45 protein-coding genes and 1 pseudogene are annotated in these 49,673 nt (G+C 72.5%); 32 read left to right on the top strand and 14 right to left on the bottom strand.

Annotation, left to right across the window (positions count from 1 at the left end):
• The 9 genes from IE142_RS32855 to IE142_RS32815 form a co-directional block, all read left to right on the top strand.
• The coding region (locus IE142_RS32855) for a carboxyl transferase domain-containing protein (protein WP_306432640.1) at nucleotides 1-283 on the top strand (283 nt) is incomplete at its 5' end.
• Between the two features lie 11 nt (nucleotides 284-294).
• On the top strand, nucleotides 295-501 hold the full coding sequence (locus IE142_RS32850; protein ID WP_191889109.1) for an acyl-CoA carboxylase epsilon subunit: 207 nt from the start codon (nucleotides 295-297) through the stop codon (nucleotides 499-501).
• 55 nt (nucleotides 502-556) lie between these two features.
• Complete coding sequence (locus IE142_RS32845; RefSeq protein ID WP_191889108.1) at nucleotides 557-1,705, top strand: 3-deoxy-7-phosphoheptulonate synthase; 1,149 nt, start codon at nucleotides 557-559, stop codon at nucleotides 1,703-1,705.
• A gap of 109 nt (nucleotides 1,706-1,814) precedes the next feature.
• Nucleotides 1,815-2,783: an ABC transporter ATP-binding protein gene (locus IE142_RS32840; RefSeq protein WP_191889116.1), complete on the top strand. Its 969-nt coding sequence runs from the start codon at nucleotides 1,815-1,817 to the stop codon at nucleotides 2,781-2,783.
• A 1-nt stretch (nucleotide 2,784) separates the two neighbouring features.
• On the top strand, nucleotides 2,785-3,537 hold the full coding sequence (locus IE142_RS32835) for an ABC transporter permease (RefSeq protein WP_191889107.1): 753 nt from the start codon (nucleotides 2,785-2,787) through the stop codon (nucleotides 3,535-3,537).
• Nucleotides 3,538-3,592: 55 nt separating this feature from the next.
• Entirely contained in the window at nucleotides 3,593-4,852 is a 1,260-nt protein-coding gene (locus IE142_RS32830) for a sensor histidine kinase (RefSeq protein ID WP_191889106.1), read from the top strand.
• Nucleotides 4,842-5,495 carry a response regulator gene (locus IE142_RS32825; protein WP_191889105.1) on the top strand — a complete coding sequence of 218 codons (654 nt, stop codon included), beginning with the start codon at nucleotides 4,842-4,844 and terminating at the stop codon, nucleotides 5,493-5,495. The genes IE142_RS32830 and IE142_RS32825 overlap by 11 nt, the downstream gene beginning before the upstream one ends.
• 299 nt (nucleotides 5,496-5,794) lie before the next feature.
• Complete coding sequence (locus IE142_RS32820; protein ID WP_191889104.1) at nucleotides 5,795-6,823, top strand: methyltransferase; 1,029 nt, start codon at nucleotides 5,795-5,797, stop codon at nucleotides 6,821-6,823.
• An 84-nt stretch (nucleotides 6,824-6,907) separates the two neighbouring features.
• Entirely contained in the window at nucleotides 6,908-8,539 is a 1,632-nt protein-coding gene (locus IE142_RS32815; protein ID WP_191889103.1) for an MDR family MFS transporter, read from the top strand.
• 151 nt (nucleotides 8,540-8,690) lie between these two features.
• On the opposite strand, the gene IE142_RS32810 is transcribed toward IE142_RS32815, so the two are convergent.
• Both IE142_RS32810 and IE142_RS32805 read right to left on the bottom strand, forming a co-directional pair.
• The gene (locus IE142_RS32810; protein WP_191889102.1) at nucleotides 8,691-9,641 is read right to left on the bottom strand and encodes an LLM class flavin-dependent oxidoreductase; all 951 of its coding nucleotides are present in this window, start codon (nucleotides 9,639-9,641) and stop codon (nucleotides 8,691-8,693) included.
• Nucleotides 9,642-9,855: 214 nt separating this feature from the next.
• Nucleotides 9,856-10,743 (bottom strand): dioxygenase family protein, encoded by an 888-nt coding sequence (locus IE142_RS32805; protein ID WP_191889101.1) that lies wholly within the window; start codon nucleotides 10,741-10,743, stop codon nucleotides 9,856-9,858.
• Between the two features lie 547 nt (nucleotides 10,744-11,290).
• Between IE142_RS32805 and IE142_RS32800 the strand changes: the two genes are divergently transcribed.
• From IE142_RS32800 to IE142_RS32775, 6 genes are all read left to right on the top strand, one after another.
• Nucleotides 11,291-12,751, top strand: a complete 1,461-nt coding sequence (locus tag IE142_RS32800; protein WP_191889115.1) for a DUF2252 domain-containing protein — start codon at nucleotides 11,291-11,293, stop codon at nucleotides 12,749-12,751.
• Between the two features lie 57 nt (nucleotides 12,752-12,808).
• Entirely contained in the window at nucleotides 12,809-13,624 is an 816-nt protein-coding gene (locus IE142_RS32795) for a hypothetical protein (protein ID WP_043371360.1), read from the top strand.
• A 49-nt stretch (nucleotides 13,625-13,673) separates the two neighbouring features.
• Entirely contained in the window at nucleotides 13,674-14,003 is a 330-nt protein-coding gene (locus IE142_RS32790; protein ID WP_191889114.1) for a rhodanese-like domain-containing protein, read from the top strand.
• A gap of 162 nt (nucleotides 14,004-14,165) precedes the next feature.
• On the top strand, nucleotides 14,166-15,008 hold the full coding sequence (locus tag IE142_RS32785) for a DUF5819 family protein (protein WP_191889100.1): 843 nt from the start codon (nucleotides 14,166-14,168) through the stop codon (nucleotides 15,006-15,008).
• Nucleotides 15,005-16,288, top strand: coding sequence for an HTTM domain-containing protein (locus IE142_RS32780; protein ID WP_229831106.1), 1,284 nt, complete (start codon nucleotides 15,005-15,007; stop codon nucleotides 16,286-16,288). Before IE142_RS32785 ends, IE142_RS32780 begins: the two co-directional genes overlap by 4 nt.
• Nucleotides 16,289-16,298: 10 nt before the next feature.
• Nucleotides 16,299-17,060: a TrmH family RNA methyltransferase gene (locus tag IE142_RS32775; RefSeq protein WP_191889099.1), complete on the top strand. Its 762-nt coding sequence runs from the start codon at nucleotides 16,299-16,301 to the stop codon at nucleotides 17,058-17,060.
• Between the two features lie 29 nt (nucleotides 17,061-17,089).
• On the opposite strand, the gene paaN is transcribed toward IE142_RS32775, so the two are convergent.
• Nucleotides 17,090-18,781 carry a phenylacetic acid degradation protein PaaN gene (gene paaN / locus IE142_RS32770; RefSeq protein WP_191889098.1) on the bottom strand — a complete coding sequence of 564 codons (1,692 nt, stop codon included), beginning with the start codon at nucleotides 18,779-18,781 and terminating at the stop codon, nucleotides 17,090-17,092.
• 173 nt (nucleotides 18,782-18,954) lie between these two features.
• Between paaN and IE142_RS32765 the strand changes: the two genes are divergently transcribed.
• Together IE142_RS32765 and IE142_RS32760 are read left to right on the top strand one after the other, a co-directional pair.
• Complete coding sequence (locus IE142_RS32765) at nucleotides 18,955-20,472, top strand: 3-hydroxyacyl-CoA dehydrogenase (RefSeq protein ID WP_191889097.1); 1,518 nt, start codon at nucleotides 18,955-18,957, stop codon at nucleotides 20,470-20,472.
• On the top strand, nucleotides 20,469-21,080 hold the full coding sequence (locus tag IE142_RS32760; protein ID WP_191889096.1) for a TetR/AcrR family transcriptional regulator: 612 nt from the start codon (nucleotides 20,469-20,471) through the stop codon (nucleotides 21,078-21,080). Before IE142_RS32765 ends, IE142_RS32760 begins: the two co-directional genes overlap by 4 nt.
• 28 nt (nucleotides 21,081-21,108) lie before the next feature.
• On the opposite strand, the gene IE142_RS32755 is transcribed toward IE142_RS32760, so the two are convergent.
• Nucleotides 21,109-21,612, bottom strand: coding sequence for an Lrp/AsnC family transcriptional regulator (locus tag IE142_RS32755; protein WP_191889113.1), 504 nt, complete (start codon nucleotides 21,610-21,612; stop codon nucleotides 21,109-21,111).
• 189 nt (nucleotides 21,613-21,801) lie between these two features.
• Here IE142_RS32755 and pdhA (IE142_RS32750) point away from each other — a divergent pair, with 189 nt between their 5' ends.
• The 6 genes from pdhA (IE142_RS32750) to IE142_RS32725 all read left to right on the top strand — a co-directional run bounded on the left by pdhA (IE142_RS32750) (nucleotide 21,802) and on the right by IE142_RS32725 (nucleotide 29,038).
• The gene (gene pdhA, locus IE142_RS32750) at nucleotides 21,802-22,977 is read left to right on the top strand and encodes a pyruvate dehydrogenase (acetyl-transferring) E1 component subunit alpha (RefSeq protein ID WP_191889095.1); all 1,176 of its coding nucleotides are present in this window, start codon (nucleotides 21,802-21,804) and stop codon (nucleotides 22,975-22,977) included.
• Complete coding sequence (locus tag IE142_RS32745) at nucleotides 22,974-23,978, top strand: alpha-ketoacid dehydrogenase subunit beta (RefSeq protein WP_043376770.1); 1,005 nt, start codon at nucleotides 22,974-22,976, stop codon at nucleotides 23,976-23,978. The genes pdhA (IE142_RS32750) and IE142_RS32745 overlap by 4 nt, the downstream gene beginning before the upstream one ends.
• Entirely contained in the window at nucleotides 23,978-25,429 is a 1,452-nt protein-coding gene (locus IE142_RS32740) for a dihydrolipoamide acetyltransferase family protein (RefSeq protein WP_191889094.1), read from the top strand. Before IE142_RS32745 ends, IE142_RS32740 begins: the two co-directional genes overlap by 1 nt.
• Nucleotides 25,430-25,530: 101 nt before the next feature.
• A complete protein-coding gene (locus tag IE142_RS32735; RefSeq protein ID WP_191889093.1) occupies nucleotides 25,531-26,526 on the top strand; it encodes an NTP transferase domain-containing protein in 996 nt (331 codons plus the stop codon).
• On the top strand, nucleotides 26,526-27,944 hold the full coding sequence (locus tag IE142_RS32730) for a molybdopterin molybdotransferase MoeA (RefSeq protein ID WP_191889092.1): 1,419 nt from the start codon (nucleotides 26,526-26,528) through the stop codon (nucleotides 27,942-27,944). The genes IE142_RS32735 and IE142_RS32730 overlap by 1 nt, the downstream gene beginning before the upstream one ends.
• Complete coding sequence (locus tag IE142_RS32725; RefSeq protein WP_043371383.1) at nucleotides 27,941-29,038, top strand: potassium channel family protein; 1,098 nt, start codon at nucleotides 27,941-27,943, stop codon at nucleotides 29,036-29,038. The genes IE142_RS32730 and IE142_RS32725 overlap by 4 nt, the downstream gene beginning before the upstream one ends.
• Before the next feature lie 69 nt (nucleotides 29,039-29,107).
• On the opposite strand, the gene IE142_RS32720 is transcribed toward IE142_RS32725, so the two are convergent.
• On the bottom strand, nucleotides 29,108-29,956 hold the full coding sequence (locus tag IE142_RS32720) for an ABC transporter permease (RefSeq protein ID WP_191889091.1): 849 nt from the start codon (nucleotides 29,954-29,956) through the stop codon (nucleotides 29,108-29,110).
• A complete protein-coding gene (locus tag IE142_RS32715) occupies nucleotides 29,953-30,987 on the bottom strand; it encodes an ATP-binding cassette domain-containing protein (RefSeq protein WP_191889090.1) in 1,035 nt (344 codons plus the stop codon). The genes IE142_RS32720 and IE142_RS32715 overlap by 4 nt, the downstream gene beginning before the upstream one ends.
• 371 nt (nucleotides 30,988-31,358) lie before the next feature.
• Here IE142_RS32715 and IE142_RS32710 point away from each other — a divergent pair, with 371 nt between their 5' ends.
• Nucleotides 31,359-32,339 carry an NAD(P)H-quinone oxidoreductase gene (locus IE142_RS32710; RefSeq protein ID WP_191889089.1) on the top strand — a complete coding sequence of 327 codons (981 nt, stop codon included), beginning with the start codon at nucleotides 31,359-31,361 and terminating at the stop codon, nucleotides 32,337-32,339.
• A gap of 10 nt (nucleotides 32,340-32,349) precedes the next feature.
• Here IE142_RS32710 and IE142_RS32705 read toward each other — a convergent pair whose 3' ends face one another.
• The gene (locus tag IE142_RS32705) at nucleotides 32,350-33,150 is read right to left on the bottom strand and encodes a hypothetical protein (protein ID WP_191889088.1); all 801 of its coding nucleotides are present in this window, start codon (nucleotides 33,148-33,150) and stop codon (nucleotides 32,350-32,352) included.
• Nucleotides 33,151-33,350: 200 nt separating this feature from the next.
• On the opposite strand from IE142_RS32705, the gene IE142_RS32700 reads away from it, so the two are divergent.
• Nucleotides 33,351-33,890, top strand: coding sequence for a bacterial proteasome activator family protein (locus tag IE142_RS32700; RefSeq protein WP_100047474.1), 540 nt, complete (start codon nucleotides 33,351-33,353; stop codon nucleotides 33,888-33,890).
• Nucleotides 33,891-33,987: 97 nt separating this feature from the next.
• On the opposite strand, the gene IE142_RS32695 is transcribed toward IE142_RS32700, so the two are convergent.
• Complete coding sequence (locus tag IE142_RS32695) at nucleotides 33,988-35,646, bottom strand: protein kinase domain-containing protein (RefSeq protein WP_191889112.1); 1,659 nt, start codon at nucleotides 35,644-35,646, stop codon at nucleotides 33,988-33,990.
• Between the two features lie 346 nt (nucleotides 35,647-35,992).
• On the opposite strand from IE142_RS32695, the gene IE142_RS32690 reads away from it, so the two are divergent.
• Nucleotides 35,993-37,618, top strand: a complete 1,626-nt coding sequence (locus tag IE142_RS32690; RefSeq protein ID WP_191889087.1) for a protein kinase domain-containing protein — start codon at nucleotides 35,993-35,995, stop codon at nucleotides 37,616-37,618.
• Between the two features lie 80 nt (nucleotides 37,619-37,698).
• Here IE142_RS32690 and IE142_RS32685 read toward each other — a convergent pair whose 3' ends face one another.
• Nucleotides 37,699-38,109, bottom strand: a complete 411-nt coding sequence (locus IE142_RS32685; protein WP_191889086.1) for a pyridoxamine 5'-phosphate oxidase family protein — start codon at nucleotides 38,107-38,109, stop codon at nucleotides 37,699-37,701.
• A gap of 117 nt (nucleotides 38,110-38,226) precedes the next feature.
• Nucleotides 38,227-38,813 (bottom strand): annotated as a pseudogene (locus tag IE142_RS32680) (response regulator).
• 323 nt (nucleotides 38,814-39,136) lie between these two features.
• Between IE142_RS32680 and pdhA (IE142_RS32675) the strand changes: the two are divergent.
• Genes pdhA (IE142_RS32675) through IE142_RS32665 form a run of 3 tightly spaced genes read left to right on the top strand, consistent with a single transcriptional unit; the run spans nucleotide 39,137 to nucleotide 42,774 of the window.
• Nucleotides 39,137-40,342: a pyruvate dehydrogenase (acetyl-transferring) E1 component subunit alpha gene (pdhA, locus tag IE142_RS32675; protein WP_191889084.1), complete on the top strand. Its 1,206-nt coding sequence runs from the start codon at nucleotides 39,137-39,139 to the stop codon at nucleotides 40,340-40,342.
• A 16-nt stretch (nucleotides 40,343-40,358) separates the two neighbouring features.
• Complete coding sequence (locus tag IE142_RS32670; protein WP_191889111.1) at nucleotides 40,359-41,324, top strand: alpha-ketoacid dehydrogenase subunit beta; 966 nt, start codon at nucleotides 40,359-40,361, stop codon at nucleotides 41,322-41,324.
• 19 nt (nucleotides 41,325-41,343) lie between these two features.
• Complete coding sequence (locus IE142_RS32665) at nucleotides 41,344-42,774, top strand: dihydrolipoamide acetyltransferase family protein (protein ID WP_191889110.1); 1,431 nt, start codon at nucleotides 41,344-41,346, stop codon at nucleotides 42,772-42,774.
• Between the two features lie 325 nt (nucleotides 42,775-43,099).
• Here the strand turns inward: IE142_RS32665 and IE142_RS32660 are convergent, their stop codons facing one another.
• The 3 genes from IE142_RS32660 to IE142_RS32650 all read right to left on the bottom strand — a co-directional run bounded on the left by IE142_RS32660 (nucleotide 43,100) and on the right by IE142_RS32650 (nucleotide 45,492).
• Complete coding sequence (locus IE142_RS32660; protein WP_191889083.1) at nucleotides 43,100-44,083, bottom strand: SdpI family protein; 984 nt, start codon at nucleotides 44,081-44,083, stop codon at nucleotides 43,100-43,102.
• A complete protein-coding gene (locus IE142_RS32655) occupies nucleotides 44,080-44,427 on the bottom strand; it encodes a GntR family transcriptional regulator (RefSeq protein WP_100048851.1) in 348 nt (115 codons plus the stop codon). The genes IE142_RS32660 and IE142_RS32655 overlap by 4 nt, the downstream gene beginning before the upstream one ends.
• Before the next feature lie 105 nt (nucleotides 44,428-44,532).
• Nucleotides 44,533-45,492, bottom strand: coding sequence for a D-alanyl-D-alanine carboxypeptidase family protein (locus tag IE142_RS32650; RefSeq protein ID WP_191889082.1), 960 nt, complete (start codon nucleotides 45,490-45,492; stop codon nucleotides 44,533-44,535).
• Nucleotides 45,493-45,698: 206 nt separating this feature from the next.
• Here IE142_RS32650 and IE142_RS32645 point away from each other — a divergent pair, with 206 nt between their 5' ends.
• Nucleotides 45,699-46,349 (top strand): GntR family transcriptional regulator, encoded by a 651-nt coding sequence (locus tag IE142_RS32645; protein WP_191889081.1) that lies wholly within the window; start codon nucleotides 45,699-45,701, stop codon nucleotides 46,347-46,349.
• On the top strand, nucleotides 46,346-47,656 hold the full coding sequence (locus IE142_RS32640) for an MFS transporter (RefSeq protein ID WP_191889080.1): 1,311 nt from the start codon (nucleotides 46,346-46,348) through the stop codon (nucleotides 47,654-47,656). The genes IE142_RS32645 and IE142_RS32640 overlap by 4 nt, the downstream gene beginning before the upstream one ends.
• 107 nt (nucleotides 47,657-47,763) lie before the next feature.
• Here the strand turns inward: IE142_RS32640 and IE142_RS32635 are convergent, their stop codons facing one another.
• A complete protein-coding gene (locus IE142_RS32635) occupies nucleotides 47,764-48,588 on the bottom strand; it encodes a maleylpyruvate isomerase family mycothiol-dependent enzyme (RefSeq protein ID WP_191889079.1) in 825 nt (274 codons plus the stop codon).
• Nucleotides 48,589-48,809: 221 nt separating this feature from the next.
• On the opposite strand from IE142_RS32635, the gene IE142_RS32630 reads away from it, so the two are divergent.
• The gene (locus IE142_RS32630; protein WP_191889078.1) at nucleotides 48,810-49,607 is read left to right on the top strand and encodes a carbon-nitrogen family hydrolase; all 798 of its coding nucleotides are present in this window, start codon (nucleotides 48,810-48,812) and stop codon (nucleotides 49,605-49,607) included.
• Nucleotides 49,608-49,673 lie beyond the last annotated feature (66 nt).

Here is a 49,673-nt window from a genome sequence, read left to right as displayed (position 1 = left end):
CTGGCCGACCAACGAGATCGCCGTGATGGGCGCGGAGGGGGCGGCCAACGTCATCTTCCGCCGGCAGATCGCCGAGGCGGACGACCCGGCCGTCATGCGGGCCCGGATGGTCAAGGAGTACAAGGCCGAGCTGATGCATCCGTACTACGCGGCGGAGCGCGGCCTGGTCGACGACGTGATCGACCCGGCGGAGACCCGCGAGGTACTGATCCGTTCCCTGGCGATGCTCCAGACCAAGCACGCCGACCTGCCGTCCCGCAAGCACGGCAACCCGCCCCAGTGACGGAGGCATTCATGAGCGACGACAACCTTGTGCGCATCGTGAGGGGCCACGCGGAGCCCCACGAGCTCGCCGCCCTCACCGTGCTCCTTCTCGCCCGGGCCGGCGCCCGTCCCGCGGCCGAATCCGCGGCCGGGACCGGCACCACCCGCACCCTGTGGCGGCGTCCGGAGCGGTACAGGCACTTCCCCTCGCCCCACAGCTGGCGTTCCTCCGGCTGATCCCGGCCGACATCCGTACTCACCCGCTGCACGCGGTCGAATCGGGGACCACGACATGACACCTCAGCCCGCCGAACGGCCCGCCCCGGTGCCGCTCGATCCCACACTGGAACAGCTGCACCAGGCGCCGCCACTCGTCTTCGCGCCCGAGTGCGACCGGTTGCGGCACCGGCTGGCCGCCGTCGCACGGGGCGAGGCCCTGCTGCTCCAGGGCGGCGGCGCCACGCAGGCCCTTGGCAGCGTCCGGGCGGAAGCCGTGCGCGGCATGCTCGGCACCCTCCTGCAGATGGCCGTCCTCCTCGCGTACGCTGCGGCCCTGCCCGTGGTCAAGGTCGGCCGGGCGGCGGGCCCGCCGCTCCTGCCCGACACCGCGGCACCGCCCCCGCCCGACGCTGACCACCTGCTGCGGACGTATCGGACGTCGTCGGCCGTCCTCAACCTGGTGCGCGCCTTCACCGACGGCAGATACGCCGACATGTTCCAGGCACACGCCTGGAACATGAGACACCTGGAGCAGACCCCGGACGCGCACCGGCACCGGCCGCTGGCCGAGGAGATGGACCGGGCCGTGTCGTTTCTGCGGTCCATGGGCATGCGCTCGCACGACGACATGGAGACCTATGTCAGCCATGACGCGGTGCTGCTGGACTACGAGGCGGCCCTGACCCGCGACAGCGCCCGGGGCGGTGGCTCCTGCGCGTCGAGCGGACATCTGCTGTGGACCGATGCCGACAGGCCGCCGGACGGCCCGCACGCCGACTACCTCGCGGGCGTGAGTAACGCCGTCGTGGTCCGGATCGGGCGGGACACGGCCGTGGACACCGTGCTGGGTCATCTGGACCGGCTCGATCCCGAACGCGAGCCGGGGCGGCTGACCTTCGCGGTCGGCGTCGGCGCCGACCAGGTGCGTGACGTGCTGCCGCCGCTGGTGGAGAAGACGCTCGCCGAGGGGGCCCGGGTCTGCTGGATCAGCGATCCCCAGCCGGCCCTCGTGCCCATCGGCGACAGGTCCGCCTTGGTGGCGGCGGTGCTGGGCGAGGTCCGCGGTTTCGTCGAGGTTCACCGGGCCCTCGGCACCCATCCTGGCGGTGTGCGCGTCGACGTCGCCGGCGAGGAGAGCGGCGGCGGTGCCCTGCTGACCGGCCCGGAGGCGATCGACCTCGCCTTCGGACTGGCCGACGTGTACCGGGAGGCGGGCCGGTGAGCCGGAGGCAGGGGCCGCCGGACGGCGTCCGCATCAACCGATCGGTGGATGTCAAGAGGGGCGTGATGGCCGATGGCGGCGGTCCGCCGTGGACGGGAAGCTGGTGACCATGGCGATCGTCGAGGTCAAAGGACTGCGAAAGTCCTACGGAGGCAGGGCCGTCGTGGACGGCGTGGATTTCACCGTGGAGGAGGGCGAGATCTTCGGGATCCTCGGCCCCAACGGGGCGGGGAAGACCACCGCCGTCGAGTGCGTCGAGGGGTTGCGCGTACCCGATGCCGGGACCATCCGGGTCGCCGGGCTCGATCCGGTGCGCCAGCGCCGTGAGCTGACCCGGATCCTCGGCGTGCAGCTCCAGGAGAGCGAGCTGCAGGCGAAGCTCACCGTGAGCGAGGCGCTGGAGCTGTACCGGACGTTCTATCCCGAGCCGGCGGACTGGCGGCCGATCGCCGAACGGCTCGGCCTCGACACCATGCTGGACAGGCCGTTCGGAAAGCTGTCCGGTGGCTGGAAGCAGCGGCTGTTCATCGCCCTCGCCCTGGTGGGACGCCCGCGGATCGTCGTGTTCGACGAGTTGACCACGGCGCTCGACCCGCGGGCCCGCCGTGACACCTGGAAGCTGATCGAGGGCGTACGGGACTCGGGCGTCACCATCCTGCTGGTCACCCACTTCATGGAGGAGGCCGAGCACCTGTGCGACCGGGTCGCGGTGATCGACCGCGGCAAGCTGGTGGCGCTGGACTCCCCCGCGGGGCTGGTCAGCCGGTCGGACAGCCCGACGACGATCTCCTTCCGCCCTTCGCGGCCACTGCCCGACGCCGAGCTGGACGCGCTGCCCGGCGCAGTGTCCGTGAACCGGCAGGGCTCTCGGCTGGTCATCAACGGCACCGACGACACCGTCAACGCCGTGATCACCATGCTGGCCCGCAACGGCGTCACTGCCGCGGAACTGCGGGTGGTGGACGCCACGTTGGACGACGCCTTCCTGGGACTGACCGCCAGGGAGGCGGAGGCGTCCGCCGGGCGTGCCGTCACCGCCGAGTCCGCCGACGCCGACGCTGTCCGAGGAGGACACTGAGATGCCCGTTTTCACCCCCGCGTCCGGTGCGGTGCTGAAGACCGAGACCCGACTGTTCACCCGGGAGCCCGGCACTCTCTTCTGGGTGCTGGTCTTCCCGCCCCTGCTGCTCATCGCCTTCGGCCTGATCCCCGGCTACCGCGAGCCCGACGCCGCCCTCGGCGGTCTGCGGGCCATCGACGTGTACGTCCCGAGCACTGTGATGGTCGCGCTGATCACGGCGAGCCTGCAGGCCATGCCGGCCGCCCTGACCGGATACCGCGAGCGCGGCATCCTGCGCCGGATGCGCACCACCCCGGCCCGCCCGGCCGACCTGCTGGTGGCCCAGATGGTGCTGCACCTGGCGGCCGCCCTGCTCGCCGCGCTGCTCGTCCTGGTCCTGGGCAACCTGGTCTACGACGTCGCCCTGCCGCAGAACTGGCTCGCCTACGCGGTGACGCTGGCGCTCGCGGCGGTTGCGTCGCTCGCGATGGGCGCGGTGATCACCTCGGTCGCCCGGACGGCGAAGGCGGCCACGGCCATCGGTATGTCGGTCTTCTTCCCCGCGATGTTCGCGGCCGGCATCTACGTCCCGGTCCAGGTCCTGCCCGAGACCCTTCGGCAGATCGTGGAACTCACTCCGTTCGGTGCCACCGCCCAGGCCCTGAGCCAGGCCGCCACCGGCAGCTGGCCGGCCTGGGACCACCTGGCCGCGCTCGGCCTGTGGGGCGTCGTGCTGATGGCTACGGCGGCCCGCTGGTTCCGCTGGGAATAGCGGCGGGGAGTGCGAGCATCGACGCGAAACCGGGAACCAGGGGAAAGCTGAGCGCATGACGGGAGCACCGCAGACAGGGCCGGGCTGGCAGGGCTTCCTGCGCTGGGGCCCGTACGCTCTCCTCGGCATCGGAGCCTTCGTCGCGTTCGCCACGTCCCAGGTGCTGATGAGCGCGGCGGAGACGTACACGGCCGCCGTGCTCACCGCGGTCGCCCTTGGCTGGCAACTGGCCTGGGACGGCGCGCTGCGGCGGCTGCCCGAGCTGGACCCACGCCGGGTCGTCTACTTCGTCGTGCGCACGGTACTGGCCACCGCGCTGAGCTGGCTCAACCCGTTCTTCTCGATCTACGCGGTGATGGGCTACTTCGACGCGGGCAGGCAGTTGCCCCGCCGACAGCGGCGCTGGGGCCTGCTCGCGATCGCGGCGACGCTCGCCGCGTCCCAGTCCACCGTGCCCGACGGCCCGGCACCCGGCAGCACCCTGCAGCTGACCGTCTTCCTCGCGCTGTTCGCGCTGCACACCACGCTCGCCCTGGTCCTCGACCGGCTCAGCGACCAAGAGGCGGAGCGGCATCGGCAGCAGAAGGCCACCATCGAGGCGCTCGAGCTGAGCAACTCCCGGTTGGAACAGGCGCTGGCCGAGAACGCCACACTGCAGGCCCAACTGCTCGTGCAGGCGCGGGAGGCCGGCGTCACTCACGAGCGCCGACGGCTGGCGGCCGAGATCCACGACACCCTGGCCCAAGGACTCGCCGGCATCATCACCCAGCTTCAGGCAGCCGCCGACAGCACCGACGAGTCCATCGCGCGGACCCACGTCGAGCGGGCGGCCGGACTGGCGCGGCACAGCCTCGGCGAGGCACGGCGGTCCGTACACAATCTGACCCCCGGGCCGCTCGAGCAGCGCAGGCTGCCCGAGGCGCTCAAGGAGGTCGTGGACCGCCGGCAGGCCCTGTCGGGGGCCCGCCTGGAACTCGTCGTCACCGGGACCGTCGAACCACTGCACAAGGAGATCGAGGCAACCTTGCTCCGCATCACCGAGGAGGCGCTGGGCAACGCGGCGAAACACGCCGACGCCGACCGTGTCGCCGTGACCCTTTCCTACCTGGACGACGAGGTCACCCTGGACGTCCGCGACGACGGCTGCGGCTTCGATCCCGGCAGCCGGCCGCCCCGCTCCACGAGCGGCGGCTTCGGCCTGGACGGCATGCTCCTGCGCGCCGCGCGTGTGGCGGGCACCGTGGAGATCGAGACCGAGCCCGGCGGCGGTACGGCGGTGTCGGCGCGGGTACCGTTGGTGCGCGATGACTCGTGACCCCCGCCCCATCACCCTGCTGCTGGTCGACGACCACCCGGTGGTGCGGGACGGTCTGCGCGGCATGTTCGCCACCTCGCCGGACTTCGAGGTACTGGGCGACGCGTCCGACGGCCCGCAGGGGGTGGCGCTCGCCGGGCGTCTCGACCCCGACGTGGTGCTGATGGACCTGCGGATGCCGGGCGGCAGCGGCGTGGCGGCCATCGCCGAGCTGGCACGGCTCGGGCTGCGCAGTCGGGTGCTGGTCCTGACCACGTACGACACCGATTCCGACGTCATTCCGGCGATCGAGGCCGGCGCCACCGGATACCTGCTCAAGGACGCTCCGCGCGAGGAGCTGTTCAACGCGGTGCGGGCGGCGGCGGAGGGACGCACGGTGCTGTCACCGGCCGTCGCTTCCCGCCTGGTCTCGCGGGTCAGGAAGCCCGAACCGCACGCCGCGGCCGCACCGCCGCTCAGCGCCCGCGAGCGCGAGGTCCTCGCACTCGTCGCGAAGGGCACCACCAACAAGGAGATCGCCAAATCCCTGTTCATCAGTGAGGCGACCGTCAAGACCCATCTCAACCACCTGTACACGAAGCTGGGTGTCAAGGACCGGGCCGCGGCCGTGGCCGAGGGCTACGAACGCGGCATTCTCAGCTGATCGACGCCCTGGATTCTCCCTTCGACAACTTAAGGAATTACCAATTCCGTGCGTGACGCTCGGATATTCGGCATGCCTGCGAAACGTTTTTCGGATGCGGCGGAAAAACAGATCAATTAATCAACTGAGGCTGTTGTGGCGGTAGTTGGAATGCCATAGGTTTGCGGCATCGGGGGGTCGCATTGCGGCCGCCTTACGAAGTCACCTGACAACGACGCGGCACCAAGGTGCTCGCTACGAGGGGAGCGTCAGTGAATACTGAATCCGGAATACCGCAGCCGCCGATGGGCCCGCCCGGCATGCCTGACCCGGAGGACATCAAGCATGTCGTCCGCAGCTTCTTCGGCGTGCCGACCGCGCACACGCTGGGTGCGGCGGTCCGGCTCGGTGTCGTCGAGGCCATCGGCGAGGGCGAGGCGACTGCGGCCGAGGTCGCGGCGTCCCTCGGTACGCACCCGGGGGCCACGTTGCGACTGCTGCGCGCCCTGGCCGCGTTGTCCCTGCTGGAGGAAACCGACTCCGGGGCCTTTCGCACCACGTCGGCGGGGAGCCTGCTGCACAGCGGCCGTCCGGGCTCGGTGGCCTCGGTGGTACGGCTGTTCACCGACAGCGTGACGGTGCGCAGCTGGGAGGGACTGGCCGACTCGGTTCGGACCGGTGAGGCCGCCTTCCCCGACTACTTCGGCAAGTCCTTCTTCGAGTACCTGCAGGAGCACCCGGAGTCCGCTGCCGACTTCAACGCGGCCATGAGCGAGGGCTCGCACATGGCGGCACAGGTCCTGCCTCAGCACTACGACTTCGGCCGCTTCGCCACCGTCGTCGACGTAGGCGGTGGAGACGGGACGGTGCTGGCAGGTCTGCTGCGGAACAACCCCCAGCTCCGGGGCGTGCTTCTGGACACCGACCAGGGGGCCGCCCGGGCCGCGGAGGTGATGCGGCAGGCGGGCGTCGAGGACCGGTTCACCGCGTCCTCCGGGGACTTCTTCGCCTCCGTACCCGAAGGCGGCGACCTGTACATGCTCAAGGCCGTGCTGCACGACTGGAACGACGAGCAGGCCATCACCATTCTGCGCAACGTACGCCAGGCCATGGCCGAGGACGGCAGGCTGCTGATCGTCGAGAGCGTACTGCCGGCCCGTGTCGACCCGAAGCAGCGCGGCGCCTACCTCAGTGACCTCAACATGCTGGTGAACCACGGCGGACTGGAGCGCACCGCGGACGACTTCCGTGTGCTGTGCGAGAAGGCCGGCTTCACCGCTCCGACGCTCCGGCAGCTCCCGCTGCCGGGCGAGATCTTCCTGATCGAGGCAGGTCCGGCCGCCGTGTGACGAGCCGTGCGCGTCACGGGGCCCCGCCACCGGCGGCCGGGCCCCGTACCCGGCGTCACCTCCTTCGACGACTTGGAGCTGTGAATGACCGAGCCCGTTCCCGAGACCGCCCCGAAGGAGGGGCCCCCGTCCGGGCTTCCGCCGCGTTTCGGGCTGGTGTACTGCGGCCTGATGACCGCGATGCTGCTGGCCTCCCTGGACCAGATGATCGTCGCGACCGCGCTGCCGACCATTGTCGGAGAGCTGCACGGCGTCCAGCACCTGGCCTGGGTCACGACCGCCTACATCCTGGCCGCGACCATCGTGATGCCCGTCTACGGGCGTCTGGGCGACCTGATCGGCCGCAAAACCGTCCTCCTCACCGGAATCACGGCGTTCCTGGTCGGATCCGTCGTGGCAGGTCTGGCCCAGAACATGACCGTGCTGATCGTCGGCCGGGTGGTGCAGGGTCTCGGCGGCGGCGGTCTGATGATCACTTCGCAGGCCGTGATCGCCGACCTGGTGCCGCCCCGTGACCGCGCGAAGTACATGGCACCGCTCGGTGCTGTCTTCAGCCTCGCCTCGGTCGCCGGGCCGCTCCTCGGCGGCTGGCTGACCGACGGCATCGGCTGGCGCTGGGCCTTCTGGCTCAACATGCCGCTGGGCCTGTTCGTCCTCGCGGCCTGCGCCGTACTGCGGCTGCCGCGCCGCCCCGGCAGGGTCGTCGTCGACTTCCCGGGGATCGCGCTGATGGCCGCCGCCGTCACCTGCACGGTGCTGGTCGCGACCTGGGGCGGAACACGTTACCCGTGGTCCGACGCGCGGATCCTCGCCCTGGCCGTCGGCGGCCTCGCGGCGTGGACAGTGTTCTTCCTGTCCCAGCGCCGAGCCGAGGAGCCCGTGATCCCGCTGCGGCTGTTCCGCAGCCGCGTCTTCAACTACTCCACGCTCATCGGCATGATCGTGATCGGGATCGGCATGTTCGCCGTCGTCGGCTACCTGCCGACCTACCTGCAGATGGTGTACGGCATGAGCGCCACCGCGTCCGGTCTGATGCTGCTGCCCATGGTCATCGGCATCACCGCCGGTGCCGTCGTGTCCGGTCAGCGGCTCAGCAAGACCGGCCGTTACAAGGTCTATCCCCTCGTCGGCACGTTCGTCGTCGCCGTGGCCGCGCTGCTGATGTCCACCCTCGACACCGGCACCCCGCTCGTCGTGGTCTGTGGTCATCTCCTGCTGCTCGGGGTCGGCGTCGGCCTGATGATGCAGGTGCTGGTCCTCGCGATCCAGAACGACTTCCCTCCGCAGGACCTCGGCACCGCCACCTCCGCCAACGGCTTCTTCCGCGAGATCGGCGCCACTCTCGGCACCGCGGTCGTCGGCGCGCTCTTCACCCACCGTCTCGCCGGCCAGCTCGCCGACCGTGTCCCCACCGAGGCCGCACAGATCGTCGGCGACACCGACGCGATCACTCCGGCCCTGGTGCGTTCCCTGCCGGACGGGGTGCAGGACGCGGTGGTCGTCGCCTACCAGCGCGCCCTGACCCCGGTCTTCTGGTACGTGGTCCCGTTGCTCGCCGTCGCGCTGGCCTTCGCTTTCCTGCTCCCCGAGAAGCCGATCGCGAGCATGCCCGGGGCTCCCGCCGGCGGTGTCCCCGACGGCCCGCCGCCGATGGGCGACGACCGGCCTCCCGCCCACCGCGACCGGCCCGACCTGGAGCCGGAGGTTTCGGCCTGAGCGGCCGCCACGAACCGCCCCGGCCCATCGGCCTTCCGATTCCCCCGTCGGAGGGATGGGCCGGGGCTTCGACGCGGTCTCCGTCCGCCACCGTTCGACAGATGGAGGACTTCTGCCGTGCCGGACCGCTGCCGTAGGAGGCCGGCCCGGGTCAGGAGGCGGACCGGCCGACCAGCTGGCGCAACTGCCGGGCGAACGCGGGGATCTCCTCGACCTTCTCGACGAACTGGCCGGGGTTCACCACGAACGTCGTGAAACCCTGGGCGATCTGGAACTCCAGGAACTCCACCGAGTCGGCGAGTTTCGCGGGTCCGCCGCCGGCCGGAAGCGACGGGAGGATGCTGGTGACCAGCTCCAGTTCGTCACGGCTGCGGCCGGCCGCGGCGAGGGCCGCGTCGAGCCGGGCCCAGTCCTCGCCGCTCACGAAGTGAGCGGGGTAGTACCCCGACCCGTGGCGCACGATCCGCTCGATGTTGCGCTTGTGCAGGCTGCTGCCGCCGAACCACATCGCGGGACCTCCCGGACGGGTCGGTGACGGTTGGCACCACACGTCCTCGAACGAGAACGAGCCGGACTCGAAGCGGGCGGGCTGCTCGCCCCACAGGGCCTGCCAGGCGCCGATGGCGTCGTCGAGGATCCTGCCGCGGGACGAGAACGGCACACCGCACGCCTCGTACTCCCGGGGGTGCCAGCTCACCGACGGCATGATCACCAGCCGGCCCCCGCTCAGCACGTCGAGCGTCGCCAACTGCTTGGCCATCACGACGGGATGGCGCAGGGCGCCGAGAAGGGCAGCGGACACGAGGCGTACCCGGCTCGTGGCCCCGGCGATCGCCGCCAGGGCCGTCGGGCCCTCGAGATGCGGATGGTCCGGGCTCTGCCGCCACGGCGACAGGAATCCACGCGTCTTCTTCGGAAGGCCGTCGCGAGCCGCGTCCGGCCCCATGACGATGTGCTCACCGACGACCACGTCGTCGATCCCGTTGTCCTCCGCCATGCGGGCCACTTCGACGGTGCGGGCGAGATCGTTCCGGTCGAGCACGGCATGCAGCTCTGAGAGCACGAACGCGATGCGTACCGCCCTTGAGGTCGTTCGAGTCACAGGTGGTCTCCTCGAATCTCGATGGGGCAGCCGCTGATGCGCTCTGGCCGGGACTCCACGGAAGTGACTTGTGCCTCGCCCGAAGTCCGGTCCCACGTACGCGCGTTGGGGCTCGGGTAGGGCATCTGATGGACTGGATCTTGCCTTGATGCCTGAAACCTGTCAATCAGATGAGGTCAGGTACCGCAGCTCCGCAAGAGCACCGAGGAAGGCCTCAGGGCTCGCGGCGCCACAGGGCGGGCACGTCGGGCGGCTCCCAGCCCGCCATCGAGGTGTGGGCCTGGAGACAGCGGTAGGCGCCCCCGCCGTACGCCACCCGGTCGCCGACGGCATAGGAGCGGCCGGGCGCCCAGGTGCCGCCCGGGGGATCGGTGGGCGGGTCGGTGGGGTCCGGGCCCGGGTCGCCGTCCACGTCCAGGACGAAGTCGAAGGTGCCTTCCTTGCCGCCGCCGGTGTCGCGGACGTTCATCAGGAGCGCGGGGTCGAAGAGGGCGTCGGTGGTGTTGCGGGGTTCGCCGGGGAAGTAGAGCTGGGTGGTCAGCACGGGCTTGCCGGGCGCCTGCGCCTTGACGTGGAGGTGCCGGGTGCGGCCCGGGTAGAGGCCGGGGACGATCGTGCGCAGGGTGAACGCGCCCGTGGCGTCGGTGAACTGGTGGCCGCGGAAGCGGTACCCGGCCATGTCGTAGGCGCCGGCGTCGTCGGCCTGCCAGAAGTCCAGGAGCACGCCGGCCAGCGGGACGCAGTTCCGGCCGAAGACGTAGCCGCTGACGGTCAGCCGGGTGCCCGGGGCGCCGGGCGTCACCAGGTCCGTGCGCAGCGGGGATTTCGGTTTGAAGTAGGGGCCCTCCGTCTGGTCGGGCGTCGGGTCGTCGCCGTCGTCGCAGTAGGGGGTCGGCGGCAGGGTCCGGTCGGTGGAGGCGCGGGCGGCGTCCCGGGCGAGCGCGATCGAGCCCGTGGCCGGCAGCGGGACGGCGGCGCCCGCGGCCACGGCCGCCCGCAGCAGCGTCTTGCGGCTGACGCGGCGGACGGCGGTGGGGGCGTGTCCGGGGTCGGAACCGGTCGCGGGGGCGGTGCCGGGGCCGTCGGGGGTGGCGGAGGTCATGGCGGTTCCTCGGTCCTCTCGTCGGGGCGGTCCCTGGGGAAGACGGACGGGACGTGCGACATCCGGGTCGTCGGGGACGGACAGGGCGCGTGCCCGCCGGCGCGGGGCAGGCTGTTGTCGTTGCTCCGGCGGGCGCGCTCCGTGGGGACCCGCTGGAAACCGTAGGTGCGCCGGCCGGCCCCGGGCACCTCCTGTCTCGCCCTCTGCCCGGCGTTATGCGGGCGGCGGGGGCGACTCGTCGCGGGTGGCGGGGCGCTGTTCGGGCGGGCGGCGGGAGGGGCGTGTACGGGTGGTTCGTACGGGGGTACGGTCGTGGCGCGTCGGCGCCGGGTGGACGAGGCCGGGGCGGGGGCGTCGGGCTGAGGGTCGGCCGGTCGGGTCGGGTTTGGCTCGGGTTCGGATTCGGGGCGGTTGCGGCTCGGGCGGTTGCGGCTCGGGCGGGTGTGGTACGGGTTCGGACGGTGACTCGGGTTCGGGTGTGGCTCCGGTGCGGGCGTGGCTCAGGATGCGGTACGGCTCAGGTACGAGGACGGGGAGGGTGGCCGAGATGGCCGAGGTGACGGGGACGCGTGCGGTGGCGGACACGGCGGATGCGGCGGGCGTCGGGGGAGGAGGCGGAGGCGGTGTGCGGGTGCCGGTCGTGCCCGGGTTCGCGCGGTGGCCCGTCGGCGGTTCGCCGAAGGCGGAGGGCAAGGCGCTGCGCACGCGTGTCCCGCGGTCCACGCACGCGGTGCTCGACCTGGACGGCGCCCGCCCGGACGTGGTGAGTGCCGTGGAGGAGTCCAACCGGGGCCGGATACCCGGGCTCGCCCCGCTCCGGGCCGGGCGGATGGCGGCCACCCCGTTCGCCTTCCTGCGCGGGTCGGCGGGGCTGATGGCGTACGACCTGGCCCGCACCCCGGCGACCGGGATCGGCGCCCAGATCTGCGGCGACGCGCACGCCGCCAACTTCGGCCTGTACGGCGACGCCCGCGGCGGTCTGGTCATCGACCTGAACGACTTCGACGAGACGGTGCACGGCCCTTGGGAGTGGGACCTCAAGCGGCTCGCCGCCTCGATCGTCCTCGCGAGCCGGGAGGCCGGCGCCGACGAGGACACCTGCCGCGAGGCCGCCCACGACGCGGCCGGCGCCTACCGCCGCACCATGCGGCTGCTGGCCAGGCTCCCCGCGCTGGACGCCTGGAACGCCATCGCGGACGAGGAACTGGTCTCCCACACCGACGCCCACGACCTGCTCGGCACCCTGGAACGGGTTTCCGAGAAGGCCCGCGCCAACACCAGCGGACGCTTCGCCGCCAGGTCGACCGAGCCCACCGAGGACGGCGGGCGGCGCTTCGTGGACGCCCCGCCGGTGCTGCGCCGGGTGCCGGACGAGGAGGCCGCCGCCGTCGCCGGCGCCCTGGAGCCGTACCTGGCGACCCTCTCCGAGGACCGGCTCCCGCTGCTGGCCCGGTACGCGGTGCACGACGTCGCCTTCCGGGTCGTCGGGACCGGCAGCGTCGGCACGCGGTCGTACGTCGTGCTGCTGCTGGACCACCGAGGCGAACCGCTCGTGCTCCAGGTGAAGGAGGCCCGGCCCTCCGTGCTGCTGCCGCACCTGGCGACCGCCGGGTTCGACACTCCCGAGGTCGGGCACGAGGGGCGTCGGGTGGTCATGGGGCAGAAGCGGATGCAGGTGGTCAGCGACATCCTGCTGGGCTGGACCACGGTCGACGGGCGGCCCTACCAGGTGCGGCAGTTCCGCAACCGCAAAGGCAGCGTCGACGCCACCGCCCTGGCCGCCGACCAGATGGACGACTACGGCCGGATGACCGGCGCCCTGCTGGCCCGCGCCCACGCGCACAGCGCCGACCCGCGGCTGATCGCCGGCTACTGCGGCAAGAGCGGCGAGCTGGACGAGGCGGTGGCCGCCTTCGCCGTGGCCTACGCCGACCGCACGGAGGCCGACCACGCCGCGCTGCTCGCCGCGGTTCGGGCGGGACGGGTCGCGGCGGAACTGGGGGTATGAGGAGGGACCGGGGGTGCGCGGGCGGCCCCCGGCGCCCGCAGGCCCTAGGCTGGACGGGTGACGACGCCGGAAGCTGAGCCCGAGCAGGGGGGTGCGCCGCGTCCCGAGGAACGGCTGGAACAGGCCGTACGGGCCGCTGAGCAGGCACTCATCGAGTACGAGATCGCGCTGGAGACCTTCCGCGTGGAGGTCGAGAACTTCTCTCGCCTGCACGAACAGCGGCTGGGCCCGGTGTACGCGCGGCTCGAGGAGCTGGAGGCGCAGATCCTGGAGGCCAGGGCGGCCCGCACCGGTGACGCCGACGACCGGCGCCGGGCCGACGAGGCGCGGGCCCGGCTGATGCCGATCCCCGGGGTCGAGGAGCTGCTGAACGGCTGGATGGACGGGGACGGACTGTTCCCGGAGGCCACGGCGATGCTCACGGAGCAGGCGGTACGCCCCCCGCAGCGGGTGCGGCCGAGCGAGGAGGCCCGCCGCCTCTACCGGGAGCTGGCCCGCAAGGCCCACCCCGACCTGGCGCAGGAGGAGGGCGAGCGCGCCCGGCGTGAGGAGTTCATCACCCGGGTCAACGCCGCCTACGCCCGCGGCGACGAGGCCCTGCTGCGGGAGCTGGCCGAGGAGTGGGCCGCGGGGCCGGTGCCCGAGCGGCGCCCGAGCCGGGGCGAGGAGCTGTACGCCCGCCTCGAATGGCTCGACCGGCGCAAGGAGATGCTCACGCTGCTCGCCAAGGAGCTGGAGGAGAGCGCGATCGGCGCCATGCTCCGGCTGGCCCCGGACGATCCCGACCGGTTGCTGGAGGAGATCGCCGAACAGCTCGCGACACAGGTGCGGGAGCGCGAGGCGGTGCTGGCGGCGGCGCTCGGGCAGGACTGAGCCGGGCGGTGGCTCCGGTAGCGTCTGGGGCATGAGTTTCGGAGCTGGTGTGCCCACGGTCGAGGTCACGGACCTCAAGGACGACGACTTCCTGCTGGACGTCCGCGAGGACGACGAGTGGCAGGCGGGTCACGCCGCCGGGGCGCTGCACATTCCCCTCAGCGAGTTCGTGGCCCGCTACGGTGAGCTGACCGACGCCGCGCCGCGGGACGGCCGCGTCCACGTGATCTGCCGTTCCGGCGGACGCTCGGCGCAGGTCACCATGTACCTGGTCCAGCAGGGCGTCGACGCGGTGAACGTCGACGGCGGCATGCAGGTGTGGGCCGCGGCCGGGCGCCCGGTGGTGGACGGCAAGGGTGAGCCGGGGCACGTCCTCTAGCCTGTCCCGTCGGTGTGGTGTCGGCCACGGTGCGGTCGGTCCGCCGGGGGCTGTGCGGGCGGCCGGTCCTGAGTACCGTTCCCGTTCGAACTCGCCGAGCGGCCGCACGAGTGGTGGGCGGACGCCCCGCGGCGGGGCGGGCGGAACGAGGAACGGGGCGGAATGGACGCGTACGACACAGGCTCGGACGCCCGGCACGGGCGGGGCGGGCAGGAGCACCATGCCGGGCCGGGCGGCGACACCGGGGGGCCGGGTGAGTCCGTCGGAGCGGACGAGGGGACGGGCGGGACGGGCGCCGTTCCCGGGCCGTCCGAGGAGGCCGCCGAGTCCGCGGCCGGTTTCCCCACGGAGCCCAGAACCGGTGTCGCCGCGCTCTCCCCGCGCTACCAGATCGGTGCCGTGGTCGCCCTCACGGTCGTCGCCGTCGCCGTCTGCGCCCACCTGGGGCTGGTCTTCCTGCACCTGGCCCCGTCGAACACCCTCACCAAACAGCACGGCGCCGCGGTGGACGAGTGGGTCTTCCCGGAGTTCGAGCAGAACTGGAAGCTTTTCGCCCCCAACCCCTTGCAGCAGAACATCTCCGTCCAGGTCCGCGCCGAGGTGAGCACGGCGGACGGAGAGATACGCACGACCGGCTGGTACGACCTGTCCGCCGAGGACGGCCGGGCCATCGACGGCAACCCGGTGCCGAGCCACACCCAGCAGAACGAACTCCGGCGGGCCTGGGACTTCTTCGTCGCCACCCACGATTCCGAAGACCGCCCGGTGGGCCTGCGGGGCACGCTCTCCGAGTCCTATCTGCGGCGCATCGCGGTCCTGCGGCTGGAACGCAACGACGCGGCCGGACCGGGCGGCCTGGTCGAGCGGGTGCAGTACCGTTCCCGGACCACCAACGTGGAGCCGCCCCCGTGGAGCGGGGAGAAGGTCTCCGACCGGCCGACCGTGCGCGAGCTGCCCTGGTGGACGGTGTCCGGCGACGGTGCGCAGAAGGAGGGCGCCGCGTGAACCGCATCGCCCTCTCGGTCTCCCGCGGCATCGCCCGCGTCACCGGCGCCGCGCTCGGCCCGTACCAGACGGCCGTGGTCCGTATCGGTTTCAGCGTCACCTGGCTGCTGTTCCTGCTGCGCGAGCTGCCCCACCGCCACGAGCTGTACGGACCGGAGAGCCCTTGGGGCCACGACCTCGCCGAGCAGCTGATCGCGGACAACGGCGCCTTCACGGTGCTGATGTGGTCGGACGGGCGGGCCTGGTTCGAGATCGTCTACGCGCTGGCCGTCCTGAGCAGCGTGCTGCTCCTGCTGGGCTGGCGCACCCGGACGATGTCCGTCCTCTTCATGGTGGGCGTGCTCTCCCTGCAGAACCGCAGCGTCTTCATGGGGGACGGCGGCGACAACGTCCTGCACCTGATGAGCATCTACCTGGTCCTCACCCGCTGCGGCCAGGTCTGGTCGCTGGACGCGCGCCGGGCGCGGCGGGCGGACGAGGTACGCGCGCGCGGTGAGCGGCCGGCGGACCGGGTCGGGCCGGTGCTGTGGTGCGTGTTCGGGTTCCTGCTGCTCATGGTGACGCTGGCGGGCGGGATGGACGGCGACTGGTTCGTTCCGACGCTGCTGTGGACGGCGTGGGTGGCGCAGGGCCTGTGGTGGGTCGTGGGGCGCGGCGCGGGCAGCGGCCAGCCGCGCGTCCTGCTGGACGTGGTCACCAACGTCGTGCACAACGGCGCCTTGGTCGTGATCATGGCCGAGGCCTGTCTGATCTACGCGACCGCGGGCTGGTACAAGATCCAGGGTTCGCGCTGGCAGGACGGCACCGCGGTCTTCTACCCGCTGCACCTGGACTACTTCTCGCCGTGGCCCGCGCTCTCCGACGCGCTCTCCGCCAGCGGCACGATGGTCATGCTCATCACCTACGGCACGGTCGCCGTGCAGGTAGCGTTCCCGTTCACGCTGTTCAACCGGCGGGTCAAGAACGTGCTGCTGGTCGCCATGATGACCGAGCACGCGGTGATCGCCGTGGTGCTGGGGCTGCCGTTCTTCTCGCTGGCGATGATCGCCGCCGACGCGGTCTTCCTGCCGACCTCCTTCCTGCGCCGTCTGGGCGGCTGGGTGGCGCGCGGACGTGACCGGCTGCCGGGCCGGCTGTCGGGCTCGCCGGCGGGCGGGCCGCCGTCCGGGTGCGGTGACAGGGGTACGGCGGCGGTGCCCGGGCCGCGTGCCCACTCCGGCGGGAGCGGCGAGGAGGGGCGGGTACCGGTGACCAAGGGGTTCCCGGGCACACGCACGTAGGCTTCGGGGCATGACCGACCCCGACCCGCTCGTCGCCTGGCGCCGGTACGCCGACCCGTGCGTGCTGCTCGACGGCTTCCACGCCCTCAAGCACGCGCTGCGCTTCGGTGCGGAGGTCCCCGTGGCCGTCACCGCCGACCGCACGGCGGCGCTGGCCCTCGCCGACGAGCTGGCGCCCGACGTGCGGGACGCCATGGACGCGCTGCTGGCCGAGGTGGAGCGAGAGGCGTACGTCTCCCTGGTGCCGCGCCCGCACCCCACCGCGGTGGCCGCCCTCGCCGTACGGCCCTCGCGGGAGGACGGTCTGCGGGCGCTGGCGCGCACGCCGCGCCGGGCGCCCGTCGTGGTCCTCGACCAGCCGCGCAACCTGGGCAACGCGGGGGCGGTGATCCGGCTGGCCGCCGGGTTCGGCGCGACCGGCGTCGTGACCACCGGCACGCTCGACCCGTGGCATCCCACGGTGGTGCGCGGCGGGGCGGGGCTGCACTTCGCGACCGCCGTGGAGCGGCTGGAGGCGGCCGAGCTGCCGGACGGGCCGCTGTTCGCGCTGGACCCGGAGGGCGAGGACGTCCGCGGGCTGAAGCTGCCGGACGACGCGCTGCTCGCCTTCGGCTCCGAGCGCAGCGGGCTGTCGAGCGAGCTGCGCGCGCGTGCCGACCACCTGGTGGCGCTGCCGATGCGCCCCCAGGTCTCCAGCTACAACCTCGCGACCAGTGTGGCCATGACGCTGTACCACTGGAGCGCCGACGGGGGCGCGGTCCAGGGCCCTTGATCCGGTTTTGCCGGATCGTCCAAACCTGTCTAGGCCTGTCGGCGGACCTCCACCACCCGGAAGCGGTTGGCGACGAACGCCCCGTCGCACAGGGCCGCGTTGGCCGCCGGGTTGCCGCCCGATCCGTGGAAGTCGGAGAAGGCGGCCGTCTGGTTGACGTACACCCCGCCGGTGAGGTTGAGGGAGAGCTGGGCCGCCTCCTCCAGACAGGCCTCCCGCACGGACCGCTCGACCTCCGGGTCGGTCGTGTACGCGCCCACCGTCATCGCGCCCTTCTCGCGGACGCTGTGGCGCAGCAGCTCCACGGCGTGGGCGGCGGAGTCGACGGCGACGGCGAAGGAGACGGGGCCGAAGCACTCACTGGTGTAGGCGGCCTCGTCGTCGGGCTTGGCGCCGTCCAGCTTGACGATCACCGGGGTGCGCACGACCGCGTCCGGGAACTCCGGGTTGGCCACCTCGCGGGAGGCCAGGGCGACCTCGCCGAGTCCGGTGGCGGCCTCCAGGCGGGCCTTGACGTCCGGGTTGACGATGGCGCCCAGCAGCGCGTTCGCGCGGGCGTCGTCGCCGAGGAGGCCGTCGACGGCGCGGGCGAGGTCGGCGGTCACCTCGTCGTAGGACTTGGCGCCCTGGTCGGTGCGGATGCCGTCGCGGGGGATCAGCAGGTTCTGCGGGGTGGTGCACATCTGGCCGCTGTAGAGGGACAGCGAGAAGGCCAGGTTGGCGAGCATCCCCTTGTAGTCGTCGGTCGACTCCACGATCACCGTGTTGACGCCGGCCTTCTCGGTGAAGACCTGAGCCTGGCGGGCGTTGGCCTCCAGCCAGTCGCCGAAGGAGGTGGAGCCGGTGTAGTCGATGATCCGGATCTCGGGGCGGGTCGCCAGGGTCTTGGCGACGCCCTCGCCGGGGCGTTCGGCGGCCAGCGCGACCAGGTTCGGGTCGAAGCCGGCCTCGGTGAGCACGTCGCGGGCGACCTGGACGGTGAGCGCGAGCGGCAGCACCGCGCGGGGGTGGGGCTTGACCAGCACCGCGTTGCCGGTGGCGAGGGAGGCGAACAGGCCCGGGTAGCCGTTCCAGGTCGGGAAGGTGTTGCAGCCGATGACCAGGCCGATGCCGCGCGGGACCGGCGTGAACTGCTTGGTCAGCGCCAGCGGGTCGCGCTTGCCCTGCGGCTTGGTCCACTCGGCCGTGTCGGGCGTGCGGGACTGCTCCGCGTACGCGTACGCGACCGCCTCCAGGCCGCGGTCCTGGGCGTGCGGGCCGCCCGCCTGGAAGGCCATCATGAAGGCTTGCCCGGAGGTGTGCATGACGGCCTGCGCGAACTCCATCGTCCGGTCGGCGATCCGCTTCAGGATCTCCAGGCAGACCATCGCGCGCGCTTCCGCGCCCGCGTCCCGCCAGGCCCGCTGTCCGGCCTTCATGGCGGGCAGCAGCACGTCGAGGTCCACGTGCGGGTACTCCACGCCCAGCTCGATCCCGTACGGGGAGACCTCGCCGCCCACCCAGCCGTCGGTGCCGGGCTGGCCGAGGTCGAGGCGGGTGCCGAGCAGGGCGTCGAAGGCGGCCTTGCCCGCGGCCGCGTCCAGGCTGCCGTTCGCCCCGTAGGCCTTGGGGTGCTCGGGGTGGGGGGACCAGTACGCGCGCGTGCGGATCGTCTCCAGCGCCTGGTCCAGGGTCGGCCGGTGCCGGTCGATCAGCTGGTGCGCGGTGAGTTCGGCGGCCATGCGGGACCAACTCCTCGTCTCTCCCGAACGCGCCGCCGGCTCCGGCGTCGACTTCGGGACCTGGGGGAAACCTGGGCAGAAACAGGCGGACACGGCTAGAGTAACCGAACGATCGGTCGGGACAAGGGGGACCGCCGCATCTGTGGAAAACCCCGTGCGGGAGGATCGCGCACATGACAGCACTCGACCTCAGCAGCCCCGTCGCCGTCGTCGGCACCGGCACCATGGGTCAGGGCATAGCCCAGGTGGCGCTGGTCGCGGGCCATCCCGTACAGCTGTACGACGCCGCTCCCGGGAGGGCCCGTGAAGCCGCCGAAGCGATCGGCGCCCGGCTCGACCGGCTCGTCGAGAAGGAACGCCTCACCGGCGCCGAACGTGACGCCGCCCGCGCCCGGCTCCGGCCCGCGGAGGACCTCGCCGAGCTGGCCGACTGCGCCCTGGTCGTCGAGGCGGTCCTGGAACGGCTGGAGGTCAAACAGGAGCTGTTCCGCGCGCTCGAGGACGTCGTCGGCGACGACTGCCTGCTCGCCACCAACACCTCCTCCCTGTCCGTCACCGCCATCGGCGGCGCGCTCCGCCACTCCGGCCGCTTCGTCGGCCTGCACTTCTTCAACCCCGCGCCGCTGCTGCCGCTGGTGGAGGTGGTCTCCGGGTTCGCCACCGACGTCGCGTCGGCCACGCGCGCGTACGAGACGGCGCGTGCCTGGGGCAAGACCCCGGTCGCCTGCGCCGACACCCCCGGCTTCATCGTCAACCGCATCGCCCGCCCCTTCTACGCCGAGGCCCTCGCGGTGTACGAGGACCAGGGCGCGGACCCGGCCACCATCGACGCCGTGCTGCGCGAGTCAGGCGGCTTCCGGATGGGCGCCTTCGAGCTGACCGACCTCATCGGGCAGGACGTCAACGAGTCCGTCACGCACTCCGTGTGGCAGGCGTTCTTCCAGGACGTGCGGTTCACGCCGTCGCTGGCCCAGCGCCGCCTGGTGGAGTCCGGCCGGCTCGGCCGCAAGAGCGGGCAGGGCTGGTACGACTACCGCGACGGCGCCCAGCGGCCCGAGCCGCACACCGCCGAGCCCGCCGACACGCCCCCGTACGTCGTCGTCGAAGGCGGCCTGGGGCCGGCCGCCGAGCTGGTCGCGATGGTCCGCGAGGCGGGGATCGAGGTGCGCCACGAGGACGAGGACGAGGGCACGCGCTTCGTCCTGCCGAGCGGAGGACAGCTCGTGCTCGCCGACGGCCGGACCTCCGTGGAGTTCCGGGACGTCGTGTACTTCGACCTGGCGCTGGACTACCGCGCGGCGACCCGCGTCGCCCTGTCCGCCGCGCAGTCCACCTCACCGGAGACCGTCGCCCAGGCCACCGGCCTGTTCCAGGCACTCGGCAAGAAGGTCAGCGTCATCGGCGACGTCCCCGGGATGATCGTGGCGCGCACGGTCGCGCGGATCATGGATCTCGCCGTCGAGGCGGTCGCCAAGGGCGTGGCCACCGAGGAGGACGTCGACACCGCGATGCGCCTGGGCGTCAACTACCCGCTCGGCCCGCTGGAGTGGAGCCGCAGGCTCGGCGGTGACTGGGCCTGCGAACTCCTCGACAACCTGCACGAGTGCGCGCCGACGGGCCGGTACGCGCCCTCCCTGGCGCTCTACCGCCACGCGTACGCCTCCGACAAGCAGGAGGGCGGAACCTCATGACCACCGCCAAGCGCGACACCTACACGCCCGAGACGCTGCTGACCGTCGCCGTGCAGGTCTTCATCGAGCGCGGCTACGACGGCACCTCCATGGAGCACCTCTCCAAGGCGGCCGGCATCTCCAAGTCGTCGATCTACCACCACGTCACCGGCAAGGAGGAGCTCCTGCGCCGGGCCGTGAGCCGGGCCCTGGACGAGCTCTTCGGCATCCTCGACGAGGAGCACGCGCGCGTGGGGTCCGCCGCCGAGCGGCTGGAGTACGTCGTGCGGCGCATGGTCGAGGTGCTGATGGCCGAACTGCCGTACGTGACGCTGCTGCTGCGCGTGCGGGGCAACACCGGCACCGAGCGGTGGGCGCTGGAGCGGCGGCGCGAGTTCGACCACCGCGTGGCCGATCTGCTGAAGGCGGCGGCGGCCGAGGGGGACGTGCGATCCGACGTGGAGGTGCGGCTGGCGACCCGCCTGGTCTTCGGCATGATCAACTCCATCGTCGAGTGGTACCGGCCCGACGGTCCCGACGGCCGGGGCGGGAGCGGCGGCGCGGGCGAGCGCGAGGTGGTCGACGCGGTGGCGCGGCTGGTGTTCGGGGGGCTGCGCAAGGCGTCCTGAGGCGGTCACCCGTCCGTGGCCGGTGCGGTCAGCCCTGCGGCTCCAGGTCCTCGGTCTCGAAGACCAGCAGGGTGCGGGTGCTGAGCACCTCCGGGATGGCCTGGAGGCGGGTGAGCACCAGTTCCCGCAGGGCCCGGTTGTCGGGAGTGTGCACCAGGAGCAGGACGTCGAAGTCGCCGCCCACCAGGGCGATGTGGGAGGCCCCGGGGAGCTGTCGTAGCTGTGCCCGCACGGTGCGCCAGGAGTTCTGGACGATCTTCAGGGTGATGTACGCCGACGTGCCGTGCCCCGCGCGTTCGTGGTCGACGCGGGCGCCGAAGCCGCGGATGACGCCGTCCTCGACGAGCCGGTTGATGCGGGCGTAGGCGTTGGCGCGGGAGACGTGGACCCGTTCGGCGACCGAGCGTATCGAGGCGCGGCCGTCCGCCTGGAGCATGCGCAGGATGTCGTGATCGATGGCGTCCAGCGGGCGCGGGGGCGGCGGGGTGCCGGGCTCCTCCGGGCCGCCTGCGTCGTCCGGGCGTTCGGCCATTCGTTCAGATGCCATGTCCCCCCGCCTTCCTACGATGGACGTACTGCGTCCATCTCAGGCTGTGGAGAACCGTTTGTCCACAGCCTGGGGTCGCCTGTAGCCAAAATGTGCCGACGACCGAACAATCGGTAGGTGAGGCCCGTCACGCCCGTGGCGAGCCCACAGCCGCTCCCACGAGGAGGTGCCGTCATGACGGTCATGGAGCAGCGGGGCGCGTACCGGCCCACACCGCCGCCCGCCTGGCAGCCCCGAACCGACCCCGCGCCGCTGCTGCCCGACGCGGAGCCGTTCCGCGTCCTCGGCACGCAGGCCGCCGAGCAGACCGACCCCGAGCTGCTGCGCACGCTGTACGCCCGACTGGTCCACGGCCGCCGCTACAACGCGCAGGCCACGGCGCTGACCAAGCAGGGCCGACTGGCCGTCTACCCCTCCAGCACCGGCCAGGAGGCATGCGAGGTCGCCGCCGCGCTGGCCCTCGAGGAGCGCGACTGGCTCTTCCCCAGCTACCGCGACACCCTCGCCGTCGTCGCCCGCGGCGTCGACCCCGTCGAGGCGCTCACCCTGCTGCGCGGCGACTGGCACACCGGCTACGACCCCTACGAGCACCGGGTCGCGCCCCTGTCCACCCCGCTCGCCACCCAGCTGCCGCACGCCGTGGGCCTCGCGCACGCCGCCCGGCTCAAGGGCGACGACGTGGTCGCCCTCGCCATGGTCGGTGACGGCGGCACCAGCGAGGGCGACTTCCACGAGGCGCTGAACTTCGCCGCCGTCTGGCAGGCGCCGGTCGTCTTCCTCGTGCAGAACAACGGCTTCGCGATCTCCGTCCCGCTCGCCAAGCAGACCGCCGCACCGTCGCTGGCCCACAAGGCCGTCGGCTACGGGATGCCCGGCCGCCTGGTCGACGGCAACGACGCCGCCGCCGTGCACCAGGTCCTGTCCGACGCCGTGCGGCACGCGCGCGGGGGCGGCGGCCCCACGCTGGTCGAGGCGATCACGTACCGCGTGGAGGCCCACACCAACGCGGACGACGCGACGCGCTACCGGGGCGACGCCGAGGTCGAGACCTGGCGCCGGCACGATCCGGTCGAACTGCTGGAGCGGGAGCTGACCGAGCGGGGGCTGCTCGACGACGAAGGCATCGCGGCCGCCCGCGAGGACGCCGAGGCCATGGCCGCCGACCTGCGCGCCCGCATGAACCAGGACCCGCCGCTCGACCCGATGGACCTGTTCGCCCACGTCTACGCCGAGCCCACGCCACAGCTCCGTGAGCAGCGGGAGATGCTGCGGGCGGAGCTGGCGGCGGAGGCGGAAGCGGAGGCCGGGACCGGCTCCGCGTCCGGGGCGACCGAAGGGGGACACCGATGACCACGGTCGCCGTCAAGCCGGCCACCATGGCGCAGGCCCTCACCCGCGCCCTGCGCGACGCCATGGCCGCCGACCCGAGCGTGCACGTCCTCGGCGAGGACGTGGGCACCCTCGGCGGCGTCTTCCGGGTCACCGACGGCCTCGCGAAGGAGTTCGGCGAGGACCGCTGCACGGACACCCCGCTCGCCGAGGCCGGCATCCTCGGCACCGCCGTCGGCATGGCGATGTACGGGCTGCGCCCGGTCGTGGAGATGCAGTTCGACGCCTTCGCCTACCCGGCGTTCGAGCAGGTCGTCAGCCACGTCACCAAGATGCGCAACCGCACGCGCGGCAGGACGCCCCTGCCGATCACCATCCGCGTCCCCTACGGAGGCGGCATCGGCGGTGTCGAGCACCACAGCGACTCGTCCGAGGCGTACTACATGGCGACTCCGGGGCTCCATGTCGTCACGCCCGCGACCGTCGCCGACGCCTACGGGCTGCTGCGCGAGTCCATCGCCTCCGACGACCCGGTGGTCTTCCTCGAACCCAAGCGCCTGTACTGGTCGAAGGACGCCTGGAACCCCGAGGAGCCGACGCCCGTTGAACCGACAGGCCGCGCGGTGGTGCGGCGCCCCGGCCGGAGCGCCACACTCATCACGTACGGTCCGTCGCTGGCCGTCTGCATGGAGGCGGCCGAGGCGGGCCGGGCCGAGGGCTGGGACCTCGAAGTCGTCGATCTGCGCTCCCTGGTGCCGTTCGACGACGAGACGGTGTGCGCTTCGGTGCGGCGGACGGGACGCGCGGTCGTCGTCCACGAGTCGGGTTCCTTCGGGGGCCCGGGCGGGGAGATCGCGGCCCGGGTCACGGAGCGCTGCTTCCACCACCTGGAGGCGCCGGTGCTGCGCGTCGCCGGGTTCGACATCCCGTACCCGCCGCCGATGCTGGAGCGTCACCACCTGCCCGGTGTGGACCGGATCCTGGACGCCGTGGGGCGACTGCAGTGGGAGGCCGAAAGCTGATGGCACAGGTGCTGGAGTTCAAGCTCCCCGACCTCGGTGAGGGGCTCACTGAGGCGGAGATCGTGCGCTGGATGGTCGAGGTCGGTGACGTCGTCGCCGTCGACCAGCCGGTCGTCGAGGTCGAGACGGCCAAGGCGATGGTCGAGGTGCCCTGCCCCTATGGCGGCGTGGTCACCGCCCGCTTCGGCGAGCAGGGCGCGGAGCTGCCGGTCGGGGCGCCGCTGCTGACGGTGGCGGTGGGCGAGGGGGCCGACGGCCACCGCCCGGCGGGGGACCCGGGCACCGGTGGCGGTGCGGTGCGGGCGCCGCGGGCCGAGGAGACCGGCGAGGAGAAGACGTCCGAGGGCTCGGGCAACGTCCTGGTCGGTTACGGCACCTCGGAGGCGCCCGCCCGTCGGCGCCGGGTACGGCCGGAGCGACGGGCGTCCGGGGTGGCGCCGGGTGCCGGGGCGGCCGGTGCGGTGGTGTCCGGGCGGTCCAACGGCCGGGCGCGTGCCGCCGAGCCGGTGGACGGGCCGGTCCCCGTGATCTCCCCGCTGGTGCGCAGGCTCGCCCGGCAGCACGACCTGGATCTGCGCGAGCTGACCGGCTCCGGGCCGGACGGACTGATCCTGCGGGCGGACGTGGAGTACGCCCTGCGTGCCGCCGCGGCCCAGGGGGGCCGTACCGCGGCACCGGAGGCCGGCCCGCACCCGGCCGGGCCGGTCCGGGAGGACGCCGCCGCGGGCGCCGTGGGCACTGTGTCGTCGACGGTGTCGCCGGGCGGCGTCCGCACCCCGCTCAAGGGCGTGCGCGGCGCCGTCGCCGACAAGCTCTCCCGCAGCCGGCGCGAGATCCCGGACGCCACCTGCTGGGTGGACGCGGACGCGACGGAGCTGATGCGGGCGCGGGCCGCGATGAACGCGGCCGGTGGTCCGAAGATCTCCCTCGTCGCCCTCCTGGCCCGGATCTGCACGGCCGCCCTGGCCCGCTTCCCCGAGCTGAACTCCACGGTCGACACCCAGGCCCGTGAGGTCGTCCAGTACGACCACGTCAACCTCGGCTTCGCCGCGCAGACGGACCGGGGACTGGTCGTGCCGGTCGTGCGGGACGCGCACGCGCGGGACGCCGAGGGGCTGACCGCGGAGTTCGCCCGGCTGACCGAAGCCGCCCGCGCGGGTCGTCTGACCCCCGGCGAACTGACCGGCGGGACCTTCACGTTGAACAACTACGGAGTCTTCGGGGTCGACGGCTCCACGCCGATCGTCAACCACCCCGAGGCGGCCATGCTCGGTGTCGGCCGCATAGCCCCCAAGCCCTGGGTTCACGAGGACGAGTTGGCGGTGCGTCAGGTCGTGCAGCTGTCGCTGACCTTCGATCACCGGGTGTGCGACGGCGGCACGGCCGGCGGTTTCCTGCGGTACGTGGCGGACTGCGTGGAACAGCCGGCGGTGCTGTTGCGGACGTTGTGACAGTTGGGGCTGCGGGGTCGGCAGTGGTGTCGGTGCGCACACTCTGATTGCGCGGGCTCCCCCGCGTTCCCTGTGATCGCGCCGGGACGCATACTCGGGGGGTGACCGCGTATGAAGCTTCCGGCGCCCCCGGCGCCGGCACCGACCCCGCGCCGGACCCGGACCCCTCCGGGTACGACGCCGTCGTGCTCGCGGGCGGGGCCGCCCGGCGGCTCGGCGGTGCCGACAAACCCGGCCTGCGCGTGGGCGGCCGCGCGCTCCTGGACCGGGTGCTCGCAGCCTGCGCCGGAGCGCGGACCACCGTCGTCGTGGCCTCCCCACGGCCCACCGCGCGCCCGGTGACCTGGGCGCGCGAGGACCCGCCCGGCGGCGGCCCCCTGGCCGCGCTCGCCGCCGGACTCGGGCACACCACGGCCGAGCACGTCGTGGTCCTCTCCGCCGACCTCCCGTTCCTGGCCGGGCCCACCGTCGGCCGCCTGCTGTCGGCCCTGGCCGCGAGTGACGCCGACGGTGCGCTGCTCGCCGACGCCGACGGACGCGACCAGCCTCTCGTCGCCGCCTACCGCGCTTCCGCGCTCCGCCGCGAACTGGCCGCGCTCACCCGGGACGGGGCAGGCGGGACAGGCCGCGGGGACCTCACCGGGCTGCCCCTGCGCCGGCTGACCGGCGCGCTCCGCCTCACCCGTGTCCCCGACGCCGTCGCCTCCTTCGACTGCGACACCTGGGAAGACATCGCCACCGCAAGGGCACGCATCAGGGAGCATGGTCACGTGTTGGATGAATGGATCTCCGCAGCCAAGGACGAGTTGGGCATCGACCTCGATGTCGACACCGGCCTCCTGCTCGACCTCGCCCGGGACGCCGCCCATGGGGTGGCCAGGCCCGCGGCCCCGCTGACCACCTTCCTCGTCGGCTACGCGGCAGGACGGGCCGGGGGCGGTCCCGAGGCCGTGACCGAGACCGCCCGCAAGGCGGCCGCCCTCGCCCGGCGCTGGGCGGAGGAGACCGCAGACGCCGACTCCCCGGCCGCCGGCAACCCGGCGGGCAAGCCCGACGTGGCTCCCGACGCCACCCCCGACACCCGCCCGGACGCCTGATGACCTCCCCCGGCACCCGGGCCGGCGAGAAAGCGGATGACTTCGACGTCGAGGAGGCACTGGCCCTCGTGAACGAGAACCCCGGTCCTCCCTCCGGCACACCCGACGGACGGGCAACCCACGCGGGCGCCTCATCCCACGACGACGCTCGTCACCACCGCGGCCCGAACCACCAAGGCGCCACCCACCGCCACGGCGACTCCCGCCACCGCGCGACCCTCTGGCCCGAGGCCCGGACGACCGCCGAGCGGGCGGCCCGCGCCGCCGTCCGTGCCGCCCGCCGCGCTCCCGTCTCCGCGCCCCTCGACGCGGCCCTCGGACTCACCCTGGCGGCGCCGCTGGCCGCCCTGACCGACCTGCCCCCGTTCGACACCTCCGCGATGGACGGCTGGGCCGTCTCCGGCCCCGCCCCGTGGTCGGTGCGCGACGAAGGCGTCCTGGCCGGACACGCGGCACCCGCGCCGCTGACAGACGGAGAGGCCGCCCGCATCGCCACCGGCGCCCGCATCCCAGCGGAGACCACCGTGGTCCTGCGCACCGAGCACGGCCGCACCGACGAGCGGAACCGTCTGCACCCCACCCGGAAGGTCGTCCACGGCCAGGACATTCGCCCCCGTGGACAGGAATGCCGCAGTGGTGATCAGCTGCTGCCCGTGGGCACCCTGGTGACCCCGGCCGTACTGGGCCTCGCGGCAGCCGCCGGGTACGACACCCTCACCGTGGTCCCCCGCCCCCGCGTCGATGTCCTCGTCCTCGGCGACGAACTGCTCACCGCGGGACTGCCGCACGACGGCCTCATCCGGGACGCGCTCGGCCCGATGCTGCCGCCCTGGCTGCGTGCCCTGGGCGCCGAGGTCCGCGCGGTCTGCCGGATCGGCGACGACGCGCAGGCCCTGCACCGCGCCGTCGCGTCCTCCGACGCCGACCTGGTGGTCACCACCGGCGGAACCGCTGCGGGCCCCGTCGACCACGTCCACCCGGTGCTGACCCGCATCGGCGCCGAACTGCTCGTGGACGGCGTCAAGGTGCGCCCCGGGCACCCCATGCTGCTGGCCCGCCTCAAGGACGACCAGCACCTCGTCGGCCTCCCCGGCAACCCCCTCGCCGCGGTCTCCGGACTGCTCACCCTCGCCGAGCCGCTGTTGCGTACCCTCGCAGCCCGCCCGGCACCCGAGCCCTGCACGCTGCAGCTGCGGGACGCCGTGCACGGGCACCCGCACGACACCCGGCTCGTCCCCGTGGTCCTGCGCGGTGACCGCGCCGTGCCGCTGCGCTACAACGGTCCGGCCATGCTGCGCGGTATCGCTGCCGCCGACGCCCTGGCCGTCGTACCCCCGGGCGGTGCGCGGCCCGGCCAGGAGGCCGAGCTGCTCGACCTGCCCTGGACCACCGGCGGAATCGGAGTGTGTTTCACGTGAAACTTCCGGGCCAGGACGCGATCGCCCGCCAGGCGGACGAACACCTCGTGACCCATCGGGTGAAACTCCCGCGGAAGCTGGTCGAGCACCCGATCCGCCAGGTCGGCAAACGGCTGTCCCTGGCCTTGGTGGTCCTGCTGGCGACAGCCGTCATCGTCTACGCCGACGCCGACGGCTACACCGACAACTCCGACGGTTCCGTCGACCTCCTCGACGCCTTCTACTACGCCACCGTCACCCTCTCCACCACGGGCTACGGCGACATCACACCCGTCAGTGACGCCGCCCGGCTGACCAACATCTTCGTCATCACGCCCCTGCGCGTGCTGTTCCTGATCATCCTGGTCGGCACCACCCTCGAAGCCCTCACCGAGCGCACTCGGGAGGAGTGGCGCCTGAACCGCTGGAGGTCCACCTTGCGTGATCACACCGTCGTCGTCGGTTTCGGTACCAAGGGACGGTCGGCGATCCAGACCGTCTGCGCGACCGGGCTGCGCAAGGAGCAGGTCGTGGTGGTCGACCCCAGCGGAAAGGCCATCGAGGCCGCCACGGCGCACGGCTACGCGGGTGTGGTCGGTGACGCCACGCGCAGCGACGTGCTGAACCGGGCCGAGTTGTACCGGGCGAAGCAGATCATCATCGCCACCCAGCGCGACGACACGGCCGTGCTGGTCACGCTGACGGCTCGGCAGCTCAACCGCGGCGCGAAGATCGTGGTCGCGGTCCGCGAGGAGGAGAACGCGCCGCTGCTCAAGCAGTCCGGCGCCGACGCCGTGATCACCAGTGCCAGTGCCGCGGGCCGCCTGCTCGGCCTCTCGGTGCTCAGCCCCGCCGCCGGCATGGTGATGGAGGACCTGATCAGCCAGGGCAGCGGACTCGACCTCATCGAACGGCCGGTCATAAAATCCGAGGCGGGCAGGAAACCGCGTGAGGTGGGCGACCTGGTGGTCAGTGTCCTGCGCGGACACCGGGTGCTCGGTTACGACGATCCGGCCGTCGGTGAGCTGCAGTTGACGGACCGCCTGATCACGATCGTGCGGGCGACCCCGGCGACCCACGTGGCCCCGGACGCCCGCCCGCTGCCCCGCGACTGACGGCACCGAACGAACGGAGCGCCCCGAGAGCCGCACGGCTCACGGGGCGCCGACGTCGTCACGGCCGGGTTACTTGCGGTTGTACAGCCGCATGGTGACGGGGCCGAAGACGAGGAGGAGGGCGCCGGCCCAGCCCAGTGTCCAGGCGATCTCGCCGCCGGGCCACTCGCCCGCCATCAGCCCGCGCACCGAGGACGCCAGGTGGGTGATCGGGCTGTTGTTGACGAACGCCTGCAGCCAGCCCGGCATGGTCTTCGGGTCGACGAAGACGTTGGACAGGAAGGTGAGCGGGAAGATCACCATCATGCTGACGCTCATCACCGACTTCTCGGTGCGCAGCATCAGCCCGAACATCGTCCAGATCCACGAGAACGCGAACGAGAACAGCAGCAGCAGCGCGATCCCGGCGACCGCACCGCCGAAGCCGCCGTCCGGCCGGTAGCCGAGGACCAGCCCCACGACGAGCATGACCACGGACGCGATCGTGTAGCGCAGCGCGTCGCCGAGCAGGTAGCCGATCATCGCCGAGGGCCGCCAGATGGGCAGCGAGCGGAAGCGGTCGAAGACGCCCTTCTCGATGTCGATGTTGACCGAGACCCCGGTGTACATCGTGATCATCACGACGGACATCACGAGGATGCCCGGCAGCACGAACTGGATGTAGTCGCTCGGCGAACCCGCCAGTGCACCGCCGAAGAGGTACGTGAACATCAGCAGGTTCATGATCGGGAAGGCGGTGACGTCGAAGAGCTGCTCCGGCACGTGCTTGATCTTGAGGATCGCGCGCCAGCCGAACGTCAGCGACGTCGACAGGGCGCTGGGCCGCGCCGGCCGTTCCTTGGCGACCAGCAGGGCGGCCAGCGACTCGGTGCTGACCGCGGAGAGCTCCTTGCTCCCGGTACTCGTGGCCGTGCTCATGCCGCCACCTCGTCCTTCGTGTCCGTGTCGGGTCCGGTACCGGTGGCGTCACCGGTGGCCTGGCCGGTGTCGTGCCCGGTCAGCGCCAGGAAGACCTCGTCGAGGCTGGGCTGTCCCAGGGAGAAGCTGTCGACGGTGATGCCGGCCCGGGCCAGCTCGCCGAGGGCCTTGGCGGCATGGTCGGCGGCCGTGTCGCTCGCCGCCGCCGCGAGCCGCGCGGTCAGCGCGACCGGGTCGGGTTCCAGCTGCACCTCGGCGGTCAGCAGGTCCCGCAGCAGCCGCTCGGCCTCGGGCCGCTGGTCCGCGTTCCGCAGCCGCAGATGCACGGAGCCGGCCCCGACGGACGCCTTCAGCTCGCCCTTGGTGCCCTCGGCGATCACCCGGCCCTTGTCGATGACGGCGATCCGGGAGGCGAGCTGGTCGGCCTCGTCCAGGTACTGCGTGGTCAGCAGCACGGTCGTGCCCTGGGCGACGACCGCGCGCACGATGTCCCACACCTGGTTGCGGCTGCGCGGGTCGAGGCCGGTGGTCGGCTCGTCGAGGAAGAGCAGGTCAGGCGTGTTGAGGATGGAGGCGGCGATGTCGATGCGCCGCCGCATGCCGCCGGAGTAGTGCTTGACCTGCTTGGCCGCCGCGTCCGTCAGCCCGAAGGCCTCCAGCAGCTGCTCGCCCCGCTGCCGCGCGGCCGTCTTGCCGTGTCCGAGGAGCCGGCCCAGCAGGACCAGGTTCTCGGTGCCCGTGAGGTCCTCGTCGACGGACGCGTACTGCCCGGTGAGGCTCACCCGGCTGCGCACCTCGTCCGCCTCGCGCACGACGTCGTGACCGAAGACGTGGGCCTGGCCGCCGTCCGGCCGCAGCAGGGTGGCGAGCATCTTCACCGTGGTTGTCTTGCCGGCGCCGTTCGGCCCGAGGACGCCGTAGACCGTGCCGGCGGGCACCGCGAGATCGACGCCGTCCACGGCCCGGGTCTCACCGAACGTCTTCACCAGCCCCGCGGTCTCGATCGCGAGTCCGGACGTGTGCGTGCTCATGCTCCGTGGTCCTTCCGCGTTCTTCGGCTACGCGCTCCTGCGCCGCACCCTCTGCGCGTTCTCGGGCTACGCATGGGGAGACCTTTACCCTCGCGCAAACTCATCGGTCGCGCACGAGGTTTTCGGGCGAACGGTCCCAAAGTCCCAGGGCGCCCCGGACGTGAGGCGGAGAACGTCCGGGACGGAAGGCCGATACCCGGGCCTGGCCCCGCCACCGGCACCCGGGCCCGCGCCCTGCACCCGGGCCCGGACCCTGCGACCCGCACCCGAAAGCCGTGCCCCGGCCCGTGACCGGTGTCCCGGAACCCGACGACCCGCGACCCGGGCCCGGGTGGGGGCCCGGTCCGGAACCGGGGAGTAGCGTCGCCCTCATGCATGCGATCACGATTTCCGAACCCGGAGGCCCCGAGGCGCTGACCTGGGCCGAGGTCCCCGATCCGGTGCCCGGCGAGGGCGAGGTCCTGGTCGAGGTGACGGCCAGTGCCGTCAACCGCGCCGACATCATGCAGCGCCAGGGCTTCTACGACCCCCCGCCGGGCGCCTCCCCCTACCCCGGCCTGGAGTGTTCCGGGCGCGTCGCCGCCCTCGGTCCCGGCGTGTCCGGCTGGTCCGTCGGCGACGAGGTGTGCGCGCTGCTCGCGGGCGGCGGTTACGCCGAGAAGGTCGCCGTCCCGGCAGGCCAGCTGCTGCCGGTGCCGGAGGGCGTCGGTCTCAAGGAGGCGGCGGCGCTGCCCGAGGTGGTCTGCACCGTCTGGTCGAACGTCTTCATGGTGGCCCACCTCCGCCCGGGGGAGACGCTGCTGGTGCACGGCGGCTCGAGCGGAATCGGCACCATGGCGATCCAGCTGGCCAAGGCCGTCGGCGCGAAGGTCGCCGTGACGGCGGGCACCGAGGAGAAGCTGGAGCGCTGCGCCGAACTGGGCGCCGACATCCTGATCAACTACCGGGAGCAGGACTTCGTCGCCGAGGTGAAGGACGCCACCGGTGGCGCGGGCGCCGACGTCATCCTCGACAACATGGGCGCCAAGTACCTGGACCGCAACGTCCAGGCGCTCGCCGTCAACGGCCGGCTCGCGATCATCGGCATGCAGGGCGGCCGGAAGGGCGAACTGAACATCGGCGCCCTCCTCGCCAAGCGCGCGGCCGTCAGCGCGACCTCGCTGCGCGCCCGTCCCCCGGAGGAGAAGGCGGCCATCGTCGCGGCCGTCCGCGAACACGTCTGGCCGCTGCTGGCCGGCTGTCACGTCCGCCCGGTCGTCGACCGCGAGCTGCCGATGAGCGACGCCCCCGAAGCCCACCGGGTCGTGGAGGAGAGCGGCCACATCGGAAAGGTCCTGTTGGTCACCTCGTAGCGTCTGCGGCTCAGCCGCGCCGCAGGCGCAGGCCGACGAAGGCCAGGGCCAGCCCCAGGCCGACCAGGACCAGCCCGGCGCCCAGGGGCAGGACCTGCGGTGCGTTCCCGGCGGCCTGCTCGGCGTGCGTACCGGTCCGCCCACGGGACGGGGCCGCGGAGGAGGCCGGGGCGGCCTCGCCGGACGGGACGGCGACGGCCGCGTCGTCGGCCGGGCCCCCGTCCTCGTCCTCCGCGGGGTGGCGCGTGCTCTCGTCCGCGTCGTCCCGCTCCGGTTCCGGTTCCGGTTCCGCGGGCCGCCCGGGCCGCTGCCGTCCCTCACCCGGCCGGCTCCCCGCCCGGGACGGCTCCGCGGCGGCCGAGGCGGCGTCGGACGCCGAGGACGAGGGAGAGGGCGACGCGGAACCGCGCGCCGCGCTGCCCGCCGGGCCCGTAGTCGGCCGGCCGCCGGGCCGGGTCTCGTCGGCGGCCCCGGCGTCCGGACCCCCGGGGCCGTCGTGACCGTTCTGCCCAGGGGGACGCGCGTGGCCCCCGGACCCATCGTCCCTGGGTCCTTCATCCCTGGGTCCGTCACCGTCGTGCCCTTCGGACCCGTCGTGCCCTTCGGCCCCGTCGTGCCCCTCGGACCCGTCCGGCTCGGAAGCCCGCCCCCAGGCGGCGTCCGGCACCGGAGGAGCCGGCGCCACGGCGGCTCCCACCATCGCGGACCCGGCGCCGTAAGCCGGTCCGGCCCCGGGCGGCGACAGCAGCGCCCCCACCCCCAGTACGCCCACCAGCCCCGTCGCTCGCAGGGTGCGCAGCCATGGAGTCACGCCCGTGATCCCCTCCCGGTGATGACCGGTCGCAGTAATCGCCAGTCGCGGAAATCGACGGAACAAGCCTCACATCGCTCGGCCCTCCCGGCATTCCGGACACCGCCGAAAGTGGTGGATCGGTGCGCCAGGGTGTGGTGGATCAACGCCCGGCGGGGGCACCACCCTGTCGAGGCGTACGGGTACGAGAGAATGGCGGCATGGAGATGCCGAGGAACGACAGGTCGCCGGAGAACCCCCAGATCCTGGTCGTCGGCCAGGACGGAATGGCGCTCAGCGGCGGCGGGGGAGACGACGACTCCCGTGAGATTCCGGTGACCGAGCAGGTGGAGCAGCCTGCCAAGGTCATGCGGATCGGCAGCATGATCAAGCAGCTGCTGGAGGAGGTGCGTGTCGCGCCCCTGGACGAGGCGAGCCGGGCCCGGCTCAAGGAGATCCACGCCAGTTCGGTGAAGGAGCTGGAGGACGGCCTGGCCCCCGAGCTGGTCGAGGAGCTGGAACGGCTCTCCCTGCCCTTCACGGACGACGCGACCCCGACCGACGCGGAGCTGCGGATCGCCCAGGCACAGCTGGTCGGCTGGCTGGAGGGCCTGTTCCACGGCATCCAGACCACGCTGTTCGCCCAGCAGATGGCCGCGCGGGCCCAGCTGGAGCAGATGCGCCGGGCGCTGCCGCCGGGCGTGGGCCAGGAGGGCGAGGAGCCGCACCCGGGCGGCCGCTCCGGCGGCCCCTACCTGTAGAACCCGGCCCACGCGCACCTGAACGCCACGACCCACAGGACCGACACGAAGGGCCCGGCGGCACCGGCCGCCGGGCCCTTCGCCCTGTCTCGGGTGATCAGGAGGACGGCGGGTTGCCCGTCGACACCTTGAGCTGGATCGTCGGCATCTTCTCGGGGTCGACGTCCGTGCCGGGCGTGGGGAACTGGTCCCGTACCGAGCCCTCGCCGTAGGTGTTCTCGTCGACCTCGACGACCTCCATCGACCAGCCGGCGGCCTGGAAGCACTCCTTGACCGAGCCGATGTACTTGAAGGTGAAGTCCGGCACCTTGATCTGATCGGGGTCGTTGTACGACTCCTCAGGCTCCGTGCACTCGTCCTTCTCGATCGTCTTCGTCGTGTCCGGCCCGCGGTAGCCCTCCGCCTTCGACGGCGACGGGGACCCGCTGGCGGTGGTGTCCCCGCCCTTGGCGTCCTCCCCGCCGTCGTCCATGGTCAGCGCGCCGATCAGGCCGCCGACGACCAGGAGGGCGACCACGATCGAACCGATGATCACCATCCTGTTGCCCTTGCGGCCGCCTCCGGAGCCGGGCGCCGGGGCGGAGGGGGTGAGGTTGTACGGCGGCGGCGTCTGCGTGCCCTGCGGCTGCGGGTGCTGCGGCGCGTACGGCGACGCGGCCGGCGTCGGGTAGCCGCCCTGCTGCGGATAGCCGTACGCCGGAGAGGGCGCGGGGGTCGGCGTGCCGTACGGGTTGGGGGTCGGGGTCGGCTGGTACGGCGTCTGGACCGGTCCGGTGGGCGCCGGGGCGCTCTGGTCGACCGGCGGGAACACCGCGGAGCCGACGCCCGCGCCGCTGGACGTCTGCGCGCCGGGCACGATGCTCGGCGGAGCCGCCTGGCAGGAGGCCGCCACCCGCAGGCACTCGTCGCGCATGGCCTCGGCGCTGGGGAAGCGCTCGTTGGGGTTCTTCTTCAGCGCGCGGGCCACCAGCGCGTCCACGGCCGGCGGCAGCGAGCGGTTGACCGACGAAGGAGCCACCGGCTCCTCCTGCACGTGCGCGTACGCGATGGCCAGCGGCGAGTCCGCGTCGAACGGCAGACGCCCGGTGACCAGTTGGAACAGCATGATGCCGACCGAGTACAGGTCGGATCGGGCGTCCACGCCGCGGCCGAGGGCCTGCTCGGGCGAGAGGTACTGCGGGGTGCCGACCACCATGCCGGTCTGCGTCATGGACGTCACGCCGGACTGCATGGCGCGGGCGATGCCGAAGTCCATCACCTTGACCACGCCGCGCTTGGTCATCATCACGTTGCCCGGCTTGATGTCCCGGTGGACCAGGCCCATCTCGTGGCTGATCTCCAGCGCCGCCAGCACGTCCGCGGTGATCTTCAGCGCCTTGTCGGCGGGCATGGCGCCCTGCTGCCGGACGTCCTCGTCGAGCACCGAGCCGAGCGGCCGGCCCTCGACGTACTCCATGACGATGTACGGCGTCGTCATGCCGCCCAGGTCGTCCTCGCCGGTGTCGAAGACGGAGACGATGTTGGTGTGCGTGAGCTTGGCCACTGCCTGGGCCTCGCGGCGGAAGCGCTCGCGGAAGGCCTGCTCCCGGCCCAGCTCGGTGTGGAGTGTCTTGATCGCGACCTGCCGGTCCAGCACCGAGTCGTACGCCAGGTGCACCGAGGCCATGCCGCCCTCGCCGAGCAAGTCGCGCAGCTGGTAGCGGCCGCCGGCGAGCGCGCGCCCCGCATACCGGCCCTGTCCGGCGTCCTGGCTCATGTGTTCGCGTCCCCCATAGGCGTCGGCGCCGTTGGCGGCGGCACGCACGCTCGTGATCGAAAGTGCTATTCCCGGCCAAGTCTGCCCCAGGGCACCGACACGTCAAGCGCGGTGCCCGTTCCGTGACCGTACGCGAAAGAAGCGTCGCGGAAGCGTTACAGCCGGCGTACTACCGGCACACAGAATTTGCACGGCAGTACGGAACCAGGGTTTCATGACCGGTCCGTCTCGATGCCGGTCCCGGCAGCCCATCTCGGACCGGAGGCTTGCGCGGAGGCTGTAGCGTGGCCGACGGAGACCGTAACAACACCGCGCGCACCGCGGGCAGAAACGACGGCGAGGACTGATGGCACAGCAGCAGCGCGCCCAGGGCCCGTCCGAACCCGAGGCATCTGGCGGCGGTATGTCTGACGCGCCGGAGAACTGGGGCAACGGCGGCCTGGTCGGCGACGGCCGGTACCGGCTGACCCGCAGACTCGGGCGGGGCGGCATGGCCGAGGTGTTCGCCGCCGAGGACGTCCGCCTCGGGCGCACCGTGGCGGTCAAGCTGCTGCGTGCCGATCTCGCCGAGGACCCGGTCTCCAAGGCCCGCTTCACGCGCGAGGCGCAGTCGGTGGCCGGGCTCAACCACCACGCCATCGTCGCCGTGTACGACTCCGGCGAGGACTTCGTCGGCGGTCAGTCCGTGCCGTACATCGTGATGGAGATCGTCGAGGGCCGCACCATCCGCGACCTCCTGCTCAACGCCGAGGCGCCGGGCCCCGAGCAGGCGTTGATCATCGTCTCCGGCGTCCTGGAGGCGCTGGCCTACTCGCACCAGCACGGCATCGTGCACCGCGACATCAAGCCCGCCAACGTCATCATCACCGACAACGGCGCCGTGAAGGTGATGGACTTCGGCATCGCCCGCGCCCTGCACGGCGCGTCCACGACGATGACGCAGACCGGCATGGTCATGGGCACCCCGCAGTACCTCTCCCCGGAGCAGGCCCTCGGCAAGGCCGTCGACCACCGCTCCGACCTGTACGCGACGGGCTGCCTGCTCTACGAACTGCTCGCGCTGCGCCCGCCGTTCACCGGCGAGACCCCGCTGTCGGTGGTCTACCAGCACGTCCAGGACATCCCGACGCCGCCGTCCGAGGCCTCCGACGCCTGCCCGCCGGAGCTCGACGGCCTGGTGATGCGTTCCCTGGCCAAGGAGCCCGACGACCGCTTCCAGACCGCCGAGGAGATGCGCGGCCTGGTCCAGTACGGGCTGCAGATGCTGTACGAACAGGGCGGCCACACCGGCACCTGGAACACCGGCCCGGTCGTCGCGCACGACGGCCGGCACCCGACCGCGGCCGGCCTCGCGGGCACGGCGGTGATGCCGAACTCCGGCCACGGCGCCTCCGGCACCCAGCAGATCCCCCAGCCGATCCTGCCGAACGGCTACGGCGGGAGCGACGACGGCGGCTTCGAGAACCACGGCAACAAGGGCGGCGGCCGCGGCAAGCTGTGGATACTGGCCGTCCTCGCGGTGATCGCCATCGCCGCCGGTGTCGCGCTGGCCCTGAACAACGACGGGGGCGGCAAGGACGGCGGCGAGACGGACAAGAGCCCGACGGCGACCACCTCGCAGAGCACCGGCACCGAGTCGTCCAGCCCTTCGCCGAGCGACGAGGAGACGCAGGAGAACACCGACCCGGGAACGGACCGGAACAACGGCAGCGGAGGCACCGGCGGGGACTGGGACCAGCCGTACACGCCGTCGTACACGCCGTCCCAGACCGTGACGGACGACCCGACCGGGGAGCCGACCGACGGTCAGACGGAGCCGTCCACGCCCACGGACGGCGGTGGCGAGCCCACGGACGGCGGTGGTGAGCCCACGGACGGCGGTGGTGAGCCGACCGGTGGCACTGACCCGACCGGCGGCACCGGCAGTGAGCCGACCGGTGGCGCGACCGCCCCGGGTGGCGAAGGCGGCTGACCGGAACGACTCCCCACGCGCGCGTGCGATCCGACCCCGGGCCACGCGCGCGTCGCGTTCCCGGGCGGTCGAGCCGGCCGTCACAGCACGCCGGCGGCCCCCTCCGTCACGTGCACCGACCCGAGCCGCGGCTCGATCCGCGGATGGACCGGCTCGAACGGCTCGCCGTCCACCCGGCGCGGTGCCGGACCGAACCGGTCGATCTCGGCGGCGCTGGGTTCGTGGGTTCGGCACCTGCCCACGACCCGCACCGTCCACAGGCTCTCGCCGGGCGCGGCGGAGCCGGGATCGTCCGCGCCGTACGCGGCGACGCTCCCGGCGCACACCTGGTGGTACCCGCGTCTCCTGGCCATGCGCAGCAGGACCCGGCCGTCGGCCACGATGTGCCGCGCGGTGGCGAGGAAGGGCGGAGCGCGCACGGTGGTGGCCGCCCGGCCGTAGGCGGTGCGGCCGAGCAGGCAGACGGCGAGCTGTGCTCGAAGGGCGTGCACCCACTGTGCGCGGGCGGACGGAAAGGAGACAGAGGCGGTCGCCCCGGCACGAAGGGACGTGAGTCCCGAATAGAACCCCGCCCGGGTACTCAGTGGTGCCCAGTGGCCCGGTGCCTCTCAGCGGTTCTCGGCCTGAAGGCGCGCGACGAGGCCGCCGCCTGCGAACGCCGCTGCATTCCGGGTTTGGCCAGCAGACTCGACAGGTGATTTCTGATCGTCTTCTCGGCGAGGTGCAGCCGTTCGCCGATCGCGCGACTGGTCATCCCCTCGCCGATCAGCTCCAGGATGCGCCGCTCCTGTTCGGTGAGGCGGGCGAGCCGGTCGTCGGTCCGGGTGACGCCCTCGCGCAGCCGCTCCAGCACCCGCGCGGTGGCCGCCGGGTCGAGCAGCGACTTGCCCGCGGCCACTTCCCGTACGGCGCCCGGCAACTCTGCGCCCCGGATGTCCTTGAGGACGTACCCACCGGCGCCCGCCGTGATCGCGTCGAAGAGGGCCTCGTCGTCCGCGAAGGAGGTCAGCACGAGGCACCGCACGGACTCGCCTTGGGAGCGGATCTCGCGGCGCACCTCCACGCCGCTGCCGTCGGGCAGCCGGACGTCCAGCACAGTGACGTCGGGCTCGCCCGCGAGCAGATCGTGCACGCCACGGCGGACGACCTCGTGGTCGTCGAGGAGGAATACCCGGATTTCTCCGTCTTCGGGCACGCGCTCTGTGTCACACACCGACTCTTCCCGTGCCCGGGGTGGCCGGGATAACGTGCCGTTGTTCCGGCCCCCTGCGAGGCTGTGACCAGTAAAACTTCCGCACTTCGCCGATTTACTTGGAAATCCGAGTAAAAAAGCAGGTCAGGAGGGGTTTCACAGAAATGTGGAGCACTGGGTAACGTGCTGTTCGCAGGGCGCTCGCCGGGGCACCTGTCACGCCTGTTCCCGAACGGGCCGCACCCACCCTTGTGCGTCCGCCGGGCCGCAGGTGAGCCGCACTGGCTTCCGGCGAACCCGGGGGCCGGACCGACGGAGGAGCACACGTGACCGAGAGCACTGCCGCGCGCAAGCCGCGACGCAGCGCCGGAAGCAAGGCGGCCGGCACGACCGGCGCCAAGCGCACCACTCGCAAGACCGGCACCGCAGCCGCGAAGGGCTCCGAGACGGAGCTGGTGCAGCTGCTGACGCCCGAGGGCGAACGGACCGAGGACCCGGCCTACGCCGAATACGCCCAGTACGTCGCCGACATCACCCCCGACGAGCTGCGCGGCCTGTACCGCGACATGGTGCTCACCCGGCGCTTCGACGCCGAGGCCACCGCCCTGCAGCGCCAGGGCGAGCTGGGTCTGTGGGCCTCGCTGCTGGGCCAGGAGGCCGCCCAGATCGGCTCCGGCCGGGCCACCCGCGAGGACGACTACGTCTTCCCGACCTACCGCGAGCACGGCGTCGCCTGGTGCCGCGGGGTGGACCCGACCAACCTGCTCGGCATGTTCCGCGGCGTGAACAACGGCGGCTGGGACCCCAACAGCAACAACTTCCACCTCTACACCATCGTCATCGGCTCGCAGGCGCTGCACGCCACCGGCTACGCGATGGGCGTGGCCAAGGACGGCGCGGACTCCGGCGTGATCGCGTACTTCGGCGACGGCGCCTCCAGCCAGGGCGATGTGAGCGAGGCGTTCAACTTCGCCGCCGTCTACAACGCCCCCGTGGTGTTCTTCTGCCAGAACAACCAGTGGGCGATCTCCGAGTCCAACGAGAAGCAGACCCGTGTGCCGCTCTACCAGCGCGCCCAGGGATTCGGCTTCCCGGGCGTGCGCGTCGACGGCAACGACGTCCTCGCCTCCCTCGCCGTCACCCGCTGGGCCCTGGAGCGCGCCCGGCGCGGTGAGGGTCCGGCGCTGATCGAGGCGTACACGTACCGCATGGGCGCCCACACCACCTCGGACGACCCCTCCCGCTACCGGCACGACGACGAGCGCGCCGCCTGGGAGGCCAAGGACCCGATCCTGCGCCTCCGCCGCTTCCTGGAGTCCGCAGACCACGCGGACGAGGGATTCTTCGGACAACTGGAGGCGGAGAGCGAGGCGTTGGGCAAACGAGTGCGCGAAGTGGTCCGTGCCATGCCGGACCCGGACCGGTTCGCCATCTTCGAGAACGTGTACGCGGACGGGCACGCGCTCGTCGACGAGGAGCGGGCCCAGTTCGCCGCCTATCAGGCGTCGTTCGCAGAGGCCGAGGGGGTCTGACATGGCAGCCGAAAAGATGGCGCTGGCCAAGGCGATCAACGAGTCGCTGCGCCGCGCGCTGGAGTCGGACCCCAAGGTCCTGATCATGGGCGAGGACGTCGGCAAGCTCGGCGGCGTCTTCCGGGTCACCGACGGCCTGCAGAAGGACTTCGGCGAGGACCGGGTCATCGACACCCCGCTGGCCGAGTCCGGCATCGTGGGCACCGCCATCGGCCTGGCCCTGCGCGGCTACCGCCCGGTGGTGGAGATCCAGTTCGACGGCTTCGTCTTCCCGGCCTACGACCAGATCGTCACCCAGCTGGCGAAGATGCACGCCCGTTCGCTGGGCAAGGTCAAGATGCCGGTCGTCATCCGCATCCCCTACGGCGGCGGCATCGGCGCGGTCGAGCACCACTCCGAGTCCCCGGAGGCGCTGTTCGCGCACGTCGCCGGCCTCAAGGTGGTCTCCCCGTCGAACGCGGCGGACGCCTACTGGATGATGCAGCAGGCCATCCAGAGCGACGACCCGGTGATCTACTTCGAGCCCAAGCGGCGCTACTGGGACAAGGGCGAGGTCGACGCCGAGGCCATCCCGGGCCCGCTGCACACCGCGCGTGTGGTGCGCGAGGGCTCCGACCTCACGCTGGCCGCGTACGGCCCGATGGTGAAGCTCTGCCAGGAGGTCGCCGACGCGGCGGCCGAGGAGGGCCGCTCCCTGGAGGTCGTGGACCTGCGCTCGATCTCCCCGGTCGACTTCGACACGATCCAGGACTCGGTGGAGAAGACCCGCCGCCTGGTCGTGGTCCACGAGGCACCGGTGTTCCTGGGCTCGGGCGCGGAGATCGCGGCCCGGATCACGGAGCGCTGCTTCTACCACCTGGAGGCCCCGGTGCTGAGGGTCGGCGGTTACCACGCGCCGTATCCGCCGGCGCGTCTGGAGGAGGAGTACCTGCCCGACCTGGACCGGGTGCTGGATGCCGTCGACCGCTCGCTGGCGTACTGAGGAGAGGGTCGTGACGACGATGACCGAAGGGTCCGTACGCGAGTTCAAGATGCCCGACGTGGGCGAGGGACTCACCGAGGCCGAGATCCTCAAGTGGTACGTCCAGCCCGGTGACACCGTCACCGACGGCCAGGTGGTGTGCGAGGTCGAGACGGCGAAGGCCGCCGTCGAACTGCCCATCCCCTACGACGGCGTGGTCCGCGAGCTGCACTTCCCCGAGGGCACCACGGTCGACGTGGGCACGTCGATCATCGCGGTGGCCGTCGGCGACGCGGCCGCGGCGGAACCGGCGCAGGAGGCCGTCGAGGACACGGCCGCGGCGCCGGCCGCGATCGACGCCGCGGAGGAGAAGAAGCCCGAGGCCCGCCAGCCGGTCCTGGTCGGGTACGGGGTGTCCACCTCCTCGACCCGCCGCCGCCCCCGCAAGGGCGCCCAGGTCCCGGCCCAGGAGGCGCCGGCGGCGTCCGCCGCGATCCAGGCCGAGATGAACGGCCACGGACCGGCTGCGCCGGCCACCCGCGACCGTCCGCTCGCCAAGCCCCCGGTGCGCAAGCTGGCCAAGGACCTCGGCGTCGACCTGGCCACGGTCACCCCGACCGGCCCGGACGGCGTCATCACCCGTGAGGACGTGCACGCGGCGGTGGCCCTCGTGCAGGCGCCCGAGCCCGCGACGGCACCGGCGGCCGCGGCTCCCGCCGCCGCCCCCGTCGCCCCCACCCCGTCCCCGGCTGCGGTGTCGTACGACACCGCGCGTGAGACCCGCGTCCCGGTCAAGGGCGTGCGCAAGGCGACGGCGGCGGCGATGGTCGGTTCGGCGTTCACGGCGCCGCACGTCACCGAGTTCGTGACGGTCGACGTGACGCGCACGATGAAGCTGGTCGAGGAGCTGAAGCAGGACAAGGAGTTCACCGGCCTGCGCGTGAACCCGCTCCTGCTCATCGCCAAGGCCCTGCTGGTCGCCATCAAGCGCAACCCGGACATCAACGCCTCCTGGGACGAGGCGGCGCAGGAGATCGTGGTCAAGCACTACGTCAACCTGGGCATCGCCGCCGCCACGCCGCGCGGCCTGATCGTCCCGAACATCAAGGACGCGCACGCCAAGACGCTCCCGCAGCTTGCCGAGTCCCTGGGCGAGCTGGTCTCGACGGCCCGGGAGGGCAAGACCTCCCCGGCCGCCATGCAGGGCGGCACGGTGACCATCACCAACGTCGGCGTCTTCGGGGTCGACACCGGTACGCCGATCCTCAACCCGGGCGAGTCCGCGATCCTGGCGGTCGGTGCGATCAAGCTCCAGCCGTGGGTGCACAAGGGCAAGGTGAAGCCGCGTCAGGTGACCACGCTGGCGCTGAGCTTCGACCACCGTCTGGTCGACGGCGAGCTGGGCTCCAAGGTGCTCGCCGACGTCGCGGCGATCCTGGAGCAGCCGAAGCGGTTGATCAGCTGGGCGTAGGCACGGAAACACGGGAAACGGAGCCGCGTGTCCCGCCCCGGGGCACGCGGCTCCGTCGTTCACGGCCCGTCGATGACGTATGTCACTGGCACCGGGGGCCCGGGCGGCCAAAGCCGGGCCAAGAGGGAGGCCGGGCCGCCGGTCCGGAGGTCTCAGGAGCCGTGCCCGAGGTGAACCCGAAGCCGCCCGTGCGCCACCGGGCGCACATCCTGTACCGGTCTCGCCGCTGTCGCCCGCCGCCCGCCGCCCGCCGGCCCACGGCGAGCCGGGCACGACGGCGATGCGCCACTCCTCCGAACTGCGCGCCGGGTCCTGACGCTGACGCTCACCGGCCCGCGCGCACCGCGTTGAGCAGGGCGGCGCCCCGCTCCGCGTCGTCGACGCTCACCGCGAAGTCCGTACGGCGCCCCCGGGGCCGGATCACCAGGCACTCCCCGGCGCGCAGCATCACCGTGGTGCCCAGGCCGCTGACGCGGTAACCCCAGCCGCCCACCTGGGCGGGACCGCGCACCTCGGCGCGCGCCGCGTCGATGTCGCCGGGCGCCCAGCGCCGCACGGGCCAGCCGAGCGGACCGAAGGACACCTCCAGGCCCCGCTCCGAGACTTGCGCCTGCACCGAGGAGAACAGGGCGCAGGACAAGGACGCGACGGCGCAGCCGGCGAACGCCGCCCACAGGCCGCCGGGGTCCGCGAGGCCGCCGACGACGGCGACGAGGACCCCCACGGCAACGAGGCCGGTCACGGCCGCCACCAGCCGGAGCCAGGGGTTGGCGGTCCGCGAGAACCACGCCACCCGTCGGCCGTCGGGGAAGTCCAGGGCCGGGGCGCCGGACGCGTGCGCACCGGCGGCTGCGGTGTCCGCGGAGCGCCGGGTGGTGACGAACCAGGCGCCCACTCCCGCGACGACGGCCGCGACGAGGATCGCGACGATCCACCCGGTCGGCTGCCGGGCCTCGTGCCAGTCGGCGCGGTCCAGGTTGGCCCGGACGAGGGCGGCCTGCGCGCCGGCCAGCACGATGCCGGTGGGCAGCAGGGTCGCGGCGGTCCACGGGTGGTGCGGCGTGGAGCGGCCGCGCAGCAGCACGCCGAGCGTCAACCCCGCCGTGACCAGCCAGATCAGCGCCGGGAAGAGGGAGGCCGCCCACAGAGGCATCGATCCGTCGGGCACCCTTGATCCCGACCCCCAGTGGGTCGCCAGCGGGTCGGGCAGCCGCTCCCGCACCATGAGCGGCATCCCGGCCAGCACGGCCGTGACACCGACCGTCCAGACCACCGCCGTCGTCCGCACCGCCACCGTCGTGTCCCTCACGGCATCCCCCTGATCATGTCGATGAGATCGGTCCTGCTGTAGCCCAGCCGGGCCGCCTCGGCGACCAGCTCCCGTACGCGGATCTGCAGGCCCGAGTGCGGCCGGGCCCCCTCGGCGACGGTCACCCCCCGGCCCCGGCGGAACTCCAGCAGGCCCTCGTCCCGCAGTCCGCGCAGGGCGCGCAGCACGGTGTTGACGTTGACGTCCAGCGCGGCCGAGAGGTCGCGCGCGGAGGGCAGGCGGTCCCCGGGGGCGCACTCGCCCTCGGCGATGGCGCGCCGGACGGCGCCCGCGACCTGTTCGTGGAGCGGGCGGGTGTCGGTTGTGTCCAGACTCAGCAGCATGGTGCTAATGACACTATCACCATAAGCTCCAGCGGGCTGGCGCGCGCCGGAAGGGGAGAGGGGCCCGTCGCGGTGGCGACGGGCCCCTCGCGCGGTCGGGCCGGCTCAGTTCGTCCTGGCGAAGCCGTAGTCCATGAGCTTGGTCGCGTCCTTGGCGCGCTGCGCCGAGGACGACGAGGTCAGGACCGTGCCCACGACGGTCTTCCCCTTCCGGGTCGCGGCGAAGACCAGGCAGTACTTGGCCTCCGGACCCGAGCCGGTCTTCACGCCGATCGCGCCGCTGTAACTGCCCAGCAGCGTGTTGGTGTTGACCCAGGGCGCCATCGTGCGGGTGCCGCCCTTCCTCGTGACCGTCTTCGCCGTGTACTTCTTCGTCTTCACGATCGTGCGGAAGGTGGAGTTCTTCAGCGCGCTGCCCGCCAGTTTCGTGAGGTCGCGCGGCGTGGAGTAGTTCCCGCCGTTGCCGATGCCGTCGAACGAGTCGAAGCGGGTGTTCTTCAGACCCAGCTTCTTCGCCTCCGCGTTCATCTTGCCGATGAACGACTTCACGCGGGCCGCACGGGTCCTGCCCGAGCCGAACCGGTCGGCGAGGGCGTACGCCGCGTCGCAGCCCGACGGCAGCATCAGCCCGTACAGCAACTGCCGGACCGTCACCTTGTCACCGACGATGAGGCGGGCGGAGGAGGCGTTCTTCGAGACGATGTAGTCGCTGTACGCCATCTGGATCGTGACCTTGGCGTCCAGGTTCAGCTTGGGCTGCGAGAGCACCACCTTGGCGGTCATGATCTTGGTCGTGGAGCCGGTGGCGCGCCTGGTGTCCGCGGCCTTGGTGTAGAGCGCCCTGCCGTTCGCGTTGTCCATCACGAAGCCGCCCTTGGCGACGATCGACGGCGCGGCGGCGGCCCGCGCGGGCACGCCTCGCGCGGGAGCGGCCTGAGCGGACGTGTGCGCGGGCGCGGCCTGCGCGGGCGTGGTGGAGAGGGCGCCGGCCGCGAGTACGGCGCCGCTGGTCAGGGCGACGGCTACGGCTCTGCGGACGCGGGCGCCCGGAATGGCGTTTATCAAGTTGAGTACCCCGATTGTGACGAATTCCCCTGAGGCGCGGCCGAGTTGTGGTCGGTGCGGGTTCGGCCGTGTCTGTGCGACATGTGAATAGCACGGATGGTCGCGCGGCGGCGGGGCGAGGGGACCGGGTCCCTCTGACGGGTGGCGCGGCGTCCGCATCGTGGACGGCGTCCTTCTTGTGTCCCTGTTGTATCTATCCTGTCGGCATGACCACGGCAGTGAAGCAGCCCCCAGCGGCGGACCGCGTCTACACCCACGTCAAACAGGGCGTCCTGGAGCGCCGCTACGAGGGCGGAACGCTGCTCACCGAGGGGGAGCTCGCCGTAGCGGTGGGCGTGTCCCGCACGCCGGTGCGCGAGGCGCTGCTGCGGCTGGAGGTCGAGGGGCTGATCCGGCTCTACCCGAAGAAGGGCGCGTTGGTGCTGCCCGTCTCCGCGCAGGAGATCGCCGACGTGGTGGAGACCCGGCTGCTGGTCGAGGAGCACGCGGCGCGCAAGGCCGTACCCGCCCCGCCCGGGCTGGTGGAGCGGCTGGAGGAACTGCTCGCCCGGCAGCAGGAGCAGGCCGCCGCCGGTGACTTCGCCGCCGCCTCCGTCACCGACCGCTGCTTCCACGCCGAGATCGTCCGCAGCGGCGGCAACGAGATCCTCTCCCGCCTCTACGACCAGCTCCGCGACCGCCAGCTGCGCATGGGCGTCGCCGTCATGCACTCCCACCCCGACCGGATCGCCAAGACCCTGGCCGAGCACGGGGAGATCCTGGACGCGCTGCGCTCCGGGGACGCGGAGGCGGCCGTCGGCGTGGTCCACCGGCACGTGGGCTGGTTCTCGCACCTGGCCCGGGGGGAGGTCCGATGAGTCCGGCCACGTCGGCCGGCAAGGCCCTGCCCGGGGATCCTCCGGGCGGCCGGCGCGCGATCGCCGTCTGGGGCATCGGCGTCGCCGTCTACTTCGTCGCCGTCATCTTCCGTACGTCCCTGGGGGTGGCCGGCCTCGACGCCGCCGACCGCTTCCACGTCAACGCCTCGGCCCTGTCCACCTTCTCAATCCTCCAGCTGCTGGTCTACGCCGGCATGCAGATCCCCGTCGGCCTGCTGGTCGACCGGCTCGGCACCAAGAAGGTGCTCGGCATCGGCGTCGTGTTGTTCACGGTGGGGCAGCTGGGCTTCGCCTTCTCCCCGTCGTACGGCATGGCGCTCGCCTCGCGGGCGCTGCTGGGCTGCGGGGACGCGATGACCTTCATCAGCGTGCTGCGGCTGGGCAGCCGCTGGTTCCCGGCGCGGCGCGGGCCGATGGTCGCCCAGCTCGCCGGGCTGGTCGGCATGGCGGGCAATCTGGTCTCCACCCTCGTCCTGGCCCGGCTGCTGCACGGCATCGGCTGGACGGCCGCGTTCGCGGGCAGCGCGCTGGCCGGTGTCGTGGTGCTGGTCCTGCTGCTGCTCTTCCTCAAGGACCACCCCGAGGGGCACGAGCCGGAGCCGATGCCGCACCAGGGCGCCGCGTACGTACGACGCCAGATCGCCATGTCCTGGCGGGAGCCGGGGACGCGGCTCGGGCTGTGGGTGCACTTCACCACCCAGTTCCCGGCGATGGTGTTCCTGCTGCTGTGGGGGATGCCCTTCCTGGTGGAGGCGCAGGGCCTGACCCGGGGCACGGCGGGCGGGCTGCTCACCCTCGTCGTGCTCACCAACATGGCGGTCGGTCTGGTCTACGGCCAGGTCATCGCCCGGCACCACGCGGCGCGGCTGCCGCTGGCGCTCGGCACGGTGGGCGCGACGGCAACCCTGTGGGCGGCGACGCTGGCCTATCCGGCCGACCGGGCGCCGATGTGGCTGCTCGTCGTGCTGTGCACGGTGCTGGGCGCCTGCGGACCGGCGTCGATGATCGGCTTCGACTTCGCGCGGCCGGCGAATCCGCCGGAGCGGCAGGGGACGGCGTCCGGCATCACGAACATGGGCGGCTTCCTCGCGTCGATGACCACGCTCTTCGCGATCGGCGTGCTGCTGGACGCGACCGGCGACGACTACACCGTCGCGTTCTCGTCGGTGTTCGTGCTCCAGACGCTCGGGGTGACGCAGATCCTGCGGTTGCGGAGGCGGGCGGCGCGCCGGGAGCGGGAGCGGTTGGTGGCGAGCCGGGTGGAGACGGTGCACGTTCCCGCGTAGGCACCCGGCGGGGAGGACGGGGCGGGCCGGGATGCGCCGCCCCCGAGCCCCCGCTTCGGCCCGGAAGGCCCCTCAAACGCCGGACGGTCCGGAGGTGTCCGCCTGCTTCACCGCGTCACCGTGAAGTTGCGCAGGATGGCCGCCGCCAGGTCCGGGTCGCCCTCCGTCTTGACGCGGTCCTCCGTCGCCCGGGGAGTCACCCGGCCGCAGGCGAGGCGGACGTACGTCTCCCAGTCGAGGGCGATGGTCGCGGCGGGGCCGAGGGCCGGGGACGTCTCCAGGGTGCCCCGGCCCTGGATGTCGACGCGGACGGTGCGCAGGAACTCGACCGGCCCGTGGACGTCGAAGACGACGGCCGAGCTGCGCGGCGCGTTCGCCCGCTCGGCGACGACGGCCGGCAGCTCGTCGAGCAGCACGTCACGGGCGATGTGCGCGCCGGGGGAGTCGAGGTCGCCGGGGCGGCCGAGGGCCTTGCGCAGGTCCTGTTCGTGCACCCACACGTCGAAGGCGTGCCGGCGCATCGCCTCCTGGAGGGTCAGCTCGGCGCCGAGCGGGCCGCGCACCTTCGTGCCCGGGTCCCGGGACTCGTTCCGCAGCTGGCGGTTGCGCCGGATGATCATGTACTCCAGCTCGGACGTCATCTCCGGCGCCGTGTGGTGGCGGCGGACGTCGACCTGCATCTCCATGTAGCGCTGGTGGTCGGTGGTGACGTGGAACAGGTCGCGCGGGAGCGTGTGGATGGGGCGCGGGTCGCCCAGCATCTCCGAGTCCAGCCCCATCACGTGGGAGACGACGTCCCGCACCGACCAGGCCGGGCAGGGGGTGCGCCGGTTCCACTCCGCCTCCGCGAGCGGCAGGACCAGCTCGGATATCGCCTCGATGGAGTGAGTCCAAGCGTCGGCGTAGGGCTGGAGGGTGGGATGCAGACTCACGGAACGGGACCCCTCGGCGGTCGGTACACGGGCGGGTGGTGGCGGCGGCGGTGCCAGTGGGAGGTGGCTGCGGTCGGCGTCGGCTTGGCACTCCCCCGGCTCTCGGCTGCGCTCGATCCGGGAGGACCCCCAAGTTACGCTGCTGTGCGGCACCCCGGCAGTGCTTTCGTGTGACGATCGTAGGCCCGTGTGGACGGGTCGAATGCCAGGACGGTGGTAGTGTGCGCGCCTCTCTGATCCAAATCGCCGTGAACGAGGACGAAACGGTTGAAGCGCGCCGTCGGCGCGTGGCGTCCCTCGTCCGGGAGCGGGCGGACGCCGCCGACCTCGTCGTCCTGCCGGAGCTGTGGACCACGGGGGCGTTCGCGTTCGAGAGGTTCGCCGCGGAGGCGGAGCCGCTGGAGGGTGCGACGTACGAGGCGATGGCGAAGGCGGCGAGCGACGCGGGCGTGTGGCTGCACGCGGGCTCCGTGCCGGAACGGGACCGGGACGGGACGCTCTACAACACGTCTCTGGTCTTCTCCCCCTCCGGTGACCTGGCCGCCGCCTACCGCAAGATCCACCGCTTCGGCTTCGACAAGGGCGAGGCCGTGCTGATGGGCGCGGGACGCGAGCTGGTGACGGTCCCTCTGCCGGAGACCACCCTCGGCGTGGCGACCTGTTACGACCTCCGTTTCCCCGAACTCTTCCGCGGCCTCGTCGACGCCGGCGCCGAGACCCTCGTCGTCCCGGCGGGCTGGCCGGAGCGCCGCCGCTCCCACTGGACGCTCCTGGCGCGGGCACGGGCGGTGGAGAACCAGGCGTTCGTCCTCGCCTGCGGAACGGCCGGGACGCACGCCTCGGTCCCGCAGGCCGGCCACTCGATCGTGGTCGACCCGTGGGGCGAGGTGCTGGCCGAGGCCGGCGCCGACGAGGAGATCCTCAACGTGGACTTCGACCCGGCGAAGGCGGCCCGGACCAGGGAGCAGTTCCCGGCCCTGAAGGACCGGGTGCTGGGCCTGGACACCCCCGGGCACTAGCCCCAAGGCCGTGAAGTTATGGCTCGGGTGGGGTTGTCCAGGGAGTCGTAAGGTGCGGTTTCGCCG

The sequence above is a fragment of the Streptomyces mutabilis genome, assembly GCF_014649815.1.
Lineage (GTDB): Bacteria > Actinomycetota > Actinomycetes > Streptomycetales > Streptomycetaceae > Streptomyces > Streptomyces mutabilis.
This window is presented reverse-complemented; position numbering and strand designations above follow the sequence as displayed.

Coding starts and splice junctions, on each gene's coding strand:
- IE142_RS32710 (WP_191889089.1), top strand. CDS start 31,359: ATGCATGCGATCACGATTTCCGAACCCGGAGGCCCCGAGGCGCTGACC.
- IE142_RS32690 (WP_191889087.1), top strand. CDS start 35,993: ATGGCACAGCAGCAGCGCGCCCAGGGCCCGTCCGAACCCGAGGCATCT.
- IE142_RS32715 (WP_191889090.1), bottom strand. CDS start 30,987: ATGAGCACGCACACGTCCGGACTCGCGATCGAGACCGCGGGGCTGGTG.
- IE142_RS32825 (WP_191889105.1), top strand. CDS start 4,842: ATGACTCGTGACCCCCGCCCCATCACCCTGCTGCTGGTCGACGACCAC.
- IE142_RS32830 (WP_191889106.1), top strand. CDS start 3,593: ATGACGGGAGCACCGCAGACAGGGCCGGGCTGGCAGGGCTTCCTGCGC.
- IE142_RS32720 (WP_191889091.1), bottom strand. CDS start 29,956: ATGAGCACGGCCACGAGTACCGGGAGCAAGGAGCTCTCCGCGGTCAGC.
- IE142_RS32670 (WP_191889111.1), top strand. CDS start 40,359: ATGGCGCTGGCCAAGGCGATCAACGAGTCGCTGCGCCGCGCGCTGGAG.
- paaN (WP_191889098.1), bottom strand. CDS start 18,781: ATGGCCGCCGAACTCACCGCGCACCAGCTGATCGACCGGCACCGGCCG.
- IE142_RS32740 (WP_191889094.1), top strand. CDS start 23,978: ATGGCACAGGTGCTGGAGTTCAAGCTCCCCGACCTCGGTGAGGGGCTC.
- IE142_RS32765 (WP_191889097.1), top strand. CDS start 18,955: ATGACAGCACTCGACCTCAGCAGCCCCGTCGCCGTCGTCGGCACCGGC.
- IE142_RS32815 (WP_191889103.1), top strand. CDS start 6,908: ATGACCGAGCCCGTTCCCGAGACCGCCCCGAAGGAGGGGCCCCCGTCC.
- IE142_RS32655 (WP_100048851.1), bottom strand. CDS start 44,427: ATGCTGCTGAGTCTGGACACAACCGACACCCGCCCGCTCCACGAACAG.
- IE142_RS32835 (WP_191889107.1), top strand. CDS start 2,785: ATGCCCGTTTTCACCCCCGCGTCCGGTGCGGTGCTGAAGACCGAGACC.
- IE142_RS32760 (WP_191889096.1), top strand. CDS start 20,469: ATGACCACCGCCAAGCGCGACACCTACACGCCCGAGACGCTGCTGACC.
- IE142_RS32805 (WP_191889101.1), bottom strand. CDS start 10,743: ATGACCTCCGCCACCCCCGACGGCCCCGGCACCGCCCCCGCGACCGGT.
- IE142_RS32730 (WP_191889092.1), top strand. CDS start 26,526: ATGACCTCCCCCGGCACCCGGGCCGGCGAGAAAGCGGATGACTTCGAC.
- IE142_RS32850 (WP_191889109.1), top strand. CDS start 295: ATGAGCGACGACAACCTTGTGCGCATCGTGAGGGGCCACGCGGAGCCC.
- IE142_RS32800 (WP_191889115.1), top strand. CDS start 11,291: ATGGCCGAGGTGACGGGGACGCGTGCGGTGGCGGACACGGCGGATGCG.
- IE142_RS32755 (WP_191889113.1), bottom strand. CDS start 21,612: ATGGCCGAACGCCCGGACGACGCAGGCGGCCCGGAGGAGCCCGGCACC.
- IE142_RS32775 (WP_191889099.1), top strand. CDS start 16,299: ATGACCGACCCCGACCCGCTCGTCGCCTGGCGCCGGTACGCCGACCCG.
- IE142_RS32745 (WP_043376770.1), top strand. CDS start 22,974: ATGACCACGGTCGCCGTCAAGCCGGCCACCATGGCGCAGGCCCTCACC.
- IE142_RS32665 (WP_191889110.1), top strand. CDS start 41,344: ATGACCGAAGGGTCCGTACGCGAGTTCAAGATGCCCGACGTGGGCGAG.
- IE142_RS32645 (WP_191889081.1), top strand. CDS start 45,699: ATGACCACGGCAGTGAAGCAGCCCCCAGCGGCGGACCGCGTCTACACC.
- IE142_RS32820 (WP_191889104.1), top strand. CDS start 5,795: ATGCCTGACCCGGAGGACATCAAGCATGTCGTCCGCAGCTTCTTCGGC.
- IE142_RS32785 (WP_191889100.1), top strand. CDS start 14,166: ATGGACGCGTACGACACAGGCTCGGACGCCCGGCACGGGCGGGGCGGG.
- IE142_RS32695 (WP_191889112.1), bottom strand. CDS start 35,646: ATGAGCCAGGACGCCGGACAGGGCCGGTATGCGGGGCGCGCGCTCGCC.
- IE142_RS32840 (WP_191889116.1), top strand. CDS start 1,815: ATGGCGATCGTCGAGGTCAAAGGACTGCGAAAGTCCTACGGAGGCAGG.
- IE142_RS32700 (WP_100047474.1), top strand. CDS start 33,351: ATGGAGATGCCGAGGAACGACAGGTCGCCGGAGAACCCCCAGATCCTG.
- IE142_RS32845 (WP_191889108.1), top strand. CDS start 557: ATGACACCTCAGCCCGCCGAACGGCCCGCCCCGGTGCCGCTCGATCCC.
- IE142_RS32640 (WP_191889080.1), top strand. CDS start 46,346: ATGAGTCCGGCCACGTCGGCCGGCAAGGCCCTGCCCGGGGATCCTCCG.
- pdhA (WP_191889095.1), top strand. CDS start 21,802: ATGACGGTCATGGAGCAGCGGGGCGCGTACCGGCCCACACCGCCGCCC.